Annotated in this window: 40 protein-coding genes, 3 tRNA genes and 2 pseudogenes (2 of these 45 running past the window's edge); 36 read left to right on the forward strand and 9 right to left on the reverse strand. The window is 35.9% G+C overall.

Features of this window, described 5'->3' with window-relative positions; genetic code table 11:
* From galK to BM383_RS10965, 3 genes are all read left to right on the forward strand, one after another.
* Positions 1 to 823 carry the 3' portion of a galactokinase gene (gene galK, locus BM383_RS10955; RefSeq protein WP_093025180.1) on the forward strand. The gene continues 359 nt to the left of window position 1, outside the view, so the window shows 823 of its 1,182 coding nt (coding positions 360-1,182); its start codon lies beyond the left edge, outside the window; it ends in the stop codon at positions 821 to 823.
* Entirely contained in the window at positions 804 to 1,856 is a 1,053-nt protein-coding gene (locus BM383_RS10960) for a UDP-glucose--hexose-1-phosphate uridylyltransferase (protein ID WP_093025181.1), read from the forward strand. The genes galK and BM383_RS10960 overlap by 20 nt, the downstream gene beginning before the upstream one ends.
* A 131-nt stretch (positions 1,857 to 1,987) precedes the next feature.
* A complete protein-coding gene (locus tag BM383_RS10965; RefSeq protein ID WP_177229106.1) occupies positions 1,988 to 2,635 on the forward strand; it encodes a YiiX/YebB-like N1pC/P60 family cysteine hydrolase in 648 nt (215 codons plus the stop codon).
* 58 nt (positions 2,636 to 2,693) lie between these two features.
* On the opposite strand, the gene BM383_RS10970 is transcribed toward BM383_RS10965, so the two are convergent.
* From BM383_RS10970 to BM383_RS10985, 4 genes are all read right to left on the reverse strand, one after another.
* Positions 2,694 to 2,768 (reverse strand) — tRNA-Pro (locus BM383_RS10970).
* Between the two features lie 68 nt (positions 2,769 to 2,836).
* A complete protein-coding gene (locus tag BM383_RS10975) occupies positions 2,837 to 3,157 on the reverse strand; it encodes an FtsB family cell division protein (protein ID WP_093025182.1) in 321 nt (106 codons plus the stop codon).
* 3 nt (positions 3,158 to 3,160) lie between these two features.
* A complete protein-coding gene (udk, locus tag BM383_RS10980; protein WP_093025183.1) occupies positions 3,161 to 3,769 on the reverse strand; it encodes a uridine kinase in 609 nt (202 codons plus the stop codon).
* A 79-nt stretch (positions 3,770 to 3,848) separates the two neighbouring features.
* Positions 3,849 to 5,075 (reverse strand): multidrug effflux MFS transporter, encoded by a 1,227-nt coding sequence (locus BM383_RS10985; RefSeq protein ID WP_093025235.1) that lies wholly within the window; start codon positions 5,073 to 5,075, stop codon positions 3,849 to 3,851.
* A 262-nt stretch (positions 5,076 to 5,337) separates the two neighbouring features.
* Between BM383_RS10985 and BM383_RS10990 the strand changes: the two genes are divergently transcribed.
* The 24 genes and pseudogenes from BM383_RS10990 (at position 5,338) to BM383_RS11105 (ending at position 44,359) form a co-directional block, all read left to right on the forward strand.
* Positions 5,338 to 5,412, forward strand: a tRNA-Pro gene (locus BM383_RS10990).
* Positions 5,413 to 5,639: 227 nt separating this feature from the next.
* A complete protein-coding gene (locus BM383_RS10995; RefSeq protein ID WP_093025184.1) occupies positions 5,640 to 6,860 on the forward strand; it encodes a site-specific integrase in 1,221 nt (406 codons plus the stop codon).
* A 772-nt stretch (positions 6,861 to 7,632) separates the two neighbouring features.
* On the forward strand, positions 7,633 to 10,416 hold the full coding sequence (locus BM383_RS11000) for a hybrid sensor histidine kinase/response regulator transcription factor (RefSeq protein WP_093025185.1): 2,784 nt from the start codon (positions 7,633 to 7,635) through the stop codon (positions 10,414 to 10,416).
* 212 nt (positions 10,417 to 10,628) lie between these two features.
* Complete coding sequence (locus tag BM383_RS11005; protein WP_093025186.1) at positions 10,629 to 11,987, forward strand: sugar porter family MFS transporter; 1,359 nt, start codon at positions 10,629 to 10,631, stop codon at positions 11,985 to 11,987.
* A 16-nt stretch (positions 11,988 to 12,003) separates the two neighbouring features.
* On the forward strand, positions 12,004 to 13,599 hold the full coding sequence (locus BM383_RS11010; protein ID WP_093025187.1) for a glycoside hydrolase family 32 protein: 1,596 nt from the start codon (positions 12,004 to 12,006) through the stop codon (positions 13,597 to 13,599).
* A gap of 5 nt (positions 13,600 to 13,604) precedes the next feature.
* Entirely contained in the window at positions 13,605 to 16,709 is a 3,105-nt protein-coding gene (locus BM383_RS11015; RefSeq protein ID WP_093025188.1) for a SusC/RagA family TonB-linked outer membrane protein, read from the forward strand.
* Positions 16,710 to 16,724: 15 nt separating this feature from the next.
* A complete protein-coding gene (locus BM383_RS11020) occupies positions 16,725 to 18,425 on the forward strand; it encodes a RagB/SusD family nutrient uptake outer membrane protein (RefSeq protein WP_093025189.1) in 1,701 nt (566 codons plus the stop codon).
* 16 nt (positions 18,426 to 18,441) lie between these two features.
* Entirely contained in the window at positions 18,442 to 19,836 is a 1,395-nt protein-coding gene (locus BM383_RS11025) for a DUF4960 domain-containing protein (protein WP_093025190.1), read from the forward strand.
* 11 nt (positions 19,837 to 19,847) lie between these two features.
* Entirely contained in the window at positions 19,848 to 21,398 is a 1,551-nt protein-coding gene (locus tag BM383_RS11030; RefSeq protein WP_093025191.1) for a glycoside hydrolase family 32 protein, read from the forward strand.
* 4 nt (positions 21,399 to 21,402) lie between these two features.
* Positions 21,403 to 22,317, forward strand: coding sequence for a carbohydrate kinase family protein (locus BM383_RS11035; protein ID WP_093025236.1), 915 nt, complete (start codon positions 21,403 to 21,405; stop codon positions 22,315 to 22,317).
* Positions 22,318 to 22,366: 49 nt separating this feature from the next.
* Positions 22,367 to 23,650 carry a DUF4960 domain-containing protein gene (locus BM383_RS11040; protein ID WP_177229107.1) on the forward strand — a complete coding sequence of 428 codons (1,284 nt, stop codon included), beginning with the start codon at positions 22,367 to 22,369 and terminating at the stop codon, positions 23,648 to 23,650.
* A gap of 230 nt (positions 23,651 to 23,880) precedes the next feature.
* Positions 23,881 to 25,080, forward strand: coding sequence for a DUF6051 family protein (locus tag BM383_RS11045; protein ID WP_317040077.1), 1,200 nt, complete (start codon positions 23,881 to 23,883; stop codon positions 25,078 to 25,080).
* Positions 25,081 to 25,556: 476 nt separating this feature from the next.
* The gene (locus BM383_RS11050; RefSeq protein ID WP_143106409.1) at positions 25,557 to 27,254 is read left to right on the forward strand and encodes a DUF6377 domain-containing protein; all 1,698 of its coding nucleotides are present in this window, start codon (positions 25,557 to 25,559) and stop codon (positions 27,252 to 27,254) included.
* A gap of 271 nt (positions 27,255 to 27,525) precedes the next feature.
* Complete coding sequence (locus BM383_RS11055) at positions 27,526 to 30,552, forward strand: SusC/RagA family TonB-linked outer membrane protein (RefSeq protein ID WP_177229108.1); 3,027 nt, start codon at positions 27,526 to 27,528, stop codon at positions 30,550 to 30,552.
* A 16-nt stretch (positions 30,553 to 30,568) separates the two neighbouring features.
* A complete protein-coding gene (locus BM383_RS11060) occupies positions 30,569 to 32,047 on the forward strand; it encodes a RagB/SusD family nutrient uptake outer membrane protein (RefSeq protein WP_093025237.1) in 1,479 nt (492 codons plus the stop codon).
* Positions 32,048 to 32,058: 11 nt separating this feature from the next.
* Complete coding sequence (locus BM383_RS11065) at positions 32,059 to 33,561, forward strand: SusE domain-containing protein (protein ID WP_093025196.1); 1,503 nt, start codon at positions 32,059 to 32,061, stop codon at positions 33,559 to 33,561.
* 44 nt (positions 33,562 to 33,605) lie between these two features.
* The gene (locus BM383_RS11070) at positions 33,606 to 35,321 is read left to right on the forward strand and encodes a glycoside hydrolase family 66 protein (RefSeq protein WP_177229109.1); all 1,716 of its coding nucleotides are present in this window, start codon (positions 33,606 to 33,608) and stop codon (positions 35,319 to 35,321) included.
* Positions 35,322 to 35,414: 93 nt separating this feature from the next.
* On the forward strand, positions 35,415 to 37,946 hold the full coding sequence (locus BM383_RS11075; RefSeq protein WP_245766574.1) for a glycoside hydrolase family 31 protein: 2,532 nt from the start codon (positions 35,415 to 35,417) through the stop codon (positions 37,944 to 37,946).
* Positions 37,947 to 40,064 carry a glycoside hydrolase family 97 protein gene (locus tag BM383_RS11080; RefSeq protein ID WP_093025199.1) on the forward strand — a complete coding sequence of 706 codons (2,118 nt, stop codon included), beginning with the start codon at positions 37,947 to 37,949 and terminating at the stop codon, positions 40,062 to 40,064.
* A gap of 120 nt (positions 40,065 to 40,184) precedes the next feature.
* Positions 40,185 to 41,062: pseudogene (locus BM383_RS11085) on the forward strand (IS982 family transposase).
* Positions 41,063 to 41,142: 80 nt separating this feature from the next.
* Positions 41,143 to 42,036: pseudogene (locus tag BM383_RS11090) on the forward strand (IS1595 family transposase).
* 159 nt (positions 42,037 to 42,195) lie between these two features.
* Positions 42,196 to 42,501, forward strand: a complete 306-nt coding sequence (locus tag BM383_RS11095) for a hypothetical protein (protein ID WP_143106410.1) — start codon at positions 42,196 to 42,198, stop codon at positions 42,499 to 42,501.
* 127 nt (positions 42,502 to 42,628) lie between these two features.
* Complete coding sequence (locus BM383_RS11100; protein WP_093025201.1) at positions 42,629 to 43,657, forward strand: serine hydrolase domain-containing protein; 1,029 nt, start codon at positions 42,629 to 42,631, stop codon at positions 43,655 to 43,657.
* A gap of 36 nt (positions 43,658 to 43,693) precedes the next feature.
* Positions 43,694 to 44,359, forward strand: coding sequence for a hypothetical protein (locus tag BM383_RS11105; protein ID WP_093025202.1), 666 nt, complete (start codon positions 43,694 to 43,696; stop codon positions 44,357 to 44,359).
* A 33-nt stretch (positions 44,360 to 44,392) separates the two neighbouring features.
* Here the strand turns inward: BM383_RS11105 and BM383_RS11110 are convergent, their stop codons facing one another.
* Genes BM383_RS11110 through BM383_RS11125 form a run of 4 tightly spaced genes read right to left on the reverse strand, consistent with a single transcriptional unit; the run spans position 44,393 to position 47,204 of the window.
* Positions 44,393 to 44,980: a Maf family nucleotide pyrophosphatase gene (locus BM383_RS11110; protein WP_093025203.1), complete on the reverse strand. Its 588-nt coding sequence runs from the start codon at positions 44,978 to 44,980 to the stop codon at positions 44,393 to 44,395.
* A 2-nt stretch (positions 44,981 to 44,982) separates the two neighbouring features.
* On the reverse strand, positions 44,983 to 45,906 hold the full coding sequence (locus BM383_RS11115; RefSeq protein WP_177229110.1) for a geranylgeranylglycerol-phosphate geranylgeranyltransferase: 924 nt from the start codon (positions 45,904 to 45,906) through the stop codon (positions 44,983 to 44,985).
* Positions 45,907 to 45,910: 4 nt separating this feature from the next.
* Positions 45,911 to 46,456, reverse strand: a complete 546-nt coding sequence (locus BM383_RS11120; RefSeq protein ID WP_093025205.1) for a KdsC family phosphatase — start codon at positions 46,454 to 46,456, stop codon at positions 45,911 to 45,913.
* Positions 46,437 to 47,204 (reverse strand): Rossmann-like and DUF2520 domain-containing protein, encoded by a 768-nt coding sequence (locus BM383_RS11125; RefSeq protein WP_093025206.1) that lies wholly within the window; start codon positions 47,202 to 47,204, stop codon positions 46,437 to 46,439. Before BM383_RS11125 ends, BM383_RS11120 begins: the two co-directional genes overlap by 20 nt.
* Positions 47,205 to 47,297: 93 nt before the next feature.
* Between BM383_RS11125 and BM383_RS11130 the strand changes: the two genes are divergently transcribed.
* From BM383_RS11130 to BM383_RS11170, 9 genes are all read left to right on the forward strand, one after another.
* Positions 47,298 to 47,705 carry a group III truncated hemoglobin gene (locus BM383_RS11130; protein WP_093025207.1) on the forward strand — a complete coding sequence of 136 codons (408 nt, stop codon included), beginning with the start codon at positions 47,298 to 47,300 and terminating at the stop codon, positions 47,703 to 47,705.
* Between the two features lie 119 nt (positions 47,706 to 47,824).
* On the forward strand, positions 47,825 to 51,004 hold the full coding sequence (gene ccsA / locus BM383_RS11135; RefSeq protein ID WP_093025208.1) for a cytochrome c biogenesis protein: 3,180 nt from the start codon (positions 47,825 to 47,827) through the stop codon (positions 51,002 to 51,004).
* Between the two features lie 178 nt (positions 51,005 to 51,182).
* Positions 51,183 to 51,722 (forward strand): glutathione peroxidase, encoded by a 540-nt coding sequence (locus BM383_RS11140; protein ID WP_093025209.1) that lies wholly within the window; start codon positions 51,183 to 51,185, stop codon positions 51,720 to 51,722.
* 10 nt (positions 51,723 to 51,732) lie between these two features.
* Complete coding sequence (locus BM383_RS11145; protein ID WP_093025210.1) at positions 51,733 to 52,608, forward strand: carbon-nitrogen hydrolase; 876 nt, start codon at positions 51,733 to 51,735, stop codon at positions 52,606 to 52,608.
* 5 nt (positions 52,609 to 52,613) lie between these two features.
* Positions 52,614 to 52,988 carry a hypothetical protein gene (locus tag BM383_RS11150; protein ID WP_093025211.1) on the forward strand — a complete coding sequence of 125 codons (375 nt, stop codon included), beginning with the start codon at positions 52,614 to 52,616 and terminating at the stop codon, positions 52,986 to 52,988.
* 8 nt (positions 52,989 to 52,996) lie between these two features.
* The gene (locus BM383_RS11155; protein WP_093025212.1) at positions 52,997 to 54,034 is read left to right on the forward strand and encodes an agmatine deiminase family protein; all 1,038 of its coding nucleotides are present in this window, start codon (positions 52,997 to 52,999) and stop codon (positions 54,032 to 54,034) included.
* 6 nt (positions 54,035 to 54,040) lie between these two features.
* Positions 54,041 to 55,186, forward strand: coding sequence for a trans-sulfuration enzyme family protein (locus tag BM383_RS11160; protein ID WP_093025213.1), 1,146 nt, complete (start codon positions 54,041 to 54,043; stop codon positions 55,184 to 55,186).
* 5 nt (positions 55,187 to 55,191) lie between these two features.
* Positions 55,192 to 55,908 carry a bacillithiol biosynthesis deacetylase BshB1 gene (bshB1, locus tag BM383_RS11165; protein WP_093025214.1) on the forward strand — a complete coding sequence of 239 codons (717 nt, stop codon included), beginning with the start codon at positions 55,192 to 55,194 and terminating at the stop codon, positions 55,906 to 55,908.
* Positions 55,909 to 55,975: 67 nt separating this feature from the next.
* A tRNA-His gene (locus BM383_RS11170) sits at positions 55,976 to 56,051 on the forward strand.
* A 118-nt stretch (positions 56,052 to 56,169) separates the two neighbouring features.
* Here BM383_RS11170 and BM383_RS11175 read toward each other — a convergent pair.
* On the reverse strand, positions 56,170 to 57,671 hold the 3' portion of the coding sequence (locus BM383_RS11175; RefSeq protein ID WP_093025215.1) for a M28 family peptidase. Its footprint extends 73 nt past the window's final position; the window shows 1,502 of its 1,575 coding nt (coding positions 74-1,575); the start codon falls outside the window, past its right edge — the gene reads right to left on this strand; it ends in the stop codon at positions 56,170 to 56,172.

The following is a 57,671-nucleotide window of genomic DNA, read 5'->3' on the forward strand; positions in this document are numbered from 1 at the left end:
TCCAATGGGAGCAGGATTGTCTTCTTCTGCAGCTTTAGAATGTGGTTTTGCATTTGCTTTGAGCAAGTTGTATAACTTAGAGTTGAGCAAAGAAGAAATTGCTTTGATAGGGCAAAAAGCAGAGCACACATTTGTAGGTGTTAATTGTGGAATTATGGATCAGTTTGCCAGTGTTTTTGGGAAAGAAGATCATGTAATTCTGTTAGATTGTAATACCCTAAAGTACGAATATCACAAAGCAGATTTTAAAGAATATGCGCTGTTACTGTTAGACAGTAAAGTAAAACATACCCATTTAACTTCTGGTTATAATGACCGTAGAAGAGAAGTGGAAGAAGGCTTGGCATTAATAAAAACAACGTATCCTGATGTAAAATCGTTTAGAGATGTTACAGAATATATGGTTACAGCTATTGAAAATGAACTTGGTCCGGTTAATTTTAAACGTTGTCTTTTTGTAGTGAAAGAAATCAAACGTGTTTTAGATGCTGTGAAGGCTATTGAAGCTCATGATTTCGAAAAATTGGGAGCTTTAATGTTTGAAACGCATCAAGGACTTTCTCAAAATTATGAAGTAAGCTGTGAAGAAATTGATTTTCTAGTGGATATGGTAGCTAACGATGCCAATGTCATAGGTTCTAGAATGATGGGTGGTGGCTTTGGAGGTTGTTCTATCAACTTGGTGAAAAAAGAAGCAGTAGATAACATCATAGAGAAAGTAAGCGCTGCTTACAAAGAAAAATATAATATTGATTTAGAAGCTTATAAAGTAGCTATTTCAGAAGGAACAACAATATACAAAGATGAGCACGCAAGCATTTGATTATAACGAACATCCGCATAGAAGATTCAATCCACTTTTAGGAGAATGGGTTTTGGTTTCTCCACACCGAGCTAAACGTCCTTGGCAAGGCCAAAAGGAAAGTGCTGTGGTAGAAGACAGACCAAAACACGACCCTAATTGTTATTTATGTGCAGGAAATACACGTTCAAATGGGGTTCAGAATCCAGATTATAAAGATGTGTATGTTTTTGATAACGATTTTCCATCTTTATTAACCTTAGATGTTGAAACTCCAATTGATGAAAATCCATTATTTCAATTAAAACCTGAAAAAGGAATCAACCGAGTAATTTGTTTTTCACCACGTCATGATTTGACTATCCCGGAAATGGAAGTAGAAGCCATAGAAAAAGTGGTAGATGCGTGGAAAGAGCAATACCTAGATTTAGGTAGTAGAGATTTCATCAAACATGTTCAGATTTTTGAAAACAAAGGAGCTGTGATGGGATGTAGTAATCCACACCCACACGGACAAATTTGGTCACAATCATCGTTACCAACTTTGGTAGAAAAAACGCAGAACAATTTAAAGGCGTACTATCAGAAGAACGGAACCAGCTTATTAGCTGATTACCTTCAGGAAGAATTGAAGCGTAAAGATCGTGTAGTCATAGAGAACGATCATTTTGCTGTAGTAGTACCATTTTGGGCTATTTGGCCTTTTGAAGTATTGATCATTAGTAAAAGACATTTCGGAAATATTTCGCAAATGACTGCTGAAGAACGTAAAGCATTCGCAGCCATTTTGAAAGGAATTACCGTGCGCTACGATAATTTGTTTGAAACGTCATTTCCATATTCTTCAGGAATGCATCAAACTCCAACAGATGGAGAAGAGCATCCTGAGTGGCATTTTCATATGCACTTTTATCCACCATTATTAAGGTCTTCCACTGTGAAGAAATTTATGGTAGGGTATGAAATGATGGCCGAAGCACAACGAGATATTTCTCCTGAAAAAAGCGCACAAATGTTGCGAGACCTTTCAGAAGTGCATTATAAAAAAGGATAACCAACCATTATCATATAGTTTAATATTTGTTTTTAGATTTAGTATTGATTCATTCAAGCTGAAAATCCTCCTCTCGTCAAGGAGGATTTTTTCGTTTATACTATCTTTGATGTTGGAAATTCATAAAAGATATGGCAAAAAAAATAATGTTCTTTTTGGGTGTTATATTGGCATCAATGGCAGTACAAGGGCAAGATATAGATTTAAAAAGTGGCGATATATTATTTAGAGAAAGTGCAGAAAGTAGTTTGTCCAAAGCTATAGACGCGGTGACTCAAACAGATAAAGCAACTCATTTTTCTCACGTAGGAATGGTTGAAAAAGTTGGCGACAGTATTTTTGTTTTGCATGCAGAGCCAGAAGGAGGTTCTTGTAAAATTACTTTAAAAGAGTTTATATACCCAAAAGAAGACAGTATTTACAAACCAAGAAAAGTTGTAGCGTATCGATTAAAATCTGAATATCAACAATCAATTCCAACTGCTATAGAAAAGGCAAAAGGCATGCTTGGAAAACCGTATAATTATAGTTATGTAATGAACGATGATAGCTATTATTGCTCAGGTTTTGTTTATAGAGCCTTTGAAAAAGATAGTATTTTTAAATTGAATCCTATGACGTTTAAGAATCCAAATACTGGAGAATTTAACCAATCGTGGATAGATTTTTATAAAGATTTAGGGATGGAAGTTCCCGAAGGTAAACTTGGTTGTAACCCAAACGGAATGGCAGCTTCTGAGAAGTTAAAAATTCTTGGGGAGATTATGTTGAAAAAATAGATATAACTCAAATAAAAAAGCAATTCAGAAATAGAATTGCTTTTTTATAACTTTTAAGTCGGGATGACTGGATTCGAACCAGCGATCTCGCGCCCCCCAGACGCGCACTTTAACCGGGCTAAGCTACATCCCGAAATTATTCGGCCACCAAATATAATTACTTTTCAGTAGTAAAGAAGAAATGAATACAGAACTTTCAGATTACTCGTTTTTTAAAGTATCAAACTCTATCAAGTAAATTTCTTCGTCCTCTTTTTTAAAGTAATAGCGTTCTCTTGCATATTTTTCCAAGGAATCTTTGTCTTGAAGTTGCCTTATGAGAGCTTTATCGTGCTCTATTTCACCGCGAAGATGCTCTTGTTGTTTTTCTAGTTTGTCTATTTCATCATTCAATTCACTATGCGTAAACCACCAGTTATTGGCATCAAAAAAAAACATCCATACCACAAAAAAGGTAAGCACCAATATGTAGATGTTACCAAAAATTTTGAACCATTTATTTTGACGGAGTTTTTTTAGCATGAATTATAAAAGTCGTTCGTTTATAATTGTACGTACTATATTTACGGCAACGGTATTGTATTTATTGTTTGGAATAATGATGTCTGCATATTCTTTTGTAGGTTCAATAAATTGTTGATGCATTGGTTTTAATGTGGTTTGATACCTGTTTAAAACCTCATCAATATCTCTACCTCTTTCAGAGATGTCTCTTTTCAATCGTCTAATTAAACGTTCATCAGAATCGGCATGAACAAAGATTTTGATGTCAAACATATCTCTAATTTCAGGATGGGTAAGAATCAAAATACCTTCTACAATCATCACTTTTCTTGGATGGGTAAGTATGGTGTCCTTTGTTCGATTGTGTTTTACAAAAGAATAAACTGGTTGTTCTACGCTTTCGCCATTTTTTAACGCCATTAGGTGTTTTCCAAGTAAATCAAAATCAATAGCTCTAGGATGATCAAAATTAATTTTGGTACGCTCTTCATAAGAAAGATGCGACGTATCTTGATAATATGAATCTTGCGAAATAACGCCTACTTCATCATCTGGTAGTTCATTAATAATTTGGTTTACTACCGTGGTTTTACCACATCCTGTTCCTCCGGCAAGTCCTATAATTAGCATTTTGTAACAACCTTGATTAAAATTGCTACAAAAATATAAATTAGCACTTATTAAAGAGGGTTCATGCGTTTAATTTTATCTACAATCCGCTTTTATAATTTTTTACTTTCTTATTATACCTTACAAACAACAGAGCGCTAATGATGTAAAGAACAAAACAGATGGCAGCTAGAGGTACGGCAGACTTTAGTTGCAAACTACTTATGATAAATGAAACCAAAGCACCCGATATCATTTTGATACTTCCCACAAGGGCAGATGCTCTACCGGCTCTTTTAGAAAAAGCGTTTAAAGATAAAGTGGTACAATTTGGATTTTGAAACCCAAGGAAAAGCATCATGAAAAATAATGTGATGAACGTTACGTAAAAATTGTTGATTGTTAACGTATTGATCAATAACAATAACGAAACTCCTATTAGAATAAAACTAATACGTACGCTAAGATCTAAAACAGATATTCTTTTGATGACAAATCTATTGAGCTGTGTTCCTGCAATGAGTCCTGCAGCATTAATTCCTACCAAATAACCAAAATCTTCTATATGATAAACATCTTGAAACAATACGGCCGCATCAGAAATGTAGGCGAACATAGCGCCAATGGTTAATCCGCCGGCAACAGAAAAGGTGAAAAATTCAGGATGACGAAAAATATCAAAATATTTTCTTGAAACACTTCCTAGCCCTAAACTTATCTTTGGATTTGGTTGACTGCTTTCCGGAAGAAATAAATACACATTGACGAGCATAATGATAGCAAATATGATCAAAAACAAGAAAATAGTTTCCCATGAAAAATGGTTTACAACAATTCCGCCAACCCAAGGCGCAACTATTGGAGCGCCACCCATGATAAGCATAAGGAAAGACATGGCTCTGGCAACTTCCATACTGTTTCCAAAAATGTCTCTCACAATTGCTTTTGAAGAAACCATTCCGGCAGAAGCTCCCAAGGCCAAGAAAAACCTCGCTACAATCAATGAAATAAGGTTAGGAGAAAAGTAGCAACCAACCGCCGCAACAATGTAAATAACGAGTCCTATAAGTTGAGGAACTCGCCTCCCATATTTGTCCATCACAGGACCATACAGTAATTGTCCCAAAGAAATACCTATAAAATAACTAGTTAGTGAAAGTTCTACAGCATGTTTGGTTGTATGAAAATCATCGGCAATACTTTGAAATGCTTGTAAATACATATCAATAGAAAAGGGGCCAAGAGCTATAAGAGTGCCTAGAACAAGTAAAATTACAGTGTGGTTTTCTGTACTTACAATAGATTTAGATTTGGTAGTGGATTGCATCATTTTGCAAAAATCGAAATAATGTTTCGTTTTGAAGTATAGACTAACGTCTTTAACTAAGAATTAATACTACAACCTTTTCATTGTAAAAGAGTTTATATATGTCTAATTCAATTTAATTCTTTGGTAATGAAATAGATATTGTGATGTTTTGAAATCGAAATGAAACATGAAGAAAATAAATTTTTAAAAAAACTGTTGCATGTTTCAAACCTATGCTTATATTTGCACCCGCTAATGCAAAAACATTTATGTTTTTCTGCGGGGTGTAGCGTAGCCCGGTTATCGCGCCTGCTTTGGGAGCAGGAGGTCGCAGGTTCGAATCCTGCCACCCCGACAAAGTAATATTTTTTGATGTTACTTGAAGGTATAAGAGATTGATATTCAATATTTTAATAAAATTTGATATCAACCTCTTTTTTTTGATATCATATCAAAATAGGGGGGTAAAGCGACCTATACGGTTACCTATTCGGTTACCTAATTTTTACTTACCTTAGTCTTGTAACCCGTTGGTTTACCTTGATTTGACTTTCGTTTCATTAACTTTTAAAACGGAAGCATATGCAAACTTTCAAAACATTTACAATTCTGTTTTGGATTAACAAATCCAAAAAAAGGAACGACGACGCACCTATCTATGCAAGGGTGACAGTAGCGAGTAAACGCATCGAAATCAGTCTTAAACGTTTTATTCCAATAGATTCATGGGATCCTGTGAATAACTGCGTCAAAGGAAAAACAAACAAGAGTAAGGAGATTAATCTGTACCTCGATCGGGTAAAATCGAAGTTATTTGCATGTTATACAGAACTGCAAATGGGTACAGGTGAAGTGACCGCAGCGCGCTTGAAAGCCTTGTATTTAGGGGAAAACCCGGATGAGAAGACCTTATTGAATATTGTAGAATATCATAATAAGGAGATGGTGGCGGTATTGAAACCGGGTACCATGAAAAACTATAGAACCACCGAGGTCTACATTCGAAAATACCTACAGGAGCGATTGGAGGTTCAAGATCTGGAACTAAAGCGTGTAAATTTTAAATTTATTATCGAATTTGAACGATTCTTAAGAGGTTCGAATCCGGCAACTAGACAAGCAATTACCAACAATGGGGTGATGAAACATATGGAGCGTTTAAAGAAAATGCTCAATCTAGCCATTAAATTGGAATGGATGCTGCGAAATCCTTTTGATCAGTACAAAATGAAATTTGAGGAGTACGACCGTAGTTTTTTAACTGAAAAAGAATTGCGGAAACTGGAGCGAAAGGAATTTGAACGCCAAACGTTAGAAAAAGTAAAAGACGTGTTTCTTTTTTGTTGTTATACAGGATTGGCGTATGTAGATGTCAAAGATTTATCCTATAACCAACTTGTCAAAGGAATTGATGGAAATGTTTGGATTCAAAGAAAGCGTACCAAAACTAAGAAATCGATACGTATACCTTTGTTGCCACCTGCCAAAGAGATTCTAAAAAAATACAAGCAACAAAAAGTACATTGGAAGGAAACGGATAAGGTTTTGCCGGTGTACAGCAATCAAAAGACAAATAAGTATCTGAAAGAGATTATAAGAGCTTGTAAGATTAAAAAAGAGGTGTCTTTTCATGTGGCACGGCATACCTTTGCAACTACAGTAACCTTATCGAAGGGGATTCCTATGGAAACGGTGTCGAAATTGTTGGGGCATTCCAAAATGGCTACCACACAGACCTATGCTCGAGTGTTGGATACCAAACTTAGCCATGATATGCAACGGTTAATGAAGAATTATAAATAAGACTTTGTCAAGCCATGGAACATAGCACCAGAGAGCTGATTTTATCCATGTTGCTTAATGCAAAGATTAAACTTATTGAAAATAAAGAAGAACGGCTTTAGGTATTCAACTTGAAGCCGTTTTTTTAAACTAATCGCTTTGTCCTGTCGGCACTCTCAATAAACTTCCTAAATAACTTGGTGAAACATTATAGTGTTCACGTAAAAGATATATTGAATTTCTATTTTAAGTCCTTCATAATGAAGGGCTATTTTTTGTAATCTGTTCAAAAATAATTTCCTATATCTATACAACCTCAGGCAACTAGATTGCTGTAAGAGCTGTTTCTTTTACTTTCCAAAAAGGTGAATGGGTATTCAGAATGAGTTCACCGAATCATACATGCATATTGAAATAATGCTAACGAAGGAATTCAGAGGGCTTTGACGTTTTGAATCCAGCCGGGGCAAAAATGGAAAGTTGAGGGATATTGATGTTACATAAAACCGTTGTGGGGACTCGTGAACAAATCAAATTGGAGGTTAGTGAATTAATGGGTATCAGGGTTTAGTTATTAAGTATTAGTATTGAATTGAATTGAAACAAACAAAGCTATTTACTTGTTATCTACTAGTGTATAACGTTATTCTCTCATATAAAAAAACTATGGAATGGTTGTAATCTCGATAGAGAAGATTATTTGAAAATGTGTTTTAAACACTTTTAAAAGATAATAAAATTCATATCACCTTGCCGTTTTATTCATTACTTTGCATTTATAGAGACTTGAATTATGGGGAATTTACAAAGATCATATGTTTGGATATATGGCTTGATATGGGGCTGTATGATTTTGTTTATAGGTTGTAAGAATACTACTCAATCAGCTGATGATAGAACAATTCATATTGGTTTTTCACAGGCTATGACTACGGATGAATGGCGACAACAAATGAATAAGTCCATGCGTATTGAAGCGGCTTTACATCCTGAAGTAGCTTTAGATATTCGTGATGCTCAAAACGATGTAAATCAGCAGGTTAAAGATATAGGGAATCTTATTAAAACGAATCCTGATGTATTAATCGTTTCTCCGATAGCTTCTGAGCCCATAACTTCAGTGGTTCAAAAGGCTTATGAGCATGGTATTCCCGTACTAATAGTAGACAGGAAAATTCAAGGAGAATCATTTTCTGCATTTCTTGGTGCCGACAACATTGAGGTTGGAAGAACGGCAGCTAATTATATTGCGGCAAATAGTACAGGATCTGGAAAAGTAATTGAAATTACAGGTCTTGAAGAGTCTTCTCCGGCATATGAACGAGCTTTGGGCTTTGCGCAAGGTTTACGAAAATATCCTGCGATTTCTATAGTTGCTACGATCCATGGCGATTGGGAAAAAACTTCTGTAAAAACTCCATTAAGAAAATTATTTTCCGAGCGAACCGATATTGAATATGTATTTGCTCACAATGATCGAATGGCACAAGGAGCATGGGAAGTTGCTCAATCAATGGGATTAGAACACCAAATTAAGTTTGTTGGAGTGGATGGTCTCAATACTCCAAATGGAGGAATTCAACTGGTTAAAAAAGGAAAATTAGAAGCAACAGTGTTATATCCGACAGGTGGGAATGAAGCGTTAAAATTGGCATTGGAAATTGTTCAAGGGAAGTCGTTTGCTAGGAATTATATACTAAATACGATTGTGATTAATAAAATGAATGCTGAATTGATGGAAAATCAAATGAACAAAATTGATCAGCAGCAAGCTATCATGGATTCTCAGCAACAAGCCATACAACAACAAGAAGCAAAATATACATCTCAGAATACACTGCTAAAACTCGTTACAGTGTTATTTCTTTTAGCTGTTGGACTAGCTGGGTATAGTATTTATTCCACACTTTTTATTAAAAAGAAAAAAAGGGAATTGGAAAGTACCAATCAAATGGTTTTAGAACAAAAGGAGCGGTTAGAATCCGTAACGGAACAATTACAGCAGTCCCATGAGGCTATGGCTAATTTCTTTACAGGCATGTCACATGAATTTAAAACACCTTTGACACTTATTATTGGATATACCGAAGCCTTAATGCAAAATTCAAAATTTAAAGGAATGGAAATCGTTGGAGATATACGCCAAATTTATTTTAATTCCAACCGATTATTACGTTTAATGAATCAACTTTTAGATTTCCGGAAAATTGAAGAACGATCCATACAATTGCAGGTAGCCCGTATTGAATTGGTTGAATTCACAAATAGAATCATGAAATTTTTCAAACAGGAGGCCATCAAACGAAATATTACATTCAAGTTTATATGTGATTATGAAGCGGTATATCTACATGCAGATCGAGACTATTTAGATAAAATTTATTTCAATATGTTGTCTAATGCCTTTAAATTTACACCTAATAATGGAACTATAACTATTGCAGTTTATAAATCCAATGCATCTGAATTAGTGTTACAATTTAAAGATACTGGAATAGGCATTCCAGAAGAGGAATTAGAAACTATTTTTCAACCCTTCTTTCAAGCCTCTAATAATACATTAAATAGTTCCGGTATAGGATTACATTTGGTTTCTTATTATATGAAGCTACACAAAGGCTCTATAGAAGTCAATTGTAAGCATGGAACGGAATTTAGTCTTTACTTTCCAGATGGAAGTGCTCAATTGTCTTTAAGTGAAGCCGTTTCTAAAGAATCTACAAGGGCATTAGATATATGGGAAACTAAGGACACAGAATTAGAAGCGACTATAAAGCCATATCCAATTTCGAATCAAAAGGATACAGGATCCGAACGGTATCGATTATTAATTATAGAGGATCATTTGGATATTGTTATTTTCTTAGAAAAACAGTTACGGGATGAATTTGATATCTATAGTTGTAATGGGACGAATGCTGAGCAACGTGCCATGGAATTGATTCCTGATATGATTCTATGTGATGTCAATTTACCTGAACGAGATGGTTTTGAAATAAGTGCAGCAATCAAACAAGACCTACGTACTTCCCATATACCTATTATTATATTATCTGCCTTTTCAAGTACCGAATTTATACTCAAAGGGCTGCAAGCAGGAGTCGACATGTACTTGACCAAACCTTTTAATCTTTCCATTCTCAAGCAATCTTTAGCAACGGTTTTGTACAATCGAGAAAAACTACGCTATTATTTTACACATAATCTACATAGAATCGAGGAAGGAACGCGTGAATTCGGGAGCCAAGAACAAGAGTTTTTATTGCACTTGAACCAAATAATAGAAATAAACTTTGACAATCCAGAATTTACCGTGGAAATGCTGGCGGAAAAATTACATATTTCTCGTGTACAATTATATCGAAAAGTAAAAGCTATATTAGGGCATAGTATTAGCGATCATATGAACTATATGAAAATGGAGCGTGCAAAGAAACTTTTAAATGAGGGAAAAATGAATATTTCAGAAATTGCTTATAAGCTTGGATTTTCTTCTCCCAATTACTTTTCTACAACATTTAAAGCAAAATTTGGAATGAGTCCTAGAGAATTCCAAACAAACGCTAGGTCTTCCTGATTTATTCATGTAACAATATTATAAGTAATGTTACACAACTATAACTATAACGTTTTCGTTTATTTGATATTTTATTCTTATTTTATTGATTTTCAATGTTTTATATGTAAATTAAGAGATGCTTAACATTTCCGTATTTAATTGAAACATTCTCAATAAAGAGGTTGTTTTTTTAAGGATATATTGCATATGAATTTTTAAATCAATCATTAATGAATAAATTATATGCATGGTCTGTGAGTGCCGCTTTAGCAGGATTCTTATTTGGTTTTGATACGGTTGTTATTTCAGGTGCCGATCAACAACTACAAGAATTGTGGAATACTTCTGATACCTTTCATGGTATGGTGGTTATGGGAATGGCACTTTGGGGAACCGTACTTGGTGCCTTAACGGGAAGTTACCCAACCAATCGATGGGGCCGTAAAAATACGTTGTTAATTATTGGAATTTTATACCTAGTTTCAGCCTTAGGATCTGGATTGGCCACAGATCCATATATATTTGCTTTTTTTAGATTTATTGGAGGGCTAGGAGTAGGGGCTTCAACGATTGCGGCACCTGCCTATGTTTCCGAAATTGCCCCCCCTGAAAAGAGAGGATTTTTAGTCTCTTTATATCAATTCAATATTGTACTAGGTATTTTAATAGCTTTTTTATCCAATTATTTACTGCGAAATGTAGGTTCCGAACCTTGGAGATGGATGGTTGGTATTGAAGCTGTTCCAGCGCTTCTATATTGTTTGTTCATTTTTTTAATTCCAAGAAGTCCCCGTTGGTTGATCTCTAAGGCGCGATTGCAGGAAGCAAGGAAAGTATTGGGATCTTATTTGCAGGAAGATGAAATAGAAAAACGGATGCTTTATATGCAAACGAAAAACGATGGCTATGATATTAAAGAATCGATTTTTTATAAAAAATATCGTTTTCCTTTACTGTTAGCTTTTTTAATAGCTTTTTTCAATCAACTCAGCGGAATTAATGCTTTGTTATATTATGCTCCTCGTATTTTTGAAACGGCTGGATTAGGGGAAAGCACCTCATTGTTAAGTAGTATTGGTGTGGGTTTGGTTAATCTAATCTTCACGATGTTGGGAGTGTATCTTATTGATAAAGCTGGACGTAAGCAGTTACTCATTATAGGATCTATTGGATATATTATATCATTGAGTTTGGTCTCCATGGCATTTCTTTACCATTGGGGAGGACTCTGGGTACCCATTTTTCTATTTTTATTTATTGCTTCACATGCCATCGGGCAAGGGGCTATTATTTGGGTATTCATTTCAGAAATTTTTCCGAATCATTTACGAGCTTCTGGACAAGCTTTTGGGAGTTCGACGCATTGGGTATTGGCTGCCATTATTCCTTCGTTAATTCCTCTCCTGTTCAGTACTGTAGGACCCGCGATGGTCTTTGGATTTTTCGCGATCATGATGGTACTTCAATTATTCTTTGCCATTTTTATGATGCCGGAAACGAAAGGAAAATCATTGGAGGATCTCAGTGAAGAACTAGCTCCAGGAAAACGGACTATGATAAAAAAAAAAGTAATTATTAATAATCAATAAATTATATAAACTATTTATGAAATCAACTATAACGTTCTCGGGATTACTATTGCTTTCGGTATTATGCACTGGGGCTTGTCAAGCACAGTCTAAAGCACCTAAGGCCATACATACTCAGAGCCAAAAAGAGCTTTCGGATACTGATTATCGATCGAACTTTCATTTTACGCCTAAAAAACATTGGATGAATGACCCTAATGGAATGTTTTATTTAAACGGTACCTATCATTTGTTCTTTCAACATTATCCAGAAGGAAATGTATGGGGACCTATGCATTGGGGACATGCAACTACCAAGGATTTTTTGCATTGGAAAGAACATCCTATAGCCTTAGCTCCAGATAGTTTAGGGTATATTTTTTCTGGAAGTGCAGTGGTGGACGTAAATAATACTTCAGGATTGGGAACTAAAGACCATCCAGCGGTGGTAGCCATGTTTACGTATCACGATCCCATTAAAGAGCGAGAAGGACGTGATAATTTTCAAACTCAAGGAATAGCTTATAGCTTGGATGCTGGAAAGACATGGAGTAAATATGCGCATAATCCGGTATTAGATAATCCTGGGATTAAAGATTTTAGAGACCCTAAATTACAATGGGATGAACAACATCAACAATGGATAATGGTCCTGGCTGTTAAGGATCGAGTGTATTTTTATACTTCTCCTGATTTATTGGATTGGAAAAAAACATCAGAATTTGGTCTAGGTTTAGGAGCACATGATGGCGTGTGGGAATGTCCAGATTTCTTTCCCCTAGAAGTGGAGGGTACTACACAAACCAAATGGGTGCTTTTACAAAGCCTGAATCCAGGAGCTTATAATGGAGGTTCAGGTACACAGTATTTTGTGGGAGATTTTGATGGAGAACAGTTTACTCCTGTCAAAACAATGCAAAATTTACCAGCTAAACATCTTTATTGGTTAGATTTTGGAAGGGATAATTATGCAGGAGTTAGTTGGTCTAATGTACCTAAAAATGATGGACGACGTATTTATATAGGATGGATGAGCAATTGGCAATATGCTCAAGAAGTTCCCACAGAAACTTGGCGAAGTGCTATGACAATTCCTAGGGAGTTGACCTTACAAAAACATGGAGATACCTATAGGTTATATACGGTACCGGTACATGAATTAGCGAAACAATTAGTTCCTGTGAAAAAAAGAGAAACTGTTGTCGTATCTGCGGATCAAAAAATCGTGACAAATAAATTAGTTTCCTTAGATCAATCCATGATTTCATTTTCCATTAGAGATGCAAAAGAGCAACGTTACACCTTTTCGTTAACCTCGAAGGTGGATACCTTATATTTTGGCTATGATGGTGTGAAAAATGAGTTTTTTTTGGATAGATCTCATATGGCACGTTCCGATTTTCACCCAGACTTTGCTGCTCACATAACCAAAGCTCCGCGAATTAGTAATTCCAATACGATCACCTTTGATATACTTTTAGACCGCACTTCAATAGAACTATTTTGTGACCAAGGAGCTACGGTTATCACTGATATATTTTTCCCAAAATTCCCCCTAACACAATTCAATGCACTTCAAAGTACTCAAGAGTATACACTACAGCATGTAATCATTAACCAATTAAAATTGTAAACACGATGATACAAAAAGTTTTAACAGTGTTATTATGCCTGGTGGGTTTCACTTGGTGTAATGCGCAACAGCAGGAAGTTACAGGAACTATTACCTCAGCTGAAGATGGCTTTCCGATGCCTGGTGCTTCCATACAAGTAAAAGGAACCTCAAATGGGACTACTACAGATTTTGACGGGATGTACTCTATTACAGGAGTCCAGCCCAACGATACCTTGGTGTATAGTTTTGTAGGATTTCGTACGCAAGAAATTCCTTTCATGGGACAATCGAACATTGATGTGGCCTTAAAAGTAGATAACAATGAACTTGAAGAAGTGATTGTTGTGGGCTATTCTACTCAAAAGAAAGCTGATATTACCGGTGCTGTTGCCGTAGTAGATGTAGAAGAAATGAGCAAGCAAAGTGAGCCCAATCCAATCAAAGCTTTGCAGGGACGATTAGCTGGGGTTTCTATTACCTCAGATGGATCTCCTAGTGGTTCCAATACGTCCATCAATATTCGGGGGGTAGGAACATTGAATAATACGGACCCCTTATATGTAATTGATGGGGTTCCAACCAAAGCGGGAATGCATGAACTCAATCCAAATGACATTGCTTCGATTCAAGTATTAAAGGATGCGGCTTCGGCCAGTATCTATGGTTCACGAGCTTCCAATGGAGTCATCATCATTACAACCAAACAAGGGAAAAAAGGAAAGGTACGAATGAATGTAAATTATTATACTACATTTTCAGATTATGCCAATCGTTTGGATGTTTTAAATGCATATGAATATGGTCAAGTATTATGGCAAGCCAATGTAAATGATGGGTTGGATCCCAATGCAAACAATCTAAGTTACCAATTTAATTGGGGGGTGGTAGATGGAACACCCACTTTATATAACGTTTTAGTTCCGGAATATTTGGATGATGCTCAAACCCTTAAAGCTTCGAATACGAATTGGTATGATGAAATTTCTCAGCTAGGACAGGCGAATTCATTAGATTTTAATGTTAGTAATGGAACTGACAAAGGGGCTTATCTGTTTTCTTTAGGGTATTATGATAATCAAGGGATTGTAAAAACCACGTCCTTTAAACGTCTATCAGCTCGGATGAATACTTCTTATAAGTTTTGGGATGGAGCTTTAAAAATTGGAGAAAATTTTACACTGAATCGCACCAATGAAGTTACTGATCCTGGCGTGTTAGATCCTGCTTTACGAGCGTTACCTATTATTCCTGTGCATACTGTGGACGGTCAAGGATGGGGTGGACCGGTAGGGGGCATGAATGATCGTCAGAATCCTGTGAGGGTACTAGAATATAACAAAAATAATGGCTATAAATACATGCGCCTTTTTGGAAATATGTATGCTGAATTGACACCTTTAAAAGGATTGCAAGTGCGTAGTAGTTTTGGTATTGATTTAAGTAATTATTACAAGCGTACATTACAACTTAGCTATGTCTCTGGGTACTTACAAAATGATCAAAATGCAGTGAATATAGATCAATCAGAAACCACTAAGTGGACTTGGACCAATACGGCACAATATCATTTGGAATGGAAGAAACATATTTTTGATTTTTTAGTGGGTACTGAAATGTACAAAGAAGATTATCAAAATACGTGGTTGCGTAAAGAAGACTTTTTGTTAGAAGATCCTGATTATATGTATCCTGATGCGGGTACTGGTGATGCCTATAATGGAGGATCTGCAACTTCGTATAGTTTACTCTCTTATTTTGGTAAAATTAGTTATGATTTCAATAGCAAGTATTTGGCTTCTGCTACTTTACGCTATGATGGATCTTCTCGATTTGGAAAGAACAATCGTTTTGGATTATTTCCCGCTCTTTCAGCTGGATGGCGTATTAGTCAAGAAGATTTTGCGACGAATTCACTAGGGTTCTTCTCCGATTTAAAATTGCGTGCCGGTTGGGGACAAACGGGGAATCAGGAAATTAGTAATGAAGCAGTTTATTCATTATACCTTGCAAATTATGCTGGAGGAAGTCCTACATGGAATACCTCTTATGGTACGGCTTATGACCTTAATGGTGCTGGTAGTGGATTACTGCCGTCAGGGTTTATTGCTACACAGACAGGGAATGATGATTTGAAATGGGAAACTACAACACAAACCAATATAGGGTTGGATTTTGGATTATTACAACAACGTCTTTCGGGCTCCATTGATATTTATAAAAAAGTGACTAAAGATATTTTGGTATTGCCTCCTTATTTAGGAGTCATAGGGGAAGGAGGAGACCGATGGGTAAATGGGGCCTCTATGGAAAATAAAGGTATCGAGTTGGCCTTGCAATACCGTGATGACACGGAATGGGGCCTACATTATGAAGTTGCAGGAAATTTCTCTGCCAATGCGAACAAAATTACGAGTTTACCAGAAGAGGTTAAAAACAACTACGGTGGGAATGGCGCTGAAGATAACATTTTGGGAAGACCAATTAATTCAATGTACGGATATGTAGCAGATGGGCTGTTTCGTAGTGAAGCGGAACTTGAGGGTTCGGCCGTTCAGGAAGGAAAAGATTTAGGACGTATTCGATACAAAGATTTAAACGAAGATGGTGTGATTGATGCAGAGGATCGTACTTGGATTGGAAATCCAAATCCTGGTTTTACCTATGGATGTAATATGTCTTTAGGATTCAAGAACTTTGATTTTACCATGTATTGGCAAGGAATAGGAGATGTTGATGTCATCAATCAAACAAAATATCAAACAGATTTTTGGAGTGTAGATGACGTAGGATCTAATAAGGGTGCACGTTTATTGAATGCCTGGTCGCCTTCTAATCCCAATTCAGATATCCCGGCTTTAACGACGGTGGATAGTAATGCAGAATCCCGATTCTCTACGTATTATGTAGAAAACGGGAGCTACCTTAAATTACGGATGATTCAAGTAGGGTACAGTTTACCGGATACTCTTTTGGAACGTTATGGATTTCAAAAAGTGCGATTTTATGGTAATGTACAGAATCTTTGGACCCTTACTGCAAAGAATTTTACTGGTGTAGATCCAGAAAGCCCGGCATTCGGGTATCCTTTACCGTTAACTTTTACAGTCGGATTAAACGTATCACTTTAATTAAAAGCAACTCAGATGAAAAATAAAATATTAAAATACGGTATTGCCATGATATGGATTGGCGGATTAATTGGATGTTCTGATTTTTTAGAGACCGAACCTAAAGGTGTATTGTCAGAAGAGAATTTAGTAACTCCCGAGAATGTTGATGGGTTTGTTACAGCAACCTATGCCGCATTAGGCAATGATCATTATGACCGTCCTTTTAGTTTATGGCCTTTTGGAAATGTAAGGTCAGATGATGCGTATAAGGGAGGTAGCGGAACCAACGATATTCAGGCATTTCATTTTTATGAAATTTCGAGTAATATTCGTTCTGACTTTTCTGAATTAGATGGACTTTGGTATAATTGTTATGTAGGGATCTCTAGAGCGAATAAAGCCATTAACGCCTTGGAACAATTAGATGAGGCAGATTATAGTGCCAAACAATCACGTTTGGGAGAAATGTATTTTATACGTGGACATTTTTATTTTATGCTTAAAATATTGTTTCGACAGGTTCCTTATGTGACCGAACAAACGCCTATAGAACAATATGGTGAAGTTTCGAATACAGATTTGTCTGATCAAGAGTTATGGGAAGCCATTGCATCAAATTTTGAGTATGCAGCAACACATTTGCCAGTTAGTCAATCACAACAAGGAAGAGTCAATAAAGCTGCTGCTTATGCTTATTTGGCTAAGACAAGATTATATCAGGCTTATGAACAAGACGATAATTATAACATAGCTAATATCAATCAAGAAGCTTTGCAAAAAGTATTGGATGCAACCGACCAAGTTATGGGAACCTATAGTTTAGAAGCTGATTTTGCGTATAATTTTCTTCCTGGAAGTTATGAGAATGGACCTGAATCAATTTTTGCAATTCAATATTCAGATAACGACGGCACACTGTATGGTCGTTTAAATTATGGAGATGTATTATCGGTACCTCAAGGTGTTGGCTGTTGTGATTTTCATAAACCTAGCCAAAATTTAGTCAATGCATATAAAACAAGTGCTGATGGTTTGCCTATGTTTGACACCTATAATGATACCGATTTGGATTACAATCAATTAAATAGTTTCACGGTTGATCCTAGGTTGTATCATACCGTAGCCATACCGGGCCTTCCATATAAATACAATGAAGATTATATCTATGAGGAGAACTGGAACCGATCTCCCAATACGTATGGGTATTATGCTTCTTTAAAAGAAAATGTGTCTCCTGATTGTGATTGTTTTGTCAATATTGACCCCTTTTATGGGAATTCAAAGAACCGTATTGTCATTCGTTACGCTGATGTATTATTGATGCGTGCTGAGGCATACATTGAATTAGGACAAGCTGCTCAAGCATTACCTTTGATCAATGAAGTACGCACCAGAGCTGCAAGTAGTACCACCTTAACGGGAGGCTATACAAGTAATAATGCGATAAGCACGTATCAGGATGGAGTTAATTGTACTTGGACTGAGGAGTATGCACGTCAAGCATTGCGTTGGGAACGAAGATTGGAATTTGCTATGGAAGGGAGTCGTTTCTTTGATTTGGTACGATGGGGAACTGCCGAAACAACCTTAAATGCTTTTTATGCTAGTGAGAAAACTAAAATAGCATATTATGCGGATGCAAATTTTGATGCTCATATAGAAGAGTATTGTCCAATTCCGTTAGCCCAAATTAATTTCAGTCAAGGATTGTATCAACAAAACAATGGGTATTAATTAAAAAAGTATAAAGATGAAAAAATATGTGAACTATATCATAGGACTCCTAGGGGGAATTGGGTTGGTCGTGCTCCCCATGGCTTGTAAAGATTCATTTGATGATACCGCTTTTGTCACCGACGTTTCTGTGGACATTACGGCCTTTGAAGTTGAAGGTAAAATGGCGACCATTGATCAGCAAAATAATACCATTACGACAACTTTGCCGTATGGCACCAATGTATCAGCGCTTACGCCGATCGTAACCATAGCACAAGGAGCTAGTGTAAGTCCAGAAGTAGGAGCAACGGTCGATTTTTCGAATTCGGTACCTTATCAAGTAATTCATGGAAATATTTATAAGGAATATACCGTAGCTATTTCCAATGCACATCCGATCCTTAGTTTTTCCATTGATGGTCAAGAAGCGGTGATTAATTACAATAGCCATATGATTACCCTAACAGTTGATGAAGGAACTGATTTAACAGGATTAACCCCTGAAATAACACTTTCTGAAGGAGTCTCAATTACGCCAAACACAGGAACAACCTTGGATTTTACACTTCCTGTAACCTATACTGTAAGTTCAGGAAATACCAGTGAAGAGTATACAGCGGTAGTGACTACTCCAGTAGAGGGACCTGTAATTGCATTTTTAGGAACCGCAACGAATGCGGGAGCACTTACAAATCCAGATGAAATTGCTGCTAAAGATTGGTTGTTTGAGCAATACAATGAGGCTCAATACCTATCCTTTAGCGATATTGCATCGGGGGTTTCTTTAGAAGCGGTAGATGTGATTTGGTGGCATTATGATAGTGCAGCAAATTTGCCTTCGGAAGCCTTAAATAATACCGTAACCTCGAGTTTACAAAATTATTTAACCAATGGTGGAAACATACTGTTATCTACTTTTGCCTCTCAGTATGTGGAAGCCCTAAATATTGTTCCTTCAGGGTATGGTCCTAACAATGTTTTTGGTGACTTTCCTCCGGCAGGATTTGTGGATAGTAACGATTGGGGAATATCCTTTGTAGGCAATGAAACGCATCCTGTATTTTCAGGTTTACAAACCTATGCTAATGGAAAAGCTAATTTCTTAGAAGGAGGTACATTCCGATTGAACCATACCGCTTGGTGGTTCTTACCTGATTGGGGAGGCTATGGAGATGGTCAAGGATGGCGAGACCAAACAGGAGGAACTAATTTGGCTAGTGAAGCGTGGGATGATAATTTGGATGGTCGCGTTTTGATTGCTGAATTTCCTGCAGAAGCAACGGATATCAATGCTATGATTATTTCATTTGGCGCTTATGATTGGTATAATGAAGCAGATAGCAGTGGGAATCCAAGCCAAAGTAATGCCTACCTCGATAATATTAAGATTTTAACCGCCAATAGTTTAAACTATTTGGCAACTAATTAAATACAAAACCAATGAAATTACACTTGCTAATAGGATTTGCCGTAGTGCTGATGTTAACCGGATGTAAGGATGATGATTCCTATACGGAATATACGAACAGTTCAGGAAGTATTCCTACCATATATCCATTGCCTCCAGAACAGTGGATGGGGGCTGAAAATCCTTATTATACAGAAGGCTATGTAGGCGATGTAATGCCTTATTATACGGATGGAATGTTTCGGTTGTTTTTCTTACATGACGCTAAAACAAAGCCTTCTGGAGAAGGATTTCACGATATTCATCAATTTACAACTACTAATTTTACTCAGTATGATTATCATGGGAGAATGATTCCTTACGGAGAGACCGATGAGCCAGATTTTGCAGTGGGAACCGGTTCAGTGGTTCAGGTAGGAAGTCTATATTATTTTTATTATACAGGACACAATGAGATTTCATCTTTTATCCAACAAAATCCTAGGGAAAGCGTGCTATGTGCTACGAGTACTGATTTGGAACATTGGACTAAAATTTCTGATTTTAAATTGACTGCACCCGTTGGGTATTATGATTATGATTTTAGAGATCCACATGTATTCTACAATGAACAAGCTGGGAAATATTGGATGTTGGTATCTACACAAACAGACCCTGAGCGCAAAGCGGTTGTACTACTGTTTACATGTGAAGATCCTGCAACTCAGCAATGGGAAGTAAGTGGTCCTATATATACCACAACTCCTGAAGAAAACTATTTGATGATGGAATGTGCAGACATTTTTCAGATGGGGAGTTATTGGTACTTGTTGTTTTCTGAAAATTGGAGTACTACTCCAGCTACTCGGTATCGTATTGCTAATAGTCCTTATGGACCATGGATTACTCCTGATCATGATCGTTTGGATGGTGGATATCTATATGCTGCTAAAAGTGTTTCTGATGGTATACACCGCTATTTGATAGGATGGTCAGCCAGAAGATCTCCTGAAACTAATGTGGGTACCAAGGAATGGGCAGGTACTATGGTGACCCATCAGCTCTATCAGAACAATGATGGGACATTAGCCTTACAACAACCCTCAGGAATTGAAAGTCTTTTTACGACCTCCAGTTCGTTGACAGTAACACAGACCAACGGTAATGTTACCAGCAACTCAAATGAGGTGACACTGGAAGCTTCCAATGGTACAGCAGAATGTTTCTTTTCGAAAATTTCATCTACCAACTTGTTGAAGATGAATATAGCTTGGGAAGGCAATACAAGAACTGGATTATGGCTTGGATATAATGCCGAAGAAGGCTCAGGGTTACTACTTACCTTAGAGCCCGAAAATGGCCGTATGGCAGCTTATTGGGTTACGGATACTTCTCGAACGCTGGTCAATTGGATTGATGCTCCGCTAGAGGCTGGATCCCACCAATTAACAGTGACTACCAATAAAGATGTAGTGGTATGCTATTTGGATGACCAGATTGCTTTTACCAACCGTCTCTATGAAGTTAATGATAATGCATGGGGTATATGGGCTGAGAACGGGGATGCTCAATTTACAAATTTGGAACTTTTTAAAACTAACTAACATAATGTTTACACATACGAAACTCAGGTTTGCCAGTTATGGTGAAGTATTATTTGATGTATTTGGGACGCAAAAAAAAATAGGAGGAGCCCCCTTAAATATCGCTTTGCGGATAAAATCGTATCAATTTCCAGTGGCTATGATTAGTGCGGTAGGTACCGACGAGAATGGTACAGAATTATGGAATTATATGTACGATAAAGGGATCAATTTACGCGCTGTTAATCGTCTTGAACAATATCCTACAGGGGTTGTGAATGTTACTCTAGGGGCGCAGGGAAGTCCTAGTTATGACATCCAATTTCCAGCAGCGTGGGATTTTATTCCACACACTGCCGAGTTGGATGATTTATTGGAAGAAATTGATGTATTAATTTATGGAAGTTTAGCTTCAAGAAATGCGACCTCGAGAGCGACTTTGGAGGAGCTGTTATCCCATGAAAAGCACTCTAAAATGTACAAAGTTTTTGATGTGAATTTAAGAGCCCCTTATTATCAATTTCCCTTGTTGAGGGGATTTATGGATAAGGCAGATTTTATCAAGTTTAACGATGATGAAATTTATGAAATTGTGGAAGCTATGGGGTTAAAGATTACTTCTTTAGAGCATGCTATGCGTTGGATAGCAGATCAAACCAAAAGCAAAACAATATGTGTGACAAGAGGAGCTCATGGAGCCGTATTGCTATGGGATGACGAATTTTATTATAATGGAGGATACCATGTACAAGTAGCGGACACTGTGGGGGCAGGGGATTCTTTTCTTGGAACTTTACTGTGTAAGCTATTGGTAGACCAAGATCCACAAAAAGCGTTAGACATGGCTTGTGCTGTGGGGAGTTTGGTTGCAAGTGCCTCAGGAGCCAATCCAACGGTAAACTCAGCGGATATATTACATATGATGAATGCCAATAAATAGAACCAACGGGTATTCTGTTAATGCAGAATACCCGTATAACAAAAACAAAATGAAACAACACTACCTTTTTTATATACTAGTAATTATGATTTGGTATGGTGGCCTTGGAAATCGATTATATGCACAACAGCAATCCATTGCCTTTTTAGGACAGGGAGCCACCTATACTGATAATATACCTACTGCTTCAGATGGTTTTACGTATGAGGATGATCGCGCTGCAGCAGTTTGGTTTATGGACACATTTCTTCCGGCACATTCGAATATCACCGGAACGTATTACTCTTTTCAAGATGTCGCGGAGGGAGCTGATATCAGTGGATATGATCTTTTATGGATTCAATGTGATGGGGCTACGTATCCAGAACGATTGAATGAATGGCCTAGAGGAACACAAGAGAGTAATGGAGAACAACACTGTGTAATTCGAGAAGCTGGTTTTCAATGGAACGGAGCAGGGACGGCAGATGGTGGAGCGTGTGCAGCTTTGGAAAATGCCTTCATTACAAGTATTAGAAATTATTATGAAACAGGAGGAAATATTTTTTTAGGAAACTATGCGGGAAAAGCGCTGGAAGTTTTAGGGGTTTTTGATGGCTTATCCAGCCCATGGGAATATCGTCCGAATCAAACTTTTGGAGATGTAACTGTAAATCCTTCGAATACTGCCGCTGCATGGGGTACACATTGGAGTGGTCCAGTTGCTTTAGTCAATGGCATAAATTTGGTACCAGTAACAGGATGTACCTTTGCTATGGATTATTTGGAATTTTTAACTGCTGATACAGAAAAGAAAAATCGCGCGTGTCAATACAATTTAGATTGGGGACGTATTCATGATGATACCCCAAGTGGTGTATTAAGTGATAAAAGAACCACTTTTGAGACGACTTTACAGGCGACTATTTTATTAGAGAATTGCAATGGAAATGAAATTCAAGGCGCTTTATTTTCGCCTAATTCTACGGGTGATGGTACGGTCATTTGGTATGGAGCTGGGGTCTATGATTGGTATGCTCCAGGTACAGGAAATAATGCAGTAGTACAAGATATAACAGAAAATGCCTTGTTATATTTACTAAATACTTCATTAGATACCCAAGAGCTCGTTGAGCAGTCCATTAATATATATCCAAATCCAGCAAACCAAAAAATATTTCTTAAGCGTAATCAGGAAGCGGAGCTGACCTTGTATAATTCCTTAGGGCAGGTAGTAGAAACCACCAGAGGGAATGTGTTGGACGTAACTCATGTAGCCAACGGATGGTATGTGTTACAGGTAACATCTGAGGGAGGTCAGCGTTCATTTAAAAAAATTAAAGTACAACATTAATAGTAATTTCAATAATACACTAAGGTATAGAGATGTTTATGATTACCTATTTGGATTAGGTTAATATTTGTTTGTTAAGGAGATGTATTTAGGTGTACATCTCCTTTTTTTATTTTCAGACTTACAGCAGGAATATGATCCAATACAATATTTTGAAATAACGCTTTTTGGATGATAAATATCGTTTCATTGTATAAATAAAACGGATACCTTTATTTCATAATTGAGCGTTGTGCAATACTTACATGCTACACTACGAATCTTTATATACACGATCAATGAATACAGTTATCCACGAATTTGGTTTTGAGTCTATAGCCTATACAATTTTACCTGGGGCAATGTCCTATTATTGTGAAGAACATTTGAGTAATTTCTCTGGCTCGAAAACAATTACTGATATAGCGGCAAACTACGATCATGTTCACCAAGAAGATATAGATATTTTGGAAAATCGCTTTTTTAAATATCAAATAATTCTTCCAAAAGAACAGACAAAAGCTTCTAAGGTCATTTTGCTTTTTCACGGACTTAATGAAAAAGATTGGGATAAATATTATCCCTGGGCGGAAGCCATGGCTACAGGTACAGGTAGTGCTGTGGTGTTATTTCCTATAGCCTTTCATATGCAACGTACACCTGAATATTGGAGTAATAAAAGGGCTATGTATCAATTGAGTGCTATTCGCAAATCCAATCATCCTTTGTTGGTACATTCTACCTTATCTAATGTTGCTATTAGCATGCGGCTTCATGCTATGCCACAACGATTCATATGGTCAGGATTGCAAACCTATTTTGATGTTATACAGTGGATTACTCAATGTAAAAAAGGAGAACATCCTTTAATAGCAAAGGATTTTACCTTTGATATTTTTGCATTTTCCATAGGCGGATTTCTGGCTCAAATTTTAAAGTTAGCCAATCATAGGAATTTTTTTGATCGGAGCAAAGTATGCTTATTTTGTAGCGGACCAACGCTAAATCGATTGTCTCCTGTATCAAAATTTATTTTGGATAGTGAAGCTAATATAGCGTTGTATTCTTTTTTAATAGAACATTTGGACAAAGTAATGGAAAATGATAAGCGCTTGCATCATTATATCCATGAGGATCATAAAGAAGGAAAAGTCTTTTATGCGATGTTAGAATATCAGAAGTTGCGTACATTTCGAGAGGATTTATTGAAAAAATATGCTTCGCAATTTTACGCAATTACTTTGAAGAAGGATCAAGTTATTCCATCCTTTGAAGTGATAAACACCTTGCAAGGTGCTTTTCGAGATATCCCTATTATTGTAGAAGAGTTGGATTTTAATCGTGCTTACATTCATGAAAATCCTTTCCCTAGTGATCTGCTTAACAACACGCAAATTCAGGAAGATATGAATACAGTATTTCAAAAATTTTGTCATTTTTATAATACGTAGCGATCAATACTAATATGAATCTTAGTTTGATATTTTCGGAGCGTTGGGGGGGTATGTACATGAGCTATATATACTGTGAAGTTTAGTCGTATAGAGATATTTAAAGGATACATTTCTATATGATATTGTATTTAAATGATATTTAAATGTCTTAAAAATCAATACTTTGTATAGGTAACGTTTGAAAAAATATCTATATTTTATTTACCGATTGCAAGATCAATATCGGTTAGGATGTTATTTTTGTTTATTGATTATATTTCAAAGTATACTCGTGATTACAAGTAATAAGCCTATGAAAGTGCCGATGTTTTTGTTTGTTTTTTGATGTTTAATTGATTGCATATAACTAAAATTCTTGAAATTACTGATAGGTTAAAAAGAAGGTAAAGAGCTTAAATAAAAAGGATGATCATTGGTTTTCTTTTTTTGAATACTTTTATATAATTCCCCTATTTAATTATAATATGATCTGAATGAAATATGTGAGAATACACCCTCTAGGCAAATGTGTAATGTTTCTTATAATTGGTATTTTTTCTTATTGGGGGATGCAGGGACAGGAACAGGATGTATCATGGGAGAAACTCGAAGACTTATTAGCTCAAGTGAAAGTTATAGATGCTGCAAAAAATCAAAGGTTGATTAATCTCAAAGAGCAACTAGTTAAGGTATCCAAAGAAAGGATTAAACAGCAATATGAGATTGCAACTATATTATACCAAGAGTACAAGGTTTTCAACCGGGATTCTGCATTTTATTATGCCGAAAAAAGTTATCTTTTATCCACTGAACTAAGTGATAGGCAGTTTGAGATTCAATCACGAATAAATTTGATTGATATATGTGTTTCCTCAGGAATGTACTATGAAGCATTAGCGTATGTAGCTCAAATGGATACCTTACAAATTCAAACAGATCAGAAGTCACTTTATTATGGTTTATTGGGAAGATGCTATGGGGATATGGCTGAATATTCGGATGTACTTCCCTTTCGGGAGAACTATCTGATCCAAGCAAAACGATATCGGGAAGTAGCCCTTGCTTATACACAATCAGGAACTTTTTTTCATTCGTTTTTAAAGGCATTTAATAAATATAAAGAAGGAAAATTAACTGAAGCTTTAGCTGATTTTCAAGCCTTTGAGCAAGCCGGACTTTCAGATCGAGATTTTGCTTTAGTACATTATATTACTGGAGAAATTTATTCCCAATTAGGGTACAGTAAAAAGGCAGTTCCACACTATTCTTATGCCGCTATGGCGGATATTAAAAATTCTACAAAGGAATCTCTAGCAATTATCAAGCTAGCTGCTATTCTTTTTCAAAATGGTGATGTTAATCATGCTTCTGTACTTATTCAAAAAGCCTACGAAGATGCAGTTTTCTATGGAGCACAACAACGAAAAATTCAGGTAGGAGCTATTTTTCCTTTAATTGAGCAGCAGTTAGTAGCCAATATGGAGAAGGAAAAAGAGCGATTGTATTGGCAGTATATGATTGCCATTGGAATTTTAATAGCTGTTGCAGGACTTACCTTGGTCATATTTAATCAATACAGAAGAATTAGAAAAGCTGAACAATTGTTATCAAGTGCTAATGGAAATTTGACTAAGGCAAATAACCGATTGGAAGAGGTAAATCAAGAACTAAAGTTTAGAAATCAAGAGATTGAGAAGATAAATAAAAAACTTCAAGAAACCAATGAGATTAAAGAAGAATATGTAGGCTTTTTCTTTACACAGTATGATGATATTTTTGAAAAATTCAATGATTTTATGCTACAAATTAATGAAGGAGTTGCTGCAGAAGATTTTCGAAAAATTGCCTTTGTAGCACGACAGTATCATACCCGAAAGGAAAAGAATAAACTTCTAAAAAACTTTGATCGTGCGTTTATGGAATTATATCCAAATTTCATTGAAGAATATAATAAATTAATGCAAGAACCTTATCGTATACATATATCGGAAGGAGATGCGCTGACCAAAGAACTTCGTATTTATGCCTTATTAAAATTAGGAATCTCACACAACGAGAAAATAGCTCAAATACTGGGTTATTCGGTTAATTCTATTTATGCATACAAAACCAAGGTACGCAATCAATCCGTCGTATTGAAACACCAGTTTGATGAGTTGCTTCTTGAGAATACTTCATTTAGAACTTTCTAAATTGCATTATCTGGAAAAATAGCCGTCTTTTTTTAATGTTTTTTCAATGTAATTTCTATATGTATTTTTTATATAAATTAAATTTAAAATACTGATCATCAGCATTTTGTAGTTTTATATAGCTTTTGAAAGGCTATGAAATTCTATATGTATTTTGATTTAGGTTAAGACAGGCCTGTTTTTTCGTTTATTTGGATTTGTAACGATGGCATATTACCCCCCTACGATGCTATTTTATCATTATTATCAAATAAACAATAAACAAACAAGTATGTGTAAATTAATTTTTAAAAACTATGGTCAACTGTATTGGCTTTGTTTTATGATACTCATACCCATGGGAATCAATGCTCAAATTCAAGTTAAGAAAACGATTGAGGGAGTCGTCACAGATCACGAAGGGATCCCTTTACCTGGTGCCTCCGTGGTGGAGGGGGAAACGACCAATGGTGTATCTACCGACTTTGATGGTCACTTTTCGATTCAAGTTGCCAATAGTGAGTCTGTTTTGGTAATTAGTTTTGTGGGATATCAAACACAACACATTAAAGCTGATTCTTCCCCCGTTAATGTCACATTATTACCGGATGCTACCAGTTTAGATGAGGTTGTTGTGATTGGATATGGAGAAGCTAAACAAAGTGATTTGACAGGATCGGTTACCTCAGTTTCTCTTGAGGATGTAGCTGGCCAACCAACTTCTAATATAGGAGATGCAATTCAAGGACGTGCGGCGGGGGTTACTGTGATTACTTCTGGTCAACCTGGAAATAATCCAACGTTCCGAATTCGGGGAACGGGAACCATAGGAAATAATGACCCTTTGATTGTAGTGGATGGAATGCCTTTAAACGGAGGATTAAATCAGGTAAATATGAAAGATGTTGCTTCTTTACAGGTACTAAAAGATGCTTCTGCAACAGCTATCTATGGTTCTCGTGGATCGAATGGTGTCGTTATAATTACCACCAAAAAGGGAAAGCAAGGAATGGGAAAACTTGATGTAGATGTTTTTACGAGTTTTCAGCGACCAACAAATGTACTAGAAGTTTTAAATGCTCAAGAATTTGCTACATTGAATAATGAAATATTGGTTAATGGAGGACTAACTCCCAATCCAGAGTTCGCTAATCCGGAAACATTGGGAGCAGGAACTGATTGGGTGGATGCGTTTTTTACTACAGGGAAACAACAAAACATTACAGTATCGTATACCAAGGGAAACGAAAAGTCTAATTTATATACTTCGTTTAATGTTTTTGATCAATCTGGAACGATTATTAATTCTGATTATACCCGATACATAGCTCAGTTTAATAGCGATGTCGAACTTAATGAGCACTTGAAATTTGGGAATCGCCTGAAATTAAATTATGATGTCAAGGAAAATGGAGATAATAGTATTCAAAATGCATTACTTTCTTTACCTACCCAATCTATTTACGATCAAGACGGCGTATATACAGGACCGTTAGGTCAAGCCATTTATTCTGGGGATGTAGAAAATCCAATAGGTAAATCTAATATTGTGGAGAATACCACTAAGGGGTATAATGTACAAGGTAATATATATGGAGAATTGTCATTTTTTAATGGTTTTAGCCTAAAGTCATTGTTCGGTATAGAGGCTAATTTTTGGGATTCCCGAACATGGGTTCCTTCTTATGCTTGGGGTTCAGATGTTTCTTTAAATGCTTATTTATCCGAGGGATCTAATAAGAGTTTAACTATGTTATGGGATAATACTTTGACATATACCAAAACATGGGATGGAGGAACCTCTTTGACTGCCGTGATAGGTACAAGTGCTCAAGAGAATCAATACAAATACATTAGTGGCTCTGTACAAGGATTTCCCAGTGAGGAAACACAGACCTTAAATAATGGTTTACTGCAACCAACTATTAATGGATCGGGGTCTGAGTGGGCCATATTCTCTTATTTTGCCCGAGGTCAATTTGATTATAAAAATAAATATTATTTAACCACTACTGTTCGTAGAGATGGTTCTTCTCGTTTTGGTGAAGGAAATAAATATGGAACCTTTCCTTCAGCTTCCATTGCCTGGCGTTTATCGGAGGAGTCATTTTTAAGCTCTGCTGATTATTTAGATGATTTAAAACTGCGTTTAGGGTATGGAATTACTGGAAATCAAAATATAGGAAACTATTCTTTCGCCTCTGCTTATAATACAAATGTATATAATTTTAATAACACTTTTGTAACTGCTGCAGTTCCAACTGTTTTACCAAATTCCAATGTTCAGTGGGAATCTCAAAAACAATGGAATGCAGGTATGGATCTTAGCTTATGGAATCATAAAATAGCTTTGACAGTAGATGCCTATTTAAAGCGTACAGAGGATATGCTAGTACCTCAGACGGTTCCAGTAACTTCGGGATATTCAGATGTATATGTACCTTATATAAATGCGGGATCTATCGAAAATAAGGGGATTGAAATTATGTTATCTACACGAACAATGGAGCATGAAAAATTTCAGTGGAATACCGATGTAGTCTTTGCGTTTAACGATAATCAGGTTATTGATATCAATAGTGATACTCCATTGACAACGGGTAGTATCGGGTTGAACTATAGTTTAGCTCGTATCCAACCTGGATATCCAATCAATGTATTTTATGGATTTGTTCAAGATGGTATTTTTCAGAATCAACAAGAGGTAACCGAGCATGCAGTACAGATTCCAGGAACAAATCCGGCTACAAGTACTGCTCCTGGAGATATACGATTTAAAGATTTAAATAGTGATGGTATAATCAATGATCAAGATCGTACTTTTATAGGGAATCCAAATCCAGATATTACATTTTCTCTTAACAACAACTTTTCAATTGGAAATTTTGATATAAGTATATTTTTTCAAGGGGTATATGGAAATGATATTTTTAATGCGAATCGTTTGTATTTAGAAAACATGTCTGTAACTACCAATCAATCTCGAGCGGTATTGCATAGATGGCAAGGACCTGGAACCAGTAACTCAATGCCGAGAGCTGTGTTTGGGGATCCCAATCAAAATACGAGACCTTCAACTCGTTATATTGAAGATGGGTCATATATCCGTCTCAAAAATGTAAACCTAAGTTACAATGTACCCACAGAACTATTTAAAAAACCTTTTTTTAGTTCTTTAAAGCTCTATGCTTCAGCTCAAAATTTGTGGACTTTGACTAATTATTCAGGATTTGATCCAGAAGTAAATACCGATGGTATTGATAATAATATTTATCCAGTTACACAAAGTTTCACATTTGGAGCGACCCTTGGATTTTAATTTTAAACAGTTACAAATGAAAAGAAAGATTTTATATATCACATTTATAGCATGCACCTTGATGTGTGGTTGCAGTGATGATTTTTTAGATAAGCAACCATTGGATACCATCAATACAGCGAATTATCCCAAAACAGCAGAAGAGTTAATTTCGGTTGTAAATGGAGCTTACCAGCCCTTACAATGGCCTAAACTCTACAATCTTAGAATGTGGAGTACAGATATTGTGGCTGGCAATAGCATAGTTGGAGCGGGTGGAGGTACCGATGGTATAGAGACCCAGAATTTATCAAACTTTGTTACCCAACCTGATAATGCTGGAGTACTTGATTTATGGAGAGGACCTTGGCCGGGTATTTTAATGACCAACATTGTTTTAGAAACTGCACCTAACCTAACTATTGATGAAGACATTCGGGATCGAAGTATGGGAGAAGCATATTTTCTAAGAGCCCATTATTATTTTATTCTAGCCCGTTTTTTTGGGGATGTTCCATTGGTCATTACTCCGGTTCATTCCGATGATGATTTATTGCCTGCGAGAACATCTGTGGACCAAGTATATCAACAGATTATAAGTGATTTGTTAATGGCTACTGAATTATTACCTACTAAGAATAGCTATGCAGCTCAAGATGTAGGCAGAGCATCAAAAGGTGCAGCCTATGGTCTATTGGCTAAAGTATATCTTACTTTAGGAGACTATCAGGAAGCTGTTAATGCAGCTACTATGGTGGAGAGTTTAGGATATGCCCTGAATGCAGATTATAGTATGAATTTTTCAGTGGATAACGAAAATTCTCAAGAATCTATATTTGAAGTACAATATGCCTCTGACGGAGGATATGATTTTTGGTCTAATGAAAATCAAGCCTCGTGGACAAGTCCATTTATGGGCCCTAGGGGATCTAATTTTGTCGGGGGAGCGTATGGTTGGAATCAGCCTACTGAAGAGTTTATAAACCAATATGAGACGGGAGATTTACGCAAACAAGTGACGGTGTTATATCAGGGATGTCCATCATTCGATAGCAAAGAGTATCAAGCTGAATATTCCTATACAGGTTATAATGTTCGTAAATTTTTGGTGCCATTAAGTGCCATTCCTTCTTATGATAACAGTCCTTTGAATTTTCCAATTCTTAGATATGCAGATGTGATCTTGATAAAGGCAGAAGCATTGAATGAATTGGGAGATACTTCATTGGCATACCCATATGTGAATATGATTCGTAATCGAGCTGGATTAAGTGATCTTTCGGTTGGTTTAAGTCAATCCGATTTTCGTAAAGCAGTGCTTAAAGAACGTCGTTTGGAGTTAGCTTTTGAAGGACAGCGCTGGTTTGACTTAATACGTGTACAAGAAGGACAATATGGATTAGATTTTTTACATTCTATAGGAAAGTCGAATGCCTCTGAAAAGCACTTATTATTTCCAATTCCACAAATTGAACTTGATCGAAATCCAAATCTAACCCAAAATCCGGGTTACTAAAACTGTTTAACATGAAGAATATAAAGTTTTTTCATTTTCAAATGGTATTCTTAATAAGTTTATTAGGAATTACTATAGGTTCTTGTGATGATCATTTTGAGGATCAAACACTGGCACAGCAAGATAAATTAACCCTTTCTATTTCACAAGATACGCTTTCTTTAGTGGAGAGCTTATTTACGAATGAAATTAGTTTTAACTGGACAACTGGGACTAATGAACAATCCGGGAAAGCTATTCAGTATACCTTAGCACTAGATCATTTTGATGGAGATTTTTCAAATCCCATTGTAATTTTAGCCGATGACTTGCAACAGACTTATAATTATTCTATTACGTATGGTGACTTAAATCAAATCTTATTGGAAAGGGGATATGAATCGGATATCAGTTATGCATTAAAAGCCAGAATTATGGCATTTATTGGAAATTCAGAAGTATCGGATCAATATGCAGAAGTTACTTTTGAAGTAAGCCTTTTTAAACCTATCACCCAAAATTTGTTTATGGTTGGAGATGCAACTCCGAATGGATGGGATATAGCCAATGCTATTGAGATGCAATCCCAAAGTGGTCAACGCGGTGTGTATTTATATCAAGGACCTCTTTCTATTGGAAACTTCAAGTTTGCCGTTAGTCGGGAGACATGTTGGTGTCAAGATTTTTATACAAGAAATGAAATGGATCCTGATTTAATGGTGTATAATGAAGGGGGAAGTGGTCAGGATTTACAATGGAGTATTACAGATTTAGCTCCTCAAGGAGAAGAATATTTGGTAAAAGTGGATCTGCTTACATTGACTATTGATATCAGCATAGTTGCTCAGAATATAGACGAACCACCTTTTTCATTACTCTGGATAGTTGGGGATGCTTCGGAAAGTGGATGGAATATTGATACTCCAATTGCCATGGAGCAAAGCACTGATGACCCTTTCATTTTTAGTTATGAAGGGCATTTAAGCACTGGTAATTTTAAAATTTTTGCAGGACCATTAGGAGATTGGTGTGGTGAATGGTATCGTCCGGAAATGGATAATATGGAATTAACCAATGGCTTGGTACTACAAAATTCAGGGTGTACCTCAGATACTAATTGGTTAATCACTTCTGCAACAGAAGGACGTTATAAAATAACCCTAAATACTGAAGATAATACAATTGCTTTTGAACAAGTCATGGTTTATATAATTGGAGATGGAGGGGCTAATGGTTGGGATATTGCAACACCATCACCAATGAACTATCAAAATGGTGAGTACGTATTTAGTGCAGCACTGGGGGCAAATAATGCCACAGGAGAATTTAAATTTTCTAAGTTTACCGGGGACTGGTGTGATGGAGATTGGATCAACGCAGCAACTGATGCACAACCGATTTCAAATACAAATTTTATTATTACTCATGGTTGTGATGGACCAGATAACAAATGGAAATTACAAAATGGAGAGGCTGGTAATTATGAAATTCGAATCAACTTAGATTCAGAAACGATGATGATTACCCAAATTTAAAAGCAAGCATAATGATTTCAAAACAAACAATAATTTCGAGATTCATGCTCATGACATTAGTAGTGTTGTCAGCTTGTAAGGATGATGATATAAATTTATCAATGTCAAATCAAGGAGATGCACCTCAAGAAAACACCTTTCAAGAGGTTGGATTACAAACAGATAAGGCACGTTATAATCCTGGTGATATCGTTACTTTTAGCGTTCCCGAGTTGTCAGGTGATGCAACGGTTATTTACAAATATTGTGGTGAAGTGATATCACAAAGTACTGTGACAAGTAGCTCATGGACATGGACTCCTCCCAATATTGATTTTAAGGGGTATGAAGTAAGCTTATGGTCAGGAAATACTCTTGTAGGAACTACAGCGGTGGATGTATCATCAGATTGGACACGTTTTCCACGTTATGGTTTTTTGTCTAATTTTGGTGCAATATCTGATGCTGAGCAACATCAAATTCTTAACAATCTTAAGAATTATCATATCAATGGATTACAATATTATGATTGGCATTGGAAGCATCATATTCCATTACCGATGGATGAAACTACCGGTATGCCTGCGACATCGTGGGAAGATTTATTCAATCGAACCATGTATTTTCAAACCATAGAGAACTATATAGATCAAGGACATGAGTATCATATGGCCGCTATGTTCTATAACCTTATTTTTGGTGTTTGGCATGAATCTCCTGAAGAGAATGTTTCACCTTCTTGGTATGCTTATAAAGATCGCTTTCACACCGAAAAAGATGGTCATGCATTAGGTGATTTTGGAACTATTTATCTCACAGACCCCAATAAAGAAGGTTGGCATGATTATATATTTAATCAAACGCAGTATGTATATAATCAATTAGATTTTGATGGTTGGCATTTAGACCAATTAGGAGACCGTGGGGTTTTGTATGATTATGGAGGATATCAAATAGACCTTTCGCAGGGGTATGAATCTTTCCTAAATGCACTATATCAAGAATTTCCTTCAAAAGCAATGGTTCTTAACGCAGTTGATCAATTTGGACAAAGTGATATTTTGGAAACACCCGTCAATTTCGCTTATACTGAAGTATGGTCGGCTGAACAATATGCGGATTTGGCTCAAATTATAGTTGATAATTATGAGTCTTCGGACGAACAACTGAATACCGTATTGGCCGCTTATATGAATTATGACATGGAATCAGGAAGCTTTAATACTCCAGCGGTATTGTTAACAGATGCAGTAATTTTTGCCTTTGGTGGGGCACATTTGGAACTTGGAGAGCACATGCTTTCAAGAGAGTATTTCCCATACAATAACCTCCAAGTAGAGGCTGAACTTTCCAGCGGATTACAAGAATATTACGATTTTCTGGTAGCCTATGAGAACTTATTACGGGATGGTGGAACTTTTCAGCAAGCCATTGTAACCTCTTTAAATTCAGATATTTCAGTGAATTCATGGCCTCCAGTATTTGGACAAACCGCAGTTTTAGCCAAGTCAGTTGAGAATAAACAGGTGTTTCATTTACTTAATTTTAATGGAGTTAACTCTTTACAATGGAGGGATAATGAGCAATCACAAACTGAACCATTGGTAAAAAACAATATCAAGTTAAGCTTTGAAACTACTCAAGCAGTATCGAAGGTATGGTTTGCTTCTCCTGATTATCTCGGAGGAGCATCCCAAAGTTTAGAATTTATCAAAGATGGAAATCAGGTGACTGTAACAATACCTTATTTAAAGTATTGGAGTATGCTTGTTTTCGAGTAATTATATAACCTTTATTTGTTCTTATTGAAGGGAAAGTGTCAACTAAAAGACCTTTCCTTTCAATGGCAAATAAGTACAAAATAATATGATGTTATGAATCCATATAAGAAATGGTCTTTACAGAACCATATTCAGAAATTTCTATTTATCATTTTATTGATGTTTATCTTTCTTCCAAAAGCTGTACATGCTCAAAAACAAGCAATGAAAGTAGTGGATTATCATCAAGATGCTCCTGATGAAATAACCCTAGAGATCAATACTGGTGCGGCATTAAACCTTACCTTTTTAGATGACCAGACCATACGGTTTTGGATGGATCCTAAAGGGGTGTTGACACGTAAAAATTCTTCCTTTGCTGTTATTACAGAAACTTTTCAATTGGATTATCAGGTGAATGTTATTGAGCATACATCACAATATGAGATTTTTACATCTGCTTTACGGGTTGTTATAGAAAAGCAGCCAATGCAGGTACAAATATTTGACAAATATCAACGCCTATTATTAGGGGATGCTTTTCCCGGATATACATTGGAAGCTGACGGGGTACATTCGCACAAGGTATTAAGATCTGATGAACACTTTTTCGGTTTGGGAGAAAAGTCAGGTAGCTTGGATCGAAGGGGCAAACGTTTTACCATGTGGAATAGTGATCAACCTTGCTATTCAGGTTCAACGGATCCTCTTTATAAAAGCATACCTTTTTTTATGAGTTCGTATGGTTATGGTATTTTTTTGGATAATACCTATAAAACTACTTTTGATTTTGGTAAAACAGATTCGAATAGATTTACCTTCGGTGCACCTGATGGTTCCTTTGTATATTATTTTATGTATGGGCCTACTTATAAAAACATACTATTCAGTTATACTCGTTTAACAGGGAAACCTATATTACCTCCAAATTGGGCTTTTGGGTGGGCGCAAAGTAGGGGGATGTTGACCAATGAAACGTTAACTCGTAAAATAGCTGAGGAATATAGAAAACGTAAAATTCCATGTGATATTATTTATCAAGATATAGGTTGGGTAGATGGTTTGCAAAATTTTGAATGGCGAAAAGATCGCTATCAAAATGCGCGTAAAATGCTCTCCGATTTGAGGGAGGATGGTTATAAAATTATTGTATCTCAGGATCCGGTAGTTTCTAAGGCAACGATCTCTCAATGGAAACATGCCGATTCCCTCGGTTATTTTGTGAAAGATGATAGGACAGATGCTTCCTATAACATGCCTTGGCCTTGGGGAGGGAATGCTGGGGTGGTTGATTTCACAAACCCTAAAGTAGCCGATTGGTGGGGAGATCTGCAACAACAAGTACTGGATGACGGTGTTCAAGGATTTTGGACTGATATGGGTGAACCTGCTTGGAGCAATATGGAAAGTATAGATCGATTACATATGAAGCATATGGCAGGTATGCATGATGAGATTCATAATGTGTATGGGGCTACCTGGGATCGTGTGGTGACAGAACAATTTAAGAAGCACAATCCAAATCGTAGAGTATTTCAAATGACTAGGGCAGCTTATGCAGGATTGCAACGATATACTTTTGGTTGGAGCGGAGATAGTGGGAATGGATCAGAGGTAACTGATGGATGGAGAAATCTACAAGGACAAATACCTTTGGGGTTGTCAGCTGGACTTGGGTTGATTCCGTTTTGGACAACTGATATCTCAGGATATTGCGGTGAGATTACAGATTATGAAGCTTTTTCTGAATTGTACATTAGATGGTTACAATTTGGAATTTTTAATCCTCTTAGCAGAGCTCATCACGAAGGGGATAATGCTGTTGAACCTTGGCTATTTGGTGATAAGGTTGAACAATTTGCTCGAAAAGCAATTGAACTTAAGTACACTTTGCATCCCTATCTTTATACAATGGCACGACAATCCTATGATTTCGGGGTTCCTATCATGCGTCCATTGTTTTTAGATTACCCTAGTGATGAAACTACTTATACCATAAATGATTCCTTTATGTGGGGGGATAATTTTTTGGTAGCCCCAGTTGTGAAAGAGGGACAACAAACCCGTCAAGTATACCTTCCTAAGGGAAGATGGTATGAATATCCTTTTTCAGAAGGAATAATTTATAAAGGGGGGCAAACCATTGAGATTCCGGTAACTTTGGGAACAATTCCTATGTTTGTTAAAGCGGGAAGTATTATTCCCAAAATGCCGGTGATGCCTTATATAGGAGCTGAACCGAATGCCCCTTTGATATTTGAGGTATTTCCCGATACCAAAGAAGCTCGTTTTGAACTGTATGAGGATGATGGGGTGAGTTTGGGATATCAAAAAGAACAGTACCGTCGTACCACCGTACGCTGTACTCCCAAAGAGGGATTTATGGAGTTAACCATCAGTCCTGAGGAACTGGGGAATTATCGCCCTTCTGAACCTCGAAATTACTGGATTCGAATCCACCTGGATACCAAACCTTCTAAGGTATACCTGAACGATCAGCGCTTATCCCGAAAAAAACTAACCGTTTCAGATTTTGAGAAACCGGGAGCAAAGTCTGCATACACCTATGATAAGGACACCCATGAACTTTGGGTTTGTATACCGGATCAACAACATACATTACAACAACTTAAAATAGACTATTAAATGAAACATTTGACACTAATGATGTGCTTTTTCTTAGGAGTAATCTTATCTTCTAAGGCACAGCTGTTGCATTCCCCCGATGGTAACTTTACCATGAAGTTCACGCTTTTGCAAGATGGAACACCTACTTATGAACTTAGCTATAACGGCAAAGAGGTTATTAAACCAAGTAAATTGGGATTGTATTTGGTAGATGATGAAAAATCCTTGTTAGATGGTTTTTCAATTACCGATACAAAGACTGCTACGCTTGATGAAACTTGGACACCGGTATGGGGAGAAGTTGCAGAAATCAGAAATCATTACAATGAGTTAGCAGTTACCCTAACTCAAAAAGGAACAGAGCGTATAATGATGGTACGTTTCCGTCTGTTTGATGAAGGATTAGGTTTCCGTTATGAGTTTCCTCAGCAAAAGAACTTGGTATATTTCACTATCAAAGAGGAAAGAACCCAGTTTGCTATGACTGGAGATCATACCGCTTTTTGGATTCCGGGTGACTATGATACTCAGGAGTATGATTATAACGAATCTAAACTTTCAGAAATCAGCGGTTTGTTTGATGCTGCGGTTACAGCTAATGCTTCACAAAAACAATTTTCTAAAACCGGGGTACAAACAGCGTTAATGATGAAAACAGCAGACGGATTGTATATGAATCTACATGAAGCTGCTTTAATTAACTACAGCTGTATGCACCTGAATTTAGATGATAAGAACATGGTTTTTGAAAGCTGGTTAACTCCGGATGCTCAAGGTAACAAAGGGCATTTACAAGCACCTTGTGTTTCTCCTTGGAGAACCATTATGGTAAGCAACAATGCAGCAGATATTCTTGCTTCTAAAATGACCTTAAATCTAAACGAGCCTTCGAAAATAGAAGATACTAGCTGGATTCATCCGGTAAAATATGTTGGTGTTTGGTGGGAAATGATTACAGGAAAAAGTTCTTGGTCTTATACCAACGATTATCCATCTGTTCAATTAGGAGTAACCGATTTTGAACATGCTACACCAAATGGTACGCATGCGGCTAACACTGCTCATGTTAAAGAATATATAGACTTTGCTGCAGAGCATGGTTTTGACGGTGTATTGGTAGAAGGTTGGAATGTAGGTTGGGAAGACTGGATTGGTCATTCTAAAGACTATGTATTCGATTTTGTAACGCCTTATCCTGATTTTGATGTAGAAGGTATTCACCAATACGCACAATCTAAAGGAGTTAAAATGATTATGCACCATGAAACTTCGGGTTCTACCCGTAACTACGAGCGCCACATGGATGCTGCTTACCAATTCATGGTAGATAATGGATACGATGCTGTTAAGAGTGGTTACGTTGGTGATATGTTGCCAAGAGGAGAAACGCATTACAGCCAGTGGATTAATAACCACTATCAATATGCTATTGAAAAAGCAGCAGATTACCACATTATGGTAAATGCACACGAGGCTGTACGCCCAACCGGGGTTTGCAGAACGTGGCCAAATCTTATTGGTAACGAAGCTGCAAGAGGAACCGAGTACCAAGCATTTGGAGGGTCTAAAGCTAACCATGTAACTATTTTACCGTTTACCCGTTTAATTGGTGGGCCAATGGATTACACTCCGGGTATTTTTGAAATGGATATTGATAAAATGAATCCAAATAACCATTCACACGTAAACAGTACTATTTGTAACCAGTTGGCATTGTATGTAACCATGTACAGTCCGTTACAAATGGCAGCAGATTTACCGGAGAACTACAACCGCTTTTTAGATGCGTTTAAGTTTATAGAGGATGTAGCAGTAGATTGGGACGATACTAAGTATTTAGAAGCAGAACCTGGTAGATATATTACCGTAGCCCGTAAAGCTAAAGGAACCAATAATTGGTTTGTGGGTAATGTTAATGGAAAACAAACCCGCGAATCTAATATTGTATTAAACTTCTTAGATAAAGGAAAAAAATATACAGCAACTATTTATGCAGATGCTAAGGATGCTAATTATAAAACGAACCCGCAGGCTTACACGATAAAAAAGGTGAAAGTAACTCATAAGACTAAGTTATCATTAAATAGTGTTGAAGGTGGTGGTTATGCAATAAGTATTATTGAAGATAAATCTTAATTAATGATACATATGAATCATTATAAAACTTACTATAAATATGAAACCCGTAGTGCATTTATAAAAAGTTGTGCAAACTGCTAAATAGCAGGAAATTGTAGTAACTACACTATAATTTCTATGCACAACTTTCAAACAAATTACGACAAAATTTTAGAGGTTTTAAATACTATTGAACCAAAATCTAATTTTTTACATCAAATAAGAAAACCGAGACTAACAGATAAAGAATTGATTTCTATAAATTTAACATCGGAATTTATGAGTATCGATAGTGAACATCAACTATTTCGATTACTCCCTGAAAAATTAGCAGCAAAAATAGAACGAAGCGTTTATAATCGTAGACGAAGGAGGTTATTCGAGGCAATAGAACTTATTAGAGAACAATTATCTAGCTTTTTTAATGAATTTGAGGATTGCTTTATTGTTGATAGTATGCCTTTAGAAGTATGCAAATTATCCCGTAGTGGTCATTCTAAAATTTGTAAAGAGTAAACCTATTGCACTCCTGATAGAGGATATTGTGCTACACAATCAACACCTTATTATGGTTATAAACTTCATGCAGTATGTTCTGTAAAAGGAGTTTTTAAAAGTTTAGATATTAGTCCTGCTTCTGTACATGATATTCATTTTTAAAAGATATTAAGATGCAATTAAATGATTGTCTGCTTATTGGAGACAAAGGTTATCTATCAGCCGATATACAACTGAATTTGTTCGATGAGTATAACATCAAATTAGTAACTCCTATGAGAAAGAATCAATATAATTATCAGCAACAGCCCTATATATTTAGAAAAAGTCGTAAAAGGATTGAAACCCTGTTTTCACAATTATGCGACCAATTTATGATTCGTAGAAATTATGCCAAATCTTTTGAAGGTTTTAAGACTAGAATCCTTTCGAAAATTACTGCCCTCACAATGATACAATACATACATCAGTTCGTATATCATAGAAACATAAATAACATTAAAATTAATTTAATCTAAATGCACTACGGGTTACTATTTGAATTTTAGAGGTCAGTAGATAATTTCATAACTTTAAGCTGAATAAATACAGGGATTTCATGGATATTTTTAAGGGGCAAAACCTTCTAGAGTTTGCTGAACGCTTCAATTCAGACTTGGATTGCAAAGAATATTTAGGTCAGATCAAGTGGAAGGATGGTTATTGTTGCCGTAAATGTGGCAATGGCAGCTATTAAGTCCGTAAGAACTTTTTCGAGGACTTGCAACAAATGTGGAGATACAGAGAGTCCAACAGCCAATACCATCTTTCACAGAGTTAGGTTTGGTGTGCGTACCGCTTTTTTTATCTGCTTTGAAATGGCAACTACCAGCAAGAGCTTATCAGCGACCCAAATGGGTGTTCGTTATGGCATAACAGAGAAAACGGCACATTTGTTTATGTTAAAGGTTAGGGAAGCTATGGGCTCGAGCGGAAACCATCCAATGGACGGCAATGTACAGGTCGATGAGTTTGTCCTTGGCGGATATGAGCAAAACAAAATAGGCCGCAGTTATAGCACAAAAAAAAAAAGGCCATTACAGCTGTAGAGTTTACTGACCAAGGTAAGGTAAAGCGTATGTATGTATTGAAAATCAGAGACTTTTCAGCACGCTCCCTTAAATATATATTCCTTAAACATATTGATAGAAAAGCCAAAGTAACCACCGATAAATGGAAAGGATACAGACCCATTGCCAAGGCTTATGACATCACCCAAGTAGATAGTGATAGGGGATTGAATTTTAAAGATTTGCATACTATGATTCACCAGATAAAATCTTGGATAAGGACAACCTATTCTTGGGTGAGCGAGTTCAACCTGAACCGATATTTCAATGAGTTTTGTTTTAGAATTAACCGCTCACAAACCAAAAACACAATATTCAATAATCTAATAACCAAAATGGTCGATAGTGATAAAGTTCATCAATCTGAAATTATATGTAGCTAACTACTGACCTCTATTGAATTTTTCTAATAAAATAAAGAATCTAAATGAGCAGCTTAATTTTATAGATCTAGAAATTGATGATCCTATAAAGTAACGAACGTAAAATATTCCAAAAATAGAGAAGAATTACTTGTTCTCACCCCAAATAAAATGGTACGTTTGAGTGCAGTTGATTTCTCAAAAATAGAAGAAATAAAAGACCATGATTTTCAAAATATAGAAGTTACTCCAAAAGGTAATTTCCTGCTTCATAATTATTTTGAACTTTTTATTTTTGAAAACACTTTAAAAGATATTAAGGCTGTTTCAGGTCCTTTAGATATGGATGATATTCAATTTTTGAATTGGAATAATAACTGTTTGAAATTTAGATATAATGAACTGGGTAATTGGAATAAACAGTTGATTATGGAGTATAACGAAGACACAAAAACTGTTCAATATAGTTTAGGTACTGTAATTTAAATGTTTTCCCCTTTACATTTATAACGTACTTTTTATGTATTGCGCTGAGAAATGATTTTTTCAGCGCAATTTTTTTATACATATTCTAAAAAGTTAGATATCTTTATCGGAATTAAATAAACTCCAAATGCCAGTTAAACGTAGTAAAACCATCTTTAGGATTGTTCTATTCATAGGAACGGCTATCTCCTTGTTTTTTGTTCCATGGACTATTCTATGGGCTTATTTTCAACCGCTGCCGACAACTGTACAGGAAGAAGTTAATCAATCAGTTGCCCAACATTTTGATGGAATGATTGTTTATATAGATCAAAAAGGAAAAGATCCAAAAACCTATACTGCAGGTTTTCACAATCGAGCACAAAAAATTCCAGCAAAACCGGATGCACTTTTCAAAATTGCTAGTATAGGAAAATTATATGTAGCTGTGAGTATCGCCAAGTTGACCAATGCCGGGAGTATTGATCTCAACAAAACCGTAGCTGATTATTTTCCTGAATACAAAAATCATATTGCTAACGCAGACAAAGCTCCTATTCGCCTTTTGGTACAACATCGAAGCGGAATTCCTAACTATACCAATTCCCAAGCATTTTGGGAACATCCTCCAAAGGACAAACAAGAAACCTTGAAGTTAATTTGGGATCAACCAGCTTCTTTTGAACCCGATGCAGATTACGAGTATAGCAATGTCAATTATTTACTCTTAAGCATGCTTATAGAAAAGGTTACAGGAATGTCTCGTTTCGCTTATTTTAAACAAGAAATTCTAGAACCATTAGAACTGCATCATACATATGAATCTATCAATACAGTAAATCTAGATGATGTAATGAGCGGATATTACGTAGGTTTTGAAGAAGATACCAAAACCAATAATTACTGTTCTCTCTTAGCAACTGCTGAAGATGTTGGAAAGTTTATAAGAGCTTTGAACGAAGGAACGGTTTTTAAAGCGGGTGAGCAGGCTATTTATAATGATTTGTACAAGTATGAACATACTGGGCTTGTGGTAGGGTATCAAAGTATTGCAAAATATCATAAAGATTTAGATGCTGTAGTAGTTCAATTTGTGAATACCACCAATTTTGACGGCTATACTTGGAACTTGGGAGAAATAGCATACAACAGAGTAGTGAGTTTGATAAAAAACTAGGTAACTAGCTAGTTTTTTCAAAAGCATATATTAAGAATGAATCATCCTTTTTATCAAAAAAATAAGAAAGAACAACTCAAATTTCAACTAACTATAGCCAGCATTGCATTACTTTGTGTGGCAGTAGGTTTTTTGTTAGCTTGGTTATTGTCTTTCTGGCTTCTAGCGTTTGTTATTTTCGTTATCGTAATTACACTTTTAGCACCTTTTATAGATACACCATCCATGGTGAAACAAGGACGGCTGACATACCATTCGCTATTTTTTCTTTCGGAAACTCCAAAAAATGGAGTGATTCAAATTCATGGAGGGACATTGTTTGATTACTATTTTGCGATACCTAAAGATATTCCGAAATCGAGTCGTAAGCGCTTTATTCTACAACAATATTTGGAAGGACTTTTGCAATTAATTGCTACCTATGAAGTTCAACCAGATAGTGATATCATTATTCGCGGCACGAGTTATATCATCAATACAAAAACAGCCGAAAAACTGGGTTTTCAATTAAAAAATACTGAAGGATTACAACAACTCATTTTGATATTTAATTATGCTCAAATTACGTGTGCCAATTCCCTAGCTAATGGAAAATTGACATTCCCAAAGGTTTCAAAAACCAAAACATTTGAAGCGTCTATTCAAGATTTGATTGCAAGAAAAGAAAGAATCAAGGAACTGAGTGAACGATTAAAGGGCTAATTTTTCGAATATCAGATTAATAATAATTTGAAATTACTGCGTAATCTCTTTCAATAATCGGTATAACTCATGTGTTGGTAATCCCACCACACTGTTATACGATCCGGTGATGGAAGTAATACCTACGTAACCAATCCATTCTTGAATTCCATAGGCGCCGGCTTTGTCAAAAGGTTTATAGTTGGTGATGTAAAAATCAATTTCTTCTGCTGTAAGTTCTCTAAAAGTTACTTCTGTTATAGTATTTGCTATGAATTGCTTTTCGGTAGAAGTTACACAAACAGAACTGATGACTTCATGAGTTTTTCCCGAAAGTGAACTGATCATTTCAAAGGCTTCTTTGGAGTCTTTCGGTTTTCCTAAAGCTTTATTTTTCAGCCATACAATGGTATCGGAAGTGATTAGAATTTCCTCTGCTTTTAAATCATTTTGTTGAGATGCTGCTTTCAGTTTTGCCAAATACGAAGTGATTTCCTCTTTTTGTAAATTTTCAGGATAAATTTCTTCAACCTCTTTTGTTCTTACTACAAAATTGATTCCTAAATCTTTCAGAAATTGATGTCTTCGTGGAGAATTGGAAGCAAGAACAACGGTATAATTTTTTAATATTTCGGCAAGCATGGTTATGCAGTTAAAACAAATTGAAAAATGATGTAAACTGAAGCAATTCCTGTAATCATAACTCCTTTCAAAAGATGTTTCAATAAGGTAAAATCTTTTTTCTTAGAAGCCATAAATGCCTTGATAGCTATAAAGATTAGTGGAGCTAAAATGGCAAGAATGCCGTAGTAAATAATGATGTCGAAACGATAAAGTTGAGTGTAAAGTAAAATAAAAACACTAGCGGCAACAGCAAGAGTTACTATGGCAACAACAATTCCGGTTCGTTTTAATCCTAAGGCTATGGGAATGGTTTGTATTTCTTGATTGTAATCACCATCTATATCTTCTGCATCTTTAACGATTTCTCGAAGAAAATTAATTAAAAATGCAAAACCAGCATAAATAAGCAGCTGTATGAAAATATATTTAGACATTTCCACGTAGGCATCATTGGCAATCATAATTGGCAAAATTGTAAAAACACCTACCATCAAAATACTTATGGCCGTTAGAAGTGAGATCAAGATATTGGAAACAATGATGATACTCTTAAATCTTGTTGCATAGAGGTAAAGCAATCCTGATGAAAATACAAAAATGATGGCGTAATTTGGTTGGCCTACTGCGTAAGAAAGGTAAAAACCTAGTATCATTCCTATGCAATTTAAAATAAGAAATAGGTTGAAAGCAGCCTTTTCTGAAATATGTTTTTTGATTACTACAGCATCTGGTCTATTGATCATATCTGCATCCACATCTTCAATATCGTTTATGATGTATCCGGCAGCTGCAATGCAAATAGTAGCCAATGATAATAACCAAAATTGCCAGTTGGTCATTGCCGTTTCTTGAAAATAATAATCAATCAAAAAATACTTAAACACAGCCTGTGTCACCAAAATGATCAGCAGGTTTGGCCAGCGAACTAGTTTTAAATACTGCATGCAATTAGGTAGTTGGGCCGTTGAACAAAGTAGCATCAAAATCTTTGTGCCATTTCCCTTGAACCTTCATTACTTGTTCAATAACATCACGTACACAACCTTCACCACCATTTTTGTGAGAAACATATTTGGCAACGTCTTTCACTTCCTTTACAGCATTTTGTGGACAAGCTGGTAAACCTACCATTTGCATTGGCGGCACATCTGGGATGTCATCGCCCATGTACAAAACGTTTTCTGGGTTTATGTTATAGATATCTAAGAATTCGTCTAATTTTTCCGTTTTGTGAAGCGTTCCCATGTAAATATCGGTGATACCCAATCCGCGTAAACGCTTGCGAACACCTTCATTATTTCCGCCAGAAATAATACAAATTGTATAGCCGTGATTCAAAGCATTTTTCAATGCATAACCATCTTTCACATCCATTTTTCTAAGTAATCCACCTTCAGAAGTAATTAAAAGGCTTCCATCTGTAAGTACGCCGTCTACGTCAAAAACAAAGGTGGTAATTTGGTTTAGGTATTCTTTATAGCTCTTTTCGCTCATAAGTTTTTAATATTGAAGTTGTAAATTGTTGGTATAAGTTTTTATAAGTTTCGTTGTCTAATAACGATAGATGTTTGTCTATAGTTTGTTGGTCATTTCGTCTTGCCGGACCTGTTTGTGCTTCTAGTGGTGATAAATACTGAAGTTTGTCTAGCGTTTCTTCCATTAATGGTTGAAATATTTGAAACGGAATATTTTTTTGATCACTGATGTCTTTCGTTATATGATATATGTGATTAACAAAGTTGCTCACAAAAACAGCAGCCAAATGAATGGTTTTACGTTGTTCTGAATCAATTTCGTATACAGAATGACTAATTGCAGTAGCCAAAGATTTTAAAGTTTCAAGATCATTTTCTTCATCTGCCTCAAGACAAAATGGGACTTTGGAAAGTGCTACTTTTTTATTTTTTGAAAAAGTCTGTAGTGGATAAAATACACCTCTTCTATTTTTTGATGGTAAATCTTGGAGACTTACACTTCCCGTAGTATGAACTACTAGTTTCTTTTCAAAAGGAAGTTGAGAAGCAATATCAATTACAGCATCATCAGAAACCGAAATTATATACACATCAGCTTCCTTAAGTTCTTCCAAAGAATGGCAAATAGGAACCTGAATATTTTTGTAATGCTCGGTTAATGGACTTCTACTATAAATTTGATGTAAATGAATGCTTTCACTTTGATAAAAAGCTTTACTTAAATGAAAAGCTACATTACCCGCTCCTATAATACTTACTGATATCATAGGGCAAAAATACAATTATTAAGGAGAACCAAAACAATTATAAATACTGATAAAAATCAAAATTTTCATAAGAAGAATATGTATCTTAGCATCATGGAAAAACGCGAAATAAACAATAGGGAAGACGTTGCAGTTTTGGTAAACACGTTCTACAAAGCCATCCGTAAAGATGCGTTTTTAGGACCTTATTTCACTGGAATGATAAGTAATTGGGAAACCCATTTGGCGCATTTGACCGACTTTTGGTGTGGACAATTGTTTTTTGATTCTGGTTACGAAGGCGATCCTATGGAGAAACATCGTAACGTAGATAAGTTTTTCTATCACAACATGAATGAAAACCATTTTAAAGCTTGGTTAGAAATTTGGTTGTCTGTCTTGGATTCTGAATTCAAAGGAGAAAATGCAGAGCTTCTAAAAAATAAAGCCACCAAAATGGCAAGTGCAATACATATGGATATGTATATGCATCGTAAGAAAAACGAAGAAGCTAAAGACTAATTTTAAGAGTTTTTCGCTAGCTAAACCACAAAAACATCCTATTTTTGCACATTGAAATATGAGCCATGATAAAAAGTAATTTCATGGCTACTTTTTTAACCAAAAAGTAACAACATACAATGTCAAACCCACTTTCCAAAGTTTTGTTCTCCACACGTTTAATGGCTGTTTTATTTGTAGTTTTTGCAATTTCCATGGCTACAGGAACCTTCGTAGAGAACTCTTATAATATTGAAACTGCCCGTATTTATATTTACAACACCTTATGGTTTGAAGCCATTATGGTGTTTTTTGCTATAAATTTTATGGGAAATATTGTGCGCTACCGTTTGCACAAAAAAGAAAAATGGTCGGTACTTTTACTACACTTGTCTTTTCTGTTTATCATCATTGGCGCCGGTATAACGCGTTATTTAGGAGATGAAGGCGTTTTACCTCTGCGAGAAGGTGAAACTGCAGATTTTTATCTTTCAGAAAGAACATATTTATCTGTTTTTGTTGACGGAAAAATTAATGGAGAAGACAGAAGAAAACCGTTGCAAGATGACTTTTTGTTTTCGGAATATGCAAATAATGATTTTACTTGGAAGTACGATTTTAACGGACAACCTTTTACCGTTGAATATGTAGATTTTGTACACGGTGCAAAAGAAGGTTTTGTGACTTCTGAAAATGGTGAAGAGTATTTAAAAATTGTAGAAGCTGGTGATGGTACGCGTCATGAACATTTTCTAAAAAATGGTACCGATGCCAATATTCATAACATTATATTTTCTTTGAACAAGCCTTCAAAAGGAGCTATAAATATTAGAACCACTGCAGAAGGGTATACTATTGAATCTCCGTTTGACGGTACTTTCATGAGAATGGCAGACCAAATGAAAGGAGAATTGATAAAAGATACCATTCAACCTTTAATGTTAAGATCGCTATATCAAGCTGCCGGAATGAGTTTTGTGATTCCAGATAGTTTAACAAGAGGTAATTATGATATTGTTCCAATACCTGATCAAGAAGTAACAAAGAACGATCAAGATATGCTAGAGGTAAAGGTAACTACCAATGGTGAATCTAGAAACGTTAAGTTGATGGGAGGAAAAGGTGTTATCAATGATCCTGAAACTATAAATCTGGGAGGACTTGATTTTCATTTATCTTTTGGGTCTATTCGCCAAAATCTTCCTTTCAGCGTGAAGTTAGATGATTTTATTGCTGAAAAATATCCGGGTACTGAAAAAAGTTATTCCTCTTATATGAGTAAAGTAACCGTGGAAGATGATAAGCCATTTGCCTATGATATTTACATGAATCATATTTTAGACTATAAGGGGTATCGTTTGTTTCAGTCATCGTTTATGCCAGATGAAAAAGGAACAATACTTTCTGTAAACCATGATGCCTTGGGAACTACCATTACCTATATTGGTTATTATTTATTATATGCTGGATTGTTGGCTATTATGTTTTTAGGAAAAACGCGTTTCAAAGATTTAGGTGAAAAACTTAAAAAGGTCATGAAAAAGCGTAAGTCTATGACCATGCTACTACTGCTTATGATTTCTTTGCCATCGATGGCTCAAGATGCGCATAATCATGTAGAGGGAGATGATCATGAGCATGAATTCAGAATGCCAACAGACCAAGAAGTGATGAATAATATTCATGCTACTACGGTGGATAAAGAGCATGCAGCTAAGTTTGGTGCTTTGGTTATTCAGGATGATGGAGGGCGTATGAAACCTGTGAATACTTTTGGTTCTGAATTATTGCGAAAACTTAGTGAGAAAAGTAAATACGAAGATTTGGATGCCAATCAAGTATTGTTATCCATGATGCAAAATCCTACGCCATGGTATCATGTTCCTTTTATTTTTATTGAAATTGAAAATGATAGTCTACATCATGTATTGGGTGTTGAAGAAGGTCTTCAGTATGTAAAAGCAATCGACTTTTTTGATGAACGTGGAAATTATAAGTTAGAACCATTTTTGGATGACGCTTATAATACCAATACGCCAAATCAATTTGAGAAAGAATATAAAAAGGTAGATTTAAAGTTAGCATTGTTGAACCGTGCTTTGAGTGGTGAAATTTTAAAAATCTATCCAATTCCAAACGATGAAAATAACAAATGGATTTCTAGAACAGATTTTATGGGAAATCCACAAGTGATTCAAGATTCATTATATACCAATTTTGTAAAGAACTCATTACCATATTATACTTCAATTCTTAGACAATCAAAGCTTAATGGAGATTATTCTGAAGCCGATAAAATGTTGGAAGCTTTTAAAAAGAATCAACATAATTATGGTAAAGAGGTAATGCCGACAGATGATGAAATACAAGCAGAATTAACCTATAACAAGTATAATGTTTTCCGTTTCCTATTCTTGTTTTACATGTTGGTTGGTACGGTATTGTTTGTGTTATTAATTACTCAAATTTTCAAGGATAATAAATGGATAAGAGGTTTTGTGACCTTCTTTAAATTAACCACCATCATCCTTTTCCTAATCCATACGGCTGGTTTAGCGGCTCGTTGGTACATTTCGGGTCACGCTCCTTGGAGTAATGCTTATGAAAGTATGATTTACGTAGGTTGGGCAACTATGGGAATTGGTTTAATGTTTTACAGAAAATCAGACCTTACGGTTGCGGCTACTGTTTTTGTTACCTGTATTATTTTAATGATTGCTCAAGGTAACTGGGTAGATCCTGAAATAGGAAATCTTCAACCAGTATTGAATAGTTATTGGTTAATGGTACACGTTGCTGTAATTGTTGCAAGTTATGGTCCATTTACCCTTAATTTCATATTAGGGTTGGTGACATTGCTACTGTATATTATCGGTACAAAAAAGGCAAAACCAAAAATAGAATTGGCCATTCAAGAGCTTACCATTATCAATGAGTTAGCAATGACCGTTGGTTTGGCTATGCTTACCATTGGGAACTTTTTAGGAGGTCAATGGGCAAATGAAAGCTGGGGACGCTACTGGGGTTGGGATCCTAAAGAAACCTGGGCTTTAATTAGTATTATGGTTTATGCTTTTGTAGTACACATGCGTTTAGTTCCTGGTTTACGAGGAAGATTTGCTTTCAATGTAGCAGCAGTTTATGCGTATGCAAGTATTATGATGACCTATTTTGGAGTGAATTTTTATCTCTCTGGATTACATAGTTATGCTAGCGGCCACCAAATAATTACACCAACTTTTGTTTGGATAACACTGAGTTGCATTACGGTTTTTGTAGTTTTTGCCTATTGGCGCTACAAAGTAACCTTTAAGAAATAATGAGAATCCCGCCTAGTGCGGGATTTTTTATATCATTTTTGTAATTTTAAAGACTGAACACATATACTTTTTCAGTTTTATAATTCATTTAATAAAGATTTTCAAAAAAGTGTTGTAGGTTGTACAACCAAACAGGGAATAGTATAATATTGCAGCCCAAAACTCAAATAAAAAAGTCATGAAAAATTTTTTCACAGTATTGATTCTACTTGTAAGTATGGCAACATTTGCGCAAGAGAAACAAACCATTTACCAGTTCAAGGTTGAAGATCTTTATGGTCGTCCTTTTGATTTTTCAAAACTGAAAGGAAAGAAAGTAATGATAGTGAATACCGCTTCAAAATGTGGATTAACGCCACAGTATGAAGATTTGGAAGCGTTGTATGAAATGTATAAAGAAGATAATTTTGTGATTGTAGGTTTTCCTGCAAATAATTTTGCTTCACAAGAACCAGGAACCAATGAAGAAATAGCTCAATTCTGTAAAGAAAATTATGGTGTTTCTTTTCCTATGATGAGTAAAATTTCAGTGAAAGGAAGTGATATGCACAAAGTATATCAATTTCTAACTCAAAAGAAAAAAAATGGTTTAGAAGATTCTGAAGTAGAATGGAATTTTCAGAAATATTTGATCAACGAAAAAGGCGAACTCGTAAAAGTAGTTAAGCCAAGAACATTACCAACAGATCCTGAAATTGTAGATTGGATTAAAAGCTAAGTAGAAAACTATGTCAAAAGTAAAAGTAGGTCTTGTACAAATGTCTTGTGTTGCAGACAAGCAACAGAATTTAGACAAGGCTATTGAAAAAATAAAAGAAGCAGCACAAAAAGGAGCTCAAATTATTTGTTTGCAAGAGTTGTTTACGTCATTGTATTTCTGTGATGTGGAAGAATATGATAATTTTTCACTGGCGGAAAGCATTCCTGGGCCATCAACAGACGCATTGTCGGCTGTGGCCAAAGAACATAATGTTGTAGTCATTGCTTCTTTGTTTGAAAAAAGAGCACAAGGATTATATCATAATACCACAGCAGTTTTAGACGCAGATGGCACCTATTTAGGTAAATACCGAAAAATGCACATTCCAGATGATCCTGCGTTCTATGAAAAATTTTATTTTACTCCGGGTGATTTAGGATACAAAGTTTTCAAAACTAAATATGCTACGCTGGGAGTTCTAATTTGTTGGGATCAATGGTATCCTGAAGCTTCTAGAATTACTTCTTTGATGGGAGCCGAAATCTTGTTTTATCCAACAGCTATTGGTTGGGCAACTTCTCAAGATAAAGAAACCAACGTAGAGCAATACAATGCTTGGCAAACCATTCAACGTAGTCACGCAGTGGCAAATGGTGTGCATGTGGTAAGTGTTAACAGAGTTGGTTTTGAGCAAGAAGGCGCTATGAAATTTTGGGGAGGTTCGTTTGTAGCCAATCCATTCGGAAGTATTATGTATCAAGCATCTCATGAAGATGAAGAAATTTCAGTAGTGGAATTAGATACTGCGAAATCTGATCAATATAGAACACATTGGCCTTTCTTAAGAGATCGAAGAATTGATTCGTACCAACCTATTACCAAACGTTTTATAGACGAAGACTAATCTTTATGGATTCTGAAATTCGATATTACAGGGAAAAGGAATTATTAGCTATAGAAGGAAAAATTTATACCACAGAACAAGGAAGAAAATATTTTGTGAAAAATATCTACAAGATTATAGGAGTGGGTATAGTATTTAGTTTTCTTGGAGCAAAATATAAAGGAAGATCGGGGTATAATGGTAGTGGACCTTTGCAGCCAAGTTTAGCGGAAGCTCTAGAACTTTCATACATTGAAACGGTTTTGCTAATAGCTTTTTTCTACACATTGGTTTGTTTTATAGCTCATTTTGCTTGGGAATATCAAGATAAAAAGAAGATAAAAAAATTAGAAAATCGAAGAAGAGAAATAGAAAACGAACTTGGTATAAAAGTTAATTAGTTATTTGAATGACACCAAAAGAATTAGGATATTATTTTCCGGCAGAATTTTATAAGCATCGCGCAACGTGGTTAAGCTGGCCGCATAAAGAAGCTTCCTGGCCGGGAAAAATAGATACTATTTACAAGCCGTACGCCCAATTTATTAAAGAATTGACCAAAGGAGAACGTGTTTGTATCAACGTTGCAGACGAGACTTTAAAACAGTTTGCTATTTCACAATTAGAAAAACAAGCGGTAGATCTTTCTAAAGTTGACTTTTTCATGAATCCAACCAACGATGCTTGGTGTCGCGATCATGGACCTGCATTTTTAATCAATCCAACTGCTGAGCAAAAGAAAGTGATTGTAGATTGGGGATTTAATGCTTGGGGAGATAAATATCCTCCGTATGATTTAGATGATGTGATTCCAACTCGAATAGGGAAGGAGTTAGATATCCCTGTTTTTCATCCGGGAATTGTGATGGAAGGTGGTTCTGTTGAATTCAATGGTAAAGGAACCTTGTTAACATCCACTTGTTGTTTGTTAAACGAAAATAGAAATCCACACTTAAATCAAGCTCAAATAGAACAGTTCTTAATTGATTATTACGGAGTAGAACACATTCTGTGGGTTGGAGAAGGAATTGTTGGTGACGATACCGATGGACATATTGATGATACCGTTCGTTTTGTGAATGAAGACACAGTTGTTACGGTTGTTGAAGAAAACAAATCAGATGAAAACTATCAATTGCTTCAAGATAATTTAAAACAATTAAAAACCATGCGTTTGCAAGATGGGAAGCAATTAAACATAGTAGAATTGCCAATGCCAGATGCTGTAGTGTATGAAGATACTCGTTTGCCTGCATCCTATGCAAACTTTTACATTGCTAATAAATCTGTGATTGTACCAACATACAGATGCAAAAACGACGAAAAAGCTTTAGAAATTCTTCAACAGTATTTTCCGGATAGGGAAGTAGTAGGAATTGATTCTACTGATATTATTTGGGGATTAGGAAGTTTTCATTGCTTAAGTCAACAAGAACCAGAAATTTAATTAATTATGAAATACAAAGGCTTTAATACAACATGTATTCACGCCGGAGAAATAGAAAATGATCCTTTTAAAGGAGCCGTTTCGCCATTATTTATGAGTACTTCGTATGCTTATGAAAATGTAGAAACCAAGAGATATCCAAGAGCTTTCAACACACCAAATCAGGAAGCACTTTGCAAAAAAATAGCAGCTTTAGAGCATACTGAAGCTGCTTTGCTTTTTGGTAGTGGTATGGGAGCTGTAAGTACGGCGCTTTTAGCTTTTTTACAGCCGGGAGATCATGTCGTTTTTCAGAAATCACTATATGGAGGAACGTTTGCCCTCACAGCAAATGTGTTTACCAAAATGGGGATTCAGTTTACTATGACTCCGGGTGTTTCAAAAGCAGATTTTGAAAATGCTATTACCGATAAAACAAAGATTATTTTCATAGAAACGCCATCCAACCCGTTGTTAACGTTGACAGACGTACAAATGGTGGCAGATTTAGCAAAGGATAAGGGATTAATTTCTATGATTGATAATACCTTTGCAACGCCAGTAAATCAAAATCCACATGATTTAGGAATTGATGTAGTGATTCACAGTGCTACAAAATATATGGGAGGACATTCCGATATTTTGGCGGGAGCCGTTTGTGCATCAAATGAATTGATGGCAACCATTCATTCTTATGGAATGAACATTGGCGCAAATTTGAGTGACTATACGGTTTGGTTGTTGGAAAGAAGTATCAAAACGCTAGGAATTCGGGTGAAAGCACAGAATGAAAATGCATTGGTTTTAGCTGAATATTTGGAGCAGCATGAATCTATTGAAAAGGTATATTATCCTGGATTGAAATCTCACCAAGATTATGAATTAGCTACAAAGCAAATGCGTGGTTTTGGGGGAATGATGAGCTTTGAGTTAAAAGAAGGATTAGATTCAGTAGCATTTGTAGAAGCGCTGGAAATTATAAAACCTTCCATGAGTTTGGCCGGAATAGAAAGTACCATTCTTTCTCCTGCAAAAACATCACATCAAGCAATGCCAAGAGAAGAACGACTAAAACAAGGAATATCAGATGAGTTGTTGCGCTTTTCTGTGGGAATTGAAGAAACTGAGGATCTTATAGCAGATCTTGAAAATGCATTTAAAAAAATAAAATAAAACACATGAAAGTAGATATATTGGCTTTTGGAGCACATCCAGATGATGTTGAATTGGGGTGTGCTGGTACTTTAGTCAAGGAAATTGCAGCTGGGAAGAAAGTAGCGATTGTAGATTTAACCCAAGGAGAGTTGGGAACAAGAGGTTCTGCAGAATTACGTATGATTGAGGCTGATAATGCAGCAAAAATTATGGGAGTTCATGCGCGTGAAAACCTCAAAATGGCAGATGGATTTTTTGTAAACGATAAAATACATCAGTTAGAAATCATCAAGATGGTACGTAAATATCAGCCTGAAATTGTGATTTGTAATGCGAAACGAGATCGACATATAGATCATGGAAAAGGGAGCAGTTTGGTAAGCGATGCTTGCTTTTTAAGTGGGTTACAAAAGATAGAAACTGAATTGGACGGTGAAGCCCAAGAAAAATGGCGTCCAAAAGTTGTGTATCATTACATGCAGTGGTATGATGACAGACCAGATTTTATTGTAGACGTTACAGGATTTTTAGATACAAAGATAGCAGCTATCAAAGCTTATAAATCTCAGTTTTATGATCCGAATAGTAAGGAGCCGGAAACACCCATAACGAGTAAAACTTTCTTTGATAGCTTAACATATAGAGCAGAAGATTTAGGTAGAATTGCAAATGTAAAATATGCAGAAGGCTTTACTACAGAACGTTACATAACCGTAGATAAAATAAGCGATTTGATTTAAAATATTTTTTAAAATATGTTTGGTGAAATAAAATAAAATCTACTATATTTGCATCCGCAATTGACACGGTGGTTGTAGCTCAGTTGGTTAGAGCGTCGGATTGTGGTTCCGAAGGTCGCCGGTTCGAGACCGGTCTTCCACCCAAAAAGCCTTTCAGATTTTTGAAAGGCTTTTTTTATGGAATTAAAAGTTGTATTTGTATAGATACAAAAAAATGCCTTCATGTTTATGAAGGCATTTTTCTTTTCAGGACAAGGATAATTATTCCTGTGTTTCGGCTTTGTCTGCAACGATTCTTTTTTCTTGATTGGCCAATTGCCAAGCGGTGTGGAAAACTAATTTAGCGCGTTCAGATAAAAGATCATATTGAATCTTATCTGGTGTGTCCGAAGCTTGGTGATAATCCTCGTGTGTACCATTAAAATAGAAAATAATAGGTACGTTATGCTTTGCAAAATTGTAATGGTCAGATCTGTAGTAAAAACGATTTGGATCGTCTGGGTCATCGTACTTATAATCCAATTCCATTTTTGTATATTCCTTATTCATGGCTTCGGAAATTTCACGAAGTTCAGTACTTAACTTATCGGAACCAATTACATACACATAGTTTCTGCTTCCTTTACGTTTTGGATCAGTTCTACCAATCATATCTATATTAAGGTCAGCAACGGTTTGTTCCATTGGAAATATAGGGTTTTCCGAATAGTATTCAGAGCCTAACAATCCTTTTTCTTCTCCAGTCACGTGGAGAAATACAATACTTCTTTTTGGACCTTCTCCTTGTAAAGCTGCTTGTTTAAAAGCTTCGGCGATTTCCATAACTGCAACCGTCCCAGAGCCATCATCATCTGCACCATTATAAACTAAACCAGATTTGTCCATTCCAATGTGGTCTAAGTGAGCAGAAATTACAATATATTCATCAGGTTTTTCAGAACCTTTTATGTAGGCTACTACATTTTCTGAATTTATATTTTGTGAATCTGATGCTATATTAATGCGTATAGTTTTTTCTACAGGCGTAAAAGCTGGAGCGTTTTCAATAGAATTAAGAAGTGAAGTTGCAATTTTTTTATTAATATAAAGACTTACAAAATGATCATCAGAACTTTTTAATTTTAATTCATCATTTCTGTTTTTCATCCTCTTGAAAGCTCGTTGAAGATCTTTGTAAATACCTTCATTATAATAGATAAAACCTACAGCTCCTTTTTCTTTAGCTATTTCAACTTTGGCACTAATTTCTTTTCTGAAATTTGACCAAATTCCAGGTTCTTTTGTACCGCTAATAACATAAGAACCGTCTTTGTTTACAGGTTCGCCACTTTTAACAAGCACTATTTTTCCTTTAACTTCTTGATTGTTATAATCTGAATAGTTTTCGGTGTCAATTCCATAACCTACATACACCAAATTTGATATTTCAGTATCTAATTTTTTTGGACCTTGAAACATGACAAAATCTTCTCCTATTTCGTATTTTTCGCGTCCTATCTGTATAGATCCGTACGGAACACTTTCATGAATCAACGGTACAGTTTGAAAATAGTTTTCACTCCCCTTTGCTGCCGGTATCCCTAGGTTAACATAATAATCTTTTATATAATTAACTGCTTTTTTCTGACCTTCTTCTCCAGTATTTCTACCTTCAAACTCATCACTAGCATAGGTGTAGAGCATTTCTTTTAATTCCTCTTGGGTAATAGATTTTGCGAAATCAGCAGGATGTCCTATACCTTCAAAGGTCTTAGTTTTTTTGG

Source organism: Pustulibacterium marinum (genome assembly GCF_900116665.1).
In the GTDB taxonomy this organism is placed as follows: domain Bacteria; phylum Bacteroidota; class Bacteroidia; order Flavobacteriales; family Flavobacteriaceae; genus Pustulibacterium; species Pustulibacterium marinum.

What these genes read in the sequence shown, in the direction of transcription:
- BM383_RS11120 (WP_093025205.1), bottom strand. Translation starts at nt 46,456, where the DNA reads ATGAGCGAAAAGAGCTATAAAGAATACCTAAACCAAATTACCACCTTT.
- BM383_RS11035 (WP_093025236.1), top strand. Translation starts at nt 21,403, where the DNA reads ATGTTTACACATACGAAACTCAGGTTTGCCAGTTATGGTGAAGTATTA.
- BM383_RS11070 (WP_177229109.1), top strand. Translation starts at nt 33,606, where the DNA reads ATGCTCATGACATTAGTAGTGTTGTCAGCTTGTAAGGATGATGATATA.
- BM383_RS11040 (WP_177229107.1), top strand. Translation starts at nt 22,367, where the DNA reads ATGAAACAACACTACCTTTTTTATATACTAGTAATTATGATTTGGTAT.
- BM383_RS11140 (WP_093025209.1), top strand. Translation starts at nt 51,183, where the DNA reads ATGAAAAATTTTTTCACAGTATTGATTCTACTTGTAAGTATGGCAACA.
- BM383_RS11005 (WP_093025186.1), top strand. Translation starts at nt 10,629, where the DNA reads ATGAATAAATTATATGCATGGTCTGTGAGTGCCGCTTTAGCAGGATTC.
- ccsA (WP_093025208.1), top strand. Translation starts at nt 47,825, where the DNA reads ATGTCAAACCCACTTTCCAAAGTTTTGTTCTCCACACGTTTAATGGCT.
- bshB1 (WP_093025214.1), top strand. Translation starts at nt 55,192, where the DNA reads ATGAAAGTAGATATATTGGCTTTTGGAGCACATCCAGATGATGTTGAA.
- BM383_RS11015 (WP_093025188.1), top strand. Translation starts at nt 13,605, where the DNA reads ATGATACAAAAAGTTTTAACAGTGTTATTATGCCTGGTGGGTTTCACT.
- BM383_RS11160 (WP_093025213.1), top strand. Translation starts at nt 54,041, where the DNA reads ATGAAATACAAAGGCTTTAATACAACATGTATTCACGCCGGAGAAATA.
- BM383_RS11010 (WP_093025187.1), top strand. Translation starts at nt 12,004, where the DNA reads ATGAAATCAACTATAACGTTCTCGGGATTACTATTGCTTTCGGTATTA.
- BM383_RS11050 (WP_143106409.1), top strand. Translation starts at nt 25,557, where the DNA reads ATGAAATATGTGAGAATACACCCTCTAGGCAAATGTGTAATGTTTCTT.
- BM383_RS10965 (WP_177229106.1), top strand. Translation starts at nt 1,988, where the DNA reads ATGGCAAAAAAAATAATGTTCTTTTTGGGTGTTATATTGGCATCAATG.
- BM383_RS11065 (WP_093025196.1), top strand. Translation starts at nt 32,059, where the DNA reads ATGAAGAATATAAAGTTTTTTCATTTTCAAATGGTATTCTTAATAAGT.
- BM383_RS10960 (WP_093025181.1), top strand. Translation starts at nt 804, where the DNA reads ATGAGCACGCAAGCATTTGATTATAACGAACATCCGCATAGAAGATTC.
- BM383_RS11000 (WP_093025185.1), top strand. Translation starts at nt 7,633, where the DNA reads ATGGGGAATTTACAAAGATCATATGTTTGGATATATGGCTTGATATGG.
- BM383_RS11125 (WP_093025206.1), bottom strand. Translation starts at nt 47,204, where the DNA reads ATGATATCAGTAAGTATTATAGGAGCGGGTAATGTAGCTTTTCATTTA.
- BM383_RS11080 (WP_093025199.1), top strand. Translation starts at nt 37,947, where the DNA reads ATGAAACATTTGACACTAATGATGTGCTTTTTCTTAGGAGTAATCTTA.
- udk (WP_093025183.1), bottom strand. Translation starts at nt 3,769, where the DNA reads ATGCTAATTATAGGACTTGCCGGAGGAACAGGATGTGGTAAAACCACG.
- BM383_RS11055 (WP_177229108.1), top strand. Translation starts at nt 27,526, where the DNA reads ATGTGTAAATTAATTTTTAAAAACTATGGTCAACTGTATTGGCTTTGT.
- BM383_RS11145 (WP_093025210.1), top strand. Translation starts at nt 51,733, where the DNA reads ATGTCAAAAGTAAAAGTAGGTCTTGTACAAATGTCTTGTGTTGCAGAC.
- BM383_RS10975 (WP_093025182.1), bottom strand. Translation starts at nt 3,157, where the DNA reads ATGCTAAAAAAACTCCGTCAAAATAAATGGTTCAAAATTTTTGGTAAC.
- BM383_RS11110 (WP_093025203.1), bottom strand. Translation starts at nt 44,980, where the DNA reads ATGCTTGCCGAAATATTAAAAAATTATACCGTTGTTCTTGCTTCCAAT.
- BM383_RS11150 (WP_093025211.1), top strand. Translation starts at nt 52,614, where the DNA reads ATGGATTCTGAAATTCGATATTACAGGGAAAAGGAATTATTAGCTATA.
- BM383_RS11105 (WP_093025202.1), top strand. Translation starts at nt 43,694, where the DNA reads ATGAATCATCCTTTTTATCAAAAAAATAAGAAAGAACAACTCAAATTT.
- BM383_RS11020 (WP_093025189.1), top strand. Translation starts at nt 16,725, where the DNA reads ATGAAAAATAAAATATTAAAATACGGTATTGCCATGATATGGATTGGC.
- BM383_RS11030 (WP_093025191.1), top strand. Translation starts at nt 19,848, where the DNA reads ATGAAATTACACTTGCTAATAGGATTTGCCGTAGTGCTGATGTTAACC.
- BM383_RS11115 (WP_177229110.1), bottom strand. Translation starts at nt 45,906, where the DNA reads ATGCAGTATTTAAAACTAGTTCGCTGGCCAAACCTGCTGATCATTTTG.
- BM383_RS11155 (WP_093025212.1), top strand. Translation starts at nt 52,997, where the DNA reads ATGACACCAAAAGAATTAGGATATTATTTTCCGGCAGAATTTTATAAG.
- BM383_RS11075 (WP_245766574.1), top strand. Translation starts at nt 35,415, where the DNA reads ATGAATCCATATAAGAAATGGTCTTTACAGAACCATATTCAGAAATTT.
- BM383_RS11130 (WP_093025207.1), top strand. Translation starts at nt 47,298, where the DNA reads ATGGAAAAACGCGAAATAAACAATAGGGAAGACGTTGCAGTTTTGGTA.
- BM383_RS11060 (WP_093025237.1), top strand. Translation starts at nt 30,569, where the DNA reads ATGAAAAGAAAGATTTTATATATCACATTTATAGCATGCACCTTGATG.
- BM383_RS10985 (WP_093025235.1), bottom strand. Translation starts at nt 5,075, where the DNA reads ATGCAATCCACTACCAAATCTAAATCTATTGTAAGTACAGAAAACCAC.
- BM383_RS11025 (WP_093025190.1), top strand. Translation starts at nt 18,442, where the DNA reads ATGAAAAAATATGTGAACTATATCATAGGACTCCTAGGGGGAATTGGG.
- BM383_RS10995 (WP_093025184.1), top strand. Translation starts at nt 5,640, where the DNA reads ATGCAAACTTTCAAAACATTTACAATTCTGTTTTGGATTAACAAATCC.
- BM383_RS11100 (WP_093025201.1), top strand. Translation starts at nt 42,629, where the DNA reads ATGCCAGTTAAACGTAGTAAAACCATCTTTAGGATTGTTCTATTCATA.